Annotated in this window: 50 protein-coding genes and 1 other annotated feature (1 of these 51 cut by a window edge); of the genes, 33 read left to right on the plus strand and 17 right to left on the minus strand. The window is 45.1% G+C overall.

Features of this window, described 5'->3' with window-relative positions; translation table 11 throughout:
- Positions 1-209, plus strand: the 3' portion of a protein-coding gene (locus tag ABEW32_RS20810) for a hypothetical protein (protein ID WP_430191366.1). It extends 1 nt beyond the left edge of the window; the window shows 209 of its 210 coding nt (coding positions 2-210); the start codon is cut by the window's left edge — 2 of its three bases fall inside, at positions 1-2; it ends in the stop codon at positions 207-209.
- A 133-nt stretch (positions 210-342) separates the two neighbouring features.
- Here the strand turns inward: ABEW32_RS20810 and ABEW32_RS20815 are convergent, their stop codons facing one another.
- Genes ABEW32_RS20815 through ABEW32_RS20830 form a run of 4 tightly spaced genes read right to left on the minus strand, consistent with a single transcriptional unit; the run spans position 343 to position 9,269 of the window.
- Positions 343-6,936 carry an SNF2-related protein gene (locus ABEW32_RS20815; protein ID WP_430191368.1) on the minus strand — a complete coding sequence of 2,198 codons (6,594 nt, stop codon included), beginning with the start codon at positions 6,934-6,936 and terminating at the stop codon, positions 343-345.
- A 48-nt stretch (positions 6,937-6,984) separates the two neighbouring features.
- Entirely contained in the window at positions 6,985-7,437 is a 453-nt protein-coding gene (locus ABEW32_RS20820; RefSeq protein ID WP_430191370.1) for a DUF6075 family protein, read from the minus strand.
- Positions 7,421-8,488: a ParB N-terminal domain-containing protein gene (locus ABEW32_RS20825; RefSeq protein ID WP_430191372.1), complete on the minus strand. Its 1,068-nt coding sequence runs from the start codon at positions 8,486-8,488 to the stop codon at positions 7,421-7,423. Before ABEW32_RS20825 ends, ABEW32_RS20820 begins: the two co-directional genes overlap by 17 nt.
- Entirely contained in the window at positions 8,478-9,269 is a 792-nt protein-coding gene (locus ABEW32_RS20830; RefSeq protein WP_430191374.1) for a ParA family protein, read from the minus strand. The genes ABEW32_RS20825 and ABEW32_RS20830 overlap by 11 nt, the downstream gene beginning before the upstream one ends.
- An 862-nt stretch (positions 9,270-10,131) precedes the next feature.
- On the opposite strand from ABEW32_RS20830, the gene ABEW32_RS20835 reads away from it, so the two are divergent.
- The 6 genes from ABEW32_RS20835 (at position 10,132) to ABEW32_RS20860 (ending at position 15,560) form a co-directional block, all read left to right on the plus strand.
- Positions 10,132-10,572: an OsmC family protein gene (locus ABEW32_RS20835; protein ID WP_430191375.1), complete on the plus strand. Its 441-nt coding sequence runs from the start codon at positions 10,132-10,134 to the stop codon at positions 10,570-10,572.
- Positions 10,573-10,628: 56 nt separating this feature from the next.
- The gene (gene lpdA / locus ABEW32_RS20840) at positions 10,629-12,317 is read left to right on the plus strand and encodes a dihydrolipoyl dehydrogenase (protein WP_430191377.1); all 1,689 of its coding nucleotides are present in this window, start codon (positions 10,629-10,631) and stop codon (positions 12,315-12,317) included.
- Positions 12,314-13,294 carry a lipoate--protein ligase gene (gene lplA / locus ABEW32_RS20845; protein WP_430191379.1) on the plus strand — a complete coding sequence of 327 codons (981 nt, stop codon included), beginning with the start codon at positions 12,314-12,316 and terminating at the stop codon, positions 13,292-13,294. The genes lpdA and lplA overlap by 4 nt, the downstream gene beginning before the upstream one ends.
- A 13-nt stretch (positions 13,295-13,307) precedes the next feature.
- The gene (locus tag ABEW32_RS20850; protein WP_430192010.1) at positions 13,308-13,745 is read left to right on the plus strand and encodes a MarR family winged helix-turn-helix transcriptional regulator; all 438 of its coding nucleotides are present in this window, start codon (positions 13,308-13,310) and stop codon (positions 13,743-13,745) included.
- A 241-nt stretch (positions 13,746-13,986) separates the two neighbouring features.
- The gene (msrA, locus tag ABEW32_RS20855; protein ID WP_430191381.1) at positions 13,987-14,499 is read left to right on the plus strand and encodes a peptide-methionine (S)-S-oxide reductase MsrA; all 513 of its coding nucleotides are present in this window, start codon (positions 13,987-13,989) and stop codon (positions 14,497-14,499) included.
- A 125-nt stretch (positions 14,500-14,624) separates the two neighbouring features.
- Positions 14,625-15,560, plus strand: coding sequence for a divergent polysaccharide deacetylase family protein (locus ABEW32_RS20860; protein ID WP_430191383.1), 936 nt, complete (start codon positions 14,625-14,627; stop codon positions 15,558-15,560).
- Here ABEW32_RS20860 and ABEW32_RS20865 read toward each other — a convergent pair.
- Positions 15,535-16,296 carry an N-acetylmuramoyl-L-alanine amidase gene (locus ABEW32_RS20865; protein WP_430191385.1) on the minus strand — a complete coding sequence of 254 codons (762 nt, stop codon included), beginning with the start codon at positions 16,294-16,296 and terminating at the stop codon, positions 15,535-15,537. The two genes, ABEW32_RS20860 and ABEW32_RS20865, sit on opposite strands and share 26 nt — an antisense overlap.
- Positions 16,297-16,580: 284 nt before the next feature.
- On the opposite strand from ABEW32_RS20865, the gene ABEW32_RS20870 reads away from it, so the two are divergent.
- The gene (locus ABEW32_RS20870; protein WP_430191387.1) at positions 16,581-16,772 is read left to right on the plus strand and encodes a YqzE family protein; all 192 of its coding nucleotides are present in this window, start codon (positions 16,581-16,583) and stop codon (positions 16,770-16,772) included.
- Positions 16,773-16,882: 110 nt separating this feature from the next.
- Here the strand turns inward: ABEW32_RS20870 and ABEW32_RS20875 are convergent, their stop codons facing one another.
- From ABEW32_RS20875 to ABEW32_RS20895, 5 genes are all read right to left on the minus strand, one after another.
- Positions 16,883-17,938 (minus strand): hypothetical protein, encoded by a 1,056-nt coding sequence (locus ABEW32_RS20875; protein WP_430191388.1) that lies wholly within the window; start codon positions 17,936-17,938, stop codon positions 16,883-16,885.
- 52 nt (positions 17,939-17,990) lie between these two features.
- Positions 17,991-18,158, minus strand: a complete 168-nt coding sequence (locus ABEW32_RS20880; RefSeq protein ID WP_430191389.1) for a hypothetical protein — start codon at positions 18,156-18,158, stop codon at positions 17,991-17,993.
- Between the two features lie 37 nt (positions 18,159-18,195).
- The gene (locus ABEW32_RS20885) at positions 18,196-19,146 is read right to left on the minus strand and encodes a YqhG family protein (RefSeq protein ID WP_430191391.1); all 951 of its coding nucleotides are present in this window, start codon (positions 19,144-19,146) and stop codon (positions 18,196-18,198) included.
- A gap of 1 nt (position 19,147) precedes the next feature.
- Positions 19,148-21,040, minus strand: coding sequence for a DEAD/DEAH box helicase (locus tag ABEW32_RS20890; protein WP_430191393.1), 1,893 nt, complete (start codon positions 21,038-21,040; stop codon positions 19,148-19,150).
- 135 nt (positions 21,041-21,175) lie between these two features.
- Positions 21,176-22,015: a helix-turn-helix transcriptional regulator gene (locus ABEW32_RS20895; protein ID WP_430191395.1), complete on the minus strand. Its 840-nt coding sequence runs from the start codon at positions 22,013-22,015 to the stop codon at positions 21,176-21,178.
- 162 nt (positions 22,016-22,177) lie between these two features.
- Here ABEW32_RS20895 and fabF point away from each other — a divergent pair, with 162 nt between their 5' ends.
- The 4 genes from fabF to ABEW32_RS20915 all read left to right on the plus strand — a co-directional run bounded on the left by fabF (position 22,178) and on the right by ABEW32_RS20915 (position 25,886).
- Positions 22,178-23,416 carry a beta-ketoacyl-ACP synthase II gene (gene fabF, locus ABEW32_RS20900; RefSeq protein WP_430191397.1) on the plus strand — a complete coding sequence of 413 codons (1,239 nt, stop codon included), beginning with the start codon at positions 22,178-22,180 and terminating at the stop codon, positions 23,414-23,416.
- A 123-nt stretch (positions 23,417-23,539) separates the two neighbouring features.
- Positions 23,540-24,064, plus strand: coding sequence for a GNAT family N-acetyltransferase (locus ABEW32_RS20905; protein WP_430191399.1), 525 nt, complete (start codon positions 23,540-23,542; stop codon positions 24,062-24,064).
- Between the two features lie 20 nt (positions 24,065-24,084).
- A complete protein-coding gene (locus tag ABEW32_RS20910; protein WP_430191401.1) occupies positions 24,085-25,038 on the plus strand; it encodes a helix-turn-helix transcriptional regulator in 954 nt (317 codons plus the stop codon).
- 107 nt (positions 25,039-25,145) lie between these two features.
- Entirely contained in the window at positions 25,146-25,886 is a 741-nt protein-coding gene (locus ABEW32_RS20915) for a zinc ribbon domain-containing protein (protein ID WP_430191403.1), read from the plus strand.
- A gap of 88 nt (positions 25,887-25,974) precedes the next feature.
- Here ABEW32_RS20915 and ABEW32_RS20920 read toward each other — a convergent pair whose 3' ends face one another.
- Positions 25,975-27,210 carry an MFS transporter gene (locus tag ABEW32_RS20920; RefSeq protein ID WP_430192012.1) on the minus strand — a complete coding sequence of 412 codons (1,236 nt, stop codon included), beginning with the start codon at positions 27,208-27,210 and terminating at the stop codon, positions 25,975-25,977.
- Between the two features lie 196 nt (positions 27,211-27,406).
- Between ABEW32_RS20920 and ABEW32_RS20925 the strand changes: the two genes are divergently transcribed.
- The 4 genes from ABEW32_RS20925 (at position 27,407) to ABEW32_RS20940 (ending at position 29,558) form a co-directional block, all read left to right on the plus strand.
- Positions 27,407-27,994 (plus strand): TetR/AcrR family transcriptional regulator, encoded by a 588-nt coding sequence (locus tag ABEW32_RS20925; RefSeq protein ID WP_430191405.1) that lies wholly within the window; start codon positions 27,407-27,409, stop codon positions 27,992-27,994.
- A gap of 21 nt (positions 27,995-28,015) precedes the next feature.
- Entirely contained in the window at positions 28,016-28,408 is a 393-nt protein-coding gene (locus ABEW32_RS20930) for a hypothetical protein (protein ID WP_430191407.1), read from the plus strand.
- Between the two features lie 33 nt (positions 28,409-28,441).
- Complete coding sequence (locus ABEW32_RS20935) at positions 28,442-28,993, plus strand: O-acetyl-ADP-ribose deacetylase (RefSeq protein WP_430191409.1); 552 nt, start codon at positions 28,442-28,444, stop codon at positions 28,991-28,993.
- Between the two features lie 91 nt (positions 28,994-29,084).
- Complete coding sequence (locus tag ABEW32_RS20940; RefSeq protein ID WP_430191411.1) at positions 29,085-29,558, plus strand: NUDIX hydrolase; 474 nt, start codon at positions 29,085-29,087, stop codon at positions 29,556-29,558.
- 45 nt (positions 29,559-29,603) lie between these two features.
- On the opposite strand, the gene ABEW32_RS20945 is transcribed toward ABEW32_RS20940, so the two are convergent.
- A complete protein-coding gene (locus tag ABEW32_RS20945) occupies positions 29,604-30,788 on the minus strand; it encodes an aminotransferase class I/II-fold pyridoxal phosphate-dependent enzyme (RefSeq protein ID WP_430191413.1) in 1,185 nt (394 codons plus the stop codon).
- Positions 30,789-30,831: 43 nt separating this feature from the next.
- Positions 30,832-31,070 (minus strand) — a binding site (T-box leader).
- Positions 31,071-31,259: 189 nt separating this feature from the next.
- Between ABEW32_RS20945 and ABEW32_RS20950 the strand changes: the two genes are divergently transcribed.
- Together ABEW32_RS20950 and ABEW32_RS20955 are read left to right on the plus strand one after the other, a co-directional pair.
- A complete protein-coding gene (locus ABEW32_RS20950) occupies positions 31,260-31,868 on the plus strand; it encodes a DUF1349 domain-containing protein (protein ID WP_430191415.1) in 609 nt (202 codons plus the stop codon).
- An 88-nt stretch (positions 31,869-31,956) separates the two neighbouring features.
- Positions 31,957-32,658, plus strand: coding sequence for a DUF1361 domain-containing protein (locus ABEW32_RS20955; protein ID WP_430192014.1), 702 nt, complete (start codon positions 31,957-31,959; stop codon positions 32,656-32,658).
- Positions 32,659-32,719: 61 nt separating this feature from the next.
- Here the strand turns inward: ABEW32_RS20955 and ABEW32_RS20960 are convergent, their stop codons facing one another.
- The gene (locus ABEW32_RS20960; RefSeq protein WP_430191417.1) at positions 32,720-33,649 is read right to left on the minus strand and encodes an ArsR/SmtB family transcription factor; all 930 of its coding nucleotides are present in this window, start codon (positions 33,647-33,649) and stop codon (positions 32,720-32,722) included.
- A gap of 509 nt (positions 33,650-34,158) precedes the next feature.
- On the opposite strand from ABEW32_RS20960, the gene ABEW32_RS20965 reads away from it, so the two are divergent.
- From ABEW32_RS20965 to ABEW32_RS21010, 10 genes are all read left to right on the plus strand, one after another.
- The gene (locus ABEW32_RS20965) at positions 34,159-35,502 is read left to right on the plus strand and encodes an ABC transporter substrate-binding protein (RefSeq protein ID WP_430191419.1); all 1,344 of its coding nucleotides are present in this window, start codon (positions 34,159-34,161) and stop codon (positions 35,500-35,502) included.
- 93 nt (positions 35,503-35,595) lie between these two features.
- The gene (locus tag ABEW32_RS20970) at positions 35,596-36,486 is read left to right on the plus strand and encodes a carbohydrate ABC transporter permease (protein ID WP_013370548.1); all 891 of its coding nucleotides are present in this window, start codon (positions 35,596-35,598) and stop codon (positions 36,484-36,486) included.
- Positions 36,487-36,513: 27 nt separating this feature from the next.
- The gene (locus ABEW32_RS20975) at positions 36,514-37,356 is read left to right on the plus strand and encodes a carbohydrate ABC transporter permease (protein ID WP_430191421.1); all 843 of its coding nucleotides are present in this window, start codon (positions 36,514-36,516) and stop codon (positions 37,354-37,356) included.
- Positions 37,357-37,442: 86 nt separating this feature from the next.
- Complete coding sequence (locus ABEW32_RS20980) at positions 37,443-38,828, plus strand: arabinan endo-1,5-alpha-L-arabinosidase (RefSeq protein WP_430191423.1); 1,386 nt, start codon at positions 37,443-37,445, stop codon at positions 38,826-38,828.
- Between the two features lie 40 nt (positions 38,829-38,868).
- A complete protein-coding gene (locus tag ABEW32_RS20985) occupies positions 38,869-39,837 on the plus strand; it encodes a glycoside hydrolase family 43 protein (RefSeq protein WP_430191425.1) in 969 nt (322 codons plus the stop codon).
- Positions 39,838-40,179: 342 nt separating this feature from the next.
- Positions 40,180-42,288, plus strand: a complete 2,109-nt coding sequence (locus ABEW32_RS20990) for a class I SAM-dependent methyltransferase (protein WP_430191427.1) — start codon at positions 40,180-40,182, stop codon at positions 42,286-42,288.
- A gap of 87 nt (positions 42,289-42,375) precedes the next feature.
- Positions 42,376-42,906 (plus strand): GrpB family protein, encoded by a 531-nt coding sequence (locus ABEW32_RS20995; protein ID WP_430191429.1) that lies wholly within the window; start codon positions 42,376-42,378, stop codon positions 42,904-42,906.
- Positions 42,907-42,939: 33 nt separating this feature from the next.
- Complete coding sequence (locus tag ABEW32_RS21000; RefSeq protein WP_430191431.1) at positions 42,940-43,590, plus strand: hypothetical protein; 651 nt, start codon at positions 42,940-42,942, stop codon at positions 43,588-43,590.
- A gap of 92 nt (positions 43,591-43,682) precedes the next feature.
- Complete coding sequence (locus ABEW32_RS21005; RefSeq protein WP_430191433.1) at positions 43,683-44,102, plus strand: VOC family protein; 420 nt, start codon at positions 43,683-43,685, stop codon at positions 44,100-44,102.
- Positions 44,103-44,252: 150 nt separating this feature from the next.
- Positions 44,253-45,167 (plus strand): alpha/beta hydrolase, encoded by a 915-nt coding sequence (locus ABEW32_RS21010; protein WP_430191434.1) that lies wholly within the window; start codon positions 44,253-44,255, stop codon positions 45,165-45,167.
- A 113-nt stretch (positions 45,168-45,280) separates the two neighbouring features.
- Here the strand turns inward: ABEW32_RS21010 and nrdF are convergent, their stop codons facing one another.
- The 3 genes from nrdF to nrdI all read right to left on the minus strand — a co-directional run bounded on the left by nrdF (position 45,281) and on the right by nrdI (position 48,895).
- Positions 45,281-46,246, minus strand: a complete 966-nt coding sequence (nrdF, locus tag ABEW32_RS21015; protein ID WP_063209253.1) for a class 1b ribonucleoside-diphosphate reductase subunit beta — start codon at positions 46,244-46,246, stop codon at positions 45,281-45,283.
- A gap of 218 nt (positions 46,247-46,464) precedes the next feature.
- Positions 46,465-48,549, minus strand: a complete 2,085-nt coding sequence (gene nrdE / locus ABEW32_RS21020) for a class 1b ribonucleoside-diphosphate reductase subunit alpha (protein WP_430191436.1) — start codon at positions 48,547-48,549, stop codon at positions 46,465-46,467.
- Complete coding sequence (gene nrdI / locus ABEW32_RS21025) at positions 48,536-48,895, minus strand: class Ib ribonucleoside-diphosphate reductase assembly flavoprotein NrdI (protein ID WP_430191438.1); 360 nt, start codon at positions 48,893-48,895, stop codon at positions 48,536-48,538. Before nrdI ends, nrdE begins: the two co-directional genes overlap by 14 nt.
- Positions 48,896-49,302: 407 nt before the next feature.
- Between nrdI and ABEW32_RS21030 the strand changes: the two genes are divergently transcribed.
- The 3 genes from ABEW32_RS21030 to ABEW32_RS21040 all read left to right on the plus strand — a co-directional run bounded on the left by ABEW32_RS21030 (position 49,303) and on the right by ABEW32_RS21040 (position 51,514).
- Positions 49,303-49,665, plus strand: coding sequence for a DUF2500 domain-containing protein (locus ABEW32_RS21030; protein WP_430191440.1), 363 nt, complete (start codon positions 49,303-49,305; stop codon positions 49,663-49,665).
- Between the two features lie 63 nt (positions 49,666-49,728).
- Entirely contained in the window at positions 49,729-50,304 is a 576-nt protein-coding gene (locus ABEW32_RS21035) for a GNAT family N-acetyltransferase (RefSeq protein WP_430191442.1), read from the plus strand.
- Positions 50,291-51,514 (plus strand): MFS transporter, encoded by a 1,224-nt coding sequence (locus ABEW32_RS21040; protein ID WP_430191444.1) that lies wholly within the window; start codon positions 50,291-50,293, stop codon positions 51,512-51,514. Before ABEW32_RS21035 ends, ABEW32_RS21040 begins: the two co-directional genes overlap by 14 nt.
- 63 nt (positions 51,515-51,577) lie before the next feature.
- Here the strand turns inward: ABEW32_RS21040 and ABEW32_RS21045 are convergent, their stop codons facing one another.
- Positions 51,578-53,269: an ABC transporter substrate-binding protein gene (locus ABEW32_RS21045; protein WP_430191446.1), complete on the minus strand. Its 1,692-nt coding sequence runs from the start codon at positions 53,267-53,269 to the stop codon at positions 51,578-51,580.
- 278 nt (positions 53,270-53,547) lie between these two features.
- Between ABEW32_RS21045 and ABEW32_RS21050 the strand changes: the two genes are divergently transcribed.
- Together ABEW32_RS21050 and ABEW32_RS21055 are read left to right on the plus strand one after the other, a co-directional pair.
- A complete protein-coding gene (locus ABEW32_RS21050; RefSeq protein ID WP_430191448.1) occupies positions 53,548-54,609 on the plus strand; it encodes a LacI family DNA-binding transcriptional regulator in 1,062 nt (353 codons plus the stop codon).
- Between the two features lie 216 nt (positions 54,610-54,825).
- A complete protein-coding gene (locus ABEW32_RS21055) occupies positions 54,826-57,378 on the plus strand; it encodes a beta-mannosidase (RefSeq protein ID WP_430191450.1) in 2,553 nt (850 codons plus the stop codon).
- Positions 57,379-57,671: the final 293 nt, after the last annotated feature.

The following is a 57,671-nucleotide window of genomic DNA, read 5'->3' on the forward strand; positions in this document are numbered from 1 at the left end:
TGAACCCAGAAACGGTGCATCAGCGGCACGATACCCCCTACCGTTTTTTGCTCTCAAGCAAAAAGCTTTTCGTTGAACTGCTCCGTTCTTTCATCAATAAAGGCTGGGTCCAAGCGGTGAACGAGGAAAACGTACAGGAGAACTTGGATGATATTGAACGCAGAGAACAACACAAAGGTGAGCAAAAAGGCAAAGAAGATGTAGCTTAACAGTTAATACGAATGGGGATGGATGATTCATCTATTGCCCAAGCCAACGGATTTTCGATCCAAACCATTGAAGATTGGCGCAAGCAAGCTTACTAATTTCCGTTCCTTTGGAGCGGTTTTCTTTTTTCATAGGTTAGTGTTCTATTCCTTTGTGTTCTACCAAACCCTCATTTTGTTGCTCATCTTCCGGATCATCCATTACTGCTTGCTCTTGTAATTCCTTAAACTCCAGTGCTGAGTTGATCTCAGACTGCCGCGCTACAAATTGACTCAGCCGATCTTCAAATTCAAAAGGCTTCCCGATTTCTCTTTTCGCAGTCTCGATCTGGTGGAGGGTATCTTGTTGCTGCTGTTTGGTTGCCTCAATCTTGGCAGGAATTTTCTCTAGTAAATTTTCCATCCTGTTGATATTGCCTAGAGCTGAATCTCCAAGCTCAACCGTGTAGGTCGCCGTTCTTCGAAGATGGAGTTGTACATGCTCAAAACCGGGGCGGGATAGCATAATATCGAAGTCTTTGAATTGTCCCACCTTTATAGCCTGATGTTCCAGTTCAGTTACTTTGGATAAGAGCAGCAGCACTTCCCCTGCTTGGGGACGCTCGGTATATACCATACCATCCAAGGTGATTGAAAAGTCATGGAGTTGGTGCTGTTCAACGAGTTTCCAATCTGCCTGATATTGCTCCAGCTTTTCCGCGCAAGAAGTCAACATTTGCGGATAATGCTGACTGAGTTGCCGCTCCAGCATGACTTGTTCGTTATGCCAGTTTGTTTTAAGCAGCTTGAGGCGGATGACTTCGTTGTCCACTTCCATCTTTTCAGCGAGCATTGGATTGCCCACAGCAACGGCTTTGACTTCAGCTGCAGATAATACCGTTTCATCGGCATCTTGACAGGAGCGGGAAATGCTTCTGCCTGTCATGACTTGCGAGATGTAGCGCAGCTTTTGCTCTTGTATTTGCCACAAATACGAGTCGAACGTTCCTTTGGTCACATAGCGGAAAATCCGCACCGTTTCATTTTGATTGCCTTGCCGAAGAATGCGGCCATCCCGTTGAATGATGTCAGAGGGCCGCCATGGACAGTCGATATGATGGGCAGCGATGAGCTTTGTCTGTATATTCGTCCCGGTTCCCATTTTTTGCGTGGAGCCTAACAGGATACGGACTTCGCCGCGACGTACCTGTTCGAACAAAGCCTCCCGTGCCGCGTCCGTATTTACATCATGAATAAAGGCGATTTCCTGCTCCGGGATACCGCGGACAACCAATTGGGATTTCATTTCATCATACACATTAAACTGTCCTGGCTTTGGAGTGCCGCTGTCGCTGAATATAACCTGAGTAAGTCGATTCGCCTGCGTTTCCTGCCAAATGTCAAATACGTTATTGATGCAGAGATTCAGCTTGGACATCAGATCAACGGGGGCATCCTCATGTACCAGGCGCGGGTCAATCGACATGAGCTTGGCTTCATGGGTCAACTTGAGCATGTTGTCCTCTTTGGCATCGACCTCATTGTTCCGAATTTTTTCGGCTCGTTCAACAAACTCTTCCATCATCTGCTCTTGATAAGGGGAGCATTCGCTAACGACAACGCTTGCTTTATCTCCCTCCAGCCGTGGAACCGGCAGCTTAAGCATATCTGCGGTTTGAATATCGGCAACAAGACGAAACATGCTCATCAGCTCCGGCAAATTATGAAACTTGGCGAAGCGGGATTTCATCCGGTAGCCGCTGCCTTCAGGTGTAATCTCCAAGGAAGAAACAACTTCGCCAAACGTTGCCGCCCAATTATCGAAAAAGTTCAGCCCCAGCTTTTGCAGCAAGTGAGGCTGGAGAAAACGCTGCATGACGTACATCTCGGACATGCTGTTACTAATCGGTGTGCCGGTAGCAAATACTACCCCTCGCCCTTGATTCATCTCCTGTAAATATTGGCATTTGAGCAGCATATCGGTGGCCCGTTGGCTGCTGGATTTGCCGATCCCCGCCACATTACGCATTTTGGTAAAGGTGAAGCAGTTTTTGTAGGCATGGGCCTCATCGACAAATAACATATCTACGCCAAGCTGTTCAAAAGTGAGCAGGTTATCCTTTTTTGTTTCATTCATCAACCGTTCCAGCCGGGATTTCAGGTTGTTCTCAAACACGACCATTTGCTTGATGCTCCAGTTGTCGCCTTTTTCTTTTTTCATCTGGTTAATCATGTGGGAGACATTGCGGATTTCATCCTGTAGGAGCTGCTCCTGCCGCTCACGGGAGATGGGGATTTTCTCGAATTGCGAATGACCAATAATAACGGCATCGTAATTGCCCATGGCAATTTTGGAAACGAAGCGCTGACGGTTAGCCAAAGTAAAATCTTTTTTCGTGGTTACTAATACATTGGCAGAGGGGAAGAAGCGCAAAAATTCATTGGCCCACTGCTCGGTCAAGTGATTGGGGACGCAGTATAATGGCTTGTGAACCGCGCCAATCCGCTTTAAATACATGCCTGCAGCAATCATCGCCGCCGTTTTGCCAGCCCCGACTTCATGAGCCATGAGCGCTGTACCGGAGTAAATAATGCGGGCAGCTACATCCCTTTGATGCTTGCGCAGGCTCATTTCTTGATTCATGCCCTGAAACACCAGATGATCGCCGTCATAGGTACGGGGACGAATCGTATTGAATTTGTCGTTGTAAATGGAGAGCAGCGCATCGGCTCGATCCTTGTCCCGAAAGAGCCAGGAGGCAAATGCTTCTTTCATCTGTTGCTGCTTGGCACGGGCAATCATCGTTTCTTTGGCATTGACCACATACTTGATCTGCTCATTGCCGTTCGCATCCAGATACGTGACCGGATCACGCACGGTAATGCTTTGCAGATTGAGGCTGCTTTCAAAAATCTCGTAAGCGTTGGCTCGCCTTGTGCCGAAGGTTTGGTTGACTTTAATCGAGCCTCTTTCCAAAGATTTGCCGGATACGCGCCACGTATTGGTGTATTCAAGATAGTCTACATCAATGGTTTGCGAATCCTGCATGATTCGGGCTGTACCAAACGTTTCATACATAAATGTCCGATATACTTTAACTGGAATCCAGGGACTGCCGATACGGAAGTCGATGTCTCCCGGCAGCAGTGGAGCAGGTTGGACACGAGTAAGCGCGGCAACATTGCGCTGGAATACATCCGGGTACTCCTGCGCTTTGAGCATAGCATAGGCGAGCTTGTCTTTGACGTTGCCGGATAAGTATTCTTCGTCCAGTTCCCAGCCTTCATCTGCATCCCCTGTATAGGCTTGCGGGTTTTGGAAAATGCGTTCACCCAGTGCCTCCCGCACTTCATCCGTTGTTTTGTTACAGAGATGGGCGATATACGGCAGGTCGATGCGAAGGCGATGATTCAGGCAAATTTGTAAAGCTTCTAACGGATCATCTGTATGCTCTGGTAAGGCGTTGACCCGGATGGTGGGACGACTGAAAATAGCTGCTTTTATCCAGGTTTTATCTGCTGTGAGGTCTTCAATAGAGCGTAACAGCGGTAGTTGGTCATCGTCGGCAAAAGCAGAAGTATTGGCCCGTTCGTTAATGGTTCCATACTGATGAACAAAACGGTCATAGATGTAATTCAGCCTAGACTGGGCTTGCTCCAGTTCGTCTGCTTCATAACCGTATTCACGGGATTGGATTTCAATCACATCCAAAAGCGCCGCGCGTATGGCACATAAGCCTTTGATGCGCTCTGCCTTCTTGCCTTTGATGTCTTGGGGGAGAAGAAGACCGTTCTCACAGTAATAAATGCGTTCCTGTTCGACGAAAAACGTAAAGTTTTTCGTGCCCGGTGGCGCTTTTCGGATGGGTTCCTCTTCTTCATCCGGCAGGAGGGGAGAGCGGTTGTTTTTTGTTTGTGCTACTTCATTCGGCAAGTCAGGAAAACGAGCTTCCAATGTGTCGAGCGCTTTCTCCAGGGCAGGTAGAAGAGGTTGTCCTGCATACGGAATACAGGCACTAGTTTTCTCTGCACCGTACATGCCCCGATCCCATTGCATTTGTCCGAGCATCATTTCCGGGTGAGACAGGTAATAGCGATTGACAGGCACGCCCTCAGAAGTTTCGCCGATTTCAATCCATTCCGGCATGTCTTCTTGAGGGAGAGAGAGCGGTGACTCCCGTTTTTGCAGAAAAACAATATCTGTTGTAACCGTAGCACCGGCCAGTGATTGAAAGGTAGTGTTTGGCAAACGAACCATTCCGATTAATTCAGCTTTTTGTGCCAGGATCTGCCGCACACTGGAGTCCTGTTTGTCCATCGTGCCTTTGCTGACGATAAAAGCCAAGATACCGCCAGGCTTGAGCAAGTCCAGCGAACGGATGAAAAAGTAGTCATGAATATAGTGGCTGCTGCTGTAGCGGCGATCATGGATGCGAATGTTATGAAAGGGAATGTTGGAGAATATGGCGTCAAAGCGTTGTTTGCGCCAGTCAATGGTTTCAAATCCTTGGATGTGGATGTTTGCCTTGGGGTAGAGTTTTTGTGAAATCCGTCCCGTCAACGAATCCAGTTCCACGCCGTGAAGTTCAGCATTTTCCCATTCCGGCGGCAGAACAGAAAAGAAGTTGCCGCTGCCCATAGAAGGCTCTAGCAAGCGGCGTCCAGCACCAGAGGTTAAGCCAAAACGCTGTAATGTTGCATGGATGGTCTGAATTAAGGACTGCTCTGTATAGAAGGCGGTAATGGTGGAGTTGCGGGCTGCTGCATATTCGTCTTCATCCAGAAGCTGCTTTAACTCGGCATATTCGGTTTCCCAGCCATTCGCGTTAGGATGAAATGCATTTGCTAATCCGCCCCAGCCCACATAACCGGCTAAAATATGTTGTTCCTCTATAGTGGCTTGACGCTGCTCTGATTCCAATTGCTTGAGTAGGCGAATGGCCTCCACGTTTCGTTTATATTTGCTCTTTGCACCGGATACATAAGGCGATTGCTCGGCTTGAAAACGATAGTTCACCGCAGCAGGGAGCTTGGGTTGAGTATCTGGAGAAAGTGAAGGATCTCCACTGATTTTATTGACGTCTGCCAGTAGAGAATGTGTGTCTTGATGCCGATCTTCAGCATCTTTGGGCGAATCGTTCTGACCTTCGGATTCTCCGGAAACATCTTCAATCTCGGCTTGCTCTTTGGCATAATCAAATAACGTCCATTCCAGTTCTACAGGCGGAAAAGGAACAAATTGTTCATCGTAATGCCCCTGGGAGATCAGTTGCAGTAACGTATCGCTGATTTTTTTCCATTTGAATTGCTCTTCATGTGACCCGGAAACATCCTGCCAGGAAAGTTGAACGCCTTTACTATCTGTCATGTAGCCGACCAATCCACTACCTAAATCTCCTTTGGCACCGCCGATGCCATATAGTGGCTTTAGAAAAGCGATCAGATCAGACGCTTTCACGGGATGATGATCCACTATAAATTGATAAATGCGCTCTTTACCGGACGTAGCGCCTCTGCCGCTGATTAGCAGATAGGCCAGCATATCTTCTCCTGTTCGCGTTCCCGAAAGAACTGGGCCTTCATTGGGCATAAAAAAAGAACCGCTTATCGGCGGCTCGGATGATGGGGAAGAAGGGAGATTTGCTTCGGTTATCGTGGTTTCAGAATGATGTCGTTCATGATCAGTTCCTCGGCTGTCGATTTGATTTGATTCAGATGCTGTGCTCTTTTCAACGTGTCGTCTGTCTGCGGCATGGGATGAAGGCGAAGCAGTTGATCGGTCAACTGCTCCATCCGTTCCAGCGCCTCCTGTTCGACCTGGTGCATTTTCGTCATCAGGTTGCCTTCCATTTGAAGAATCTGAAAGCGTTGTGGATGATGATTTCGAAGATGATTCAGGGCCAGCCGCCCGAATTTGCCCAAAGGCTGCTGGTCGGTTGTCGCTTCGTTCGAGATGTGCAGGTTCGGATACAGCAATCCGTCGATTTCGTGGTATGTCAACTTCGGTTTGTCGGGATGATTCATGAGCCAGGCTCCTTTCCTGTTCCATAATTTTTACATAACGAGCAATGTCGGTAAGCAAGCTGCGGGCGTGAGTGTTCACCTGATAGCCCAAACGTGCGGCAAGCGGTAAAGTATCAAAATGGGTGATCGTTGAAAAGTCGGTGTGATTCGGTTCAGGCAACTGACAGCGGCGGTGGATGAGATAGCGAACACTGTCTTCAATTAAGTCGCCCATATGCTGTTCCAATCCAAGCAAGGGGATGCTGCCCAAGAAATGATCGTGAATCTCATGCTCAATGTCTTGCAGCCACTCTTCCCAGGATGAAAGGACGGTGTCATGCACAAGCTGCGAAATGGCTTCAGCGAGGTTTAGTGTATCGTAGGAAGTCAGCCGCCCAGCCAGTTCATCGGTATCAAGCTGTCCCAGGCTCCAGAGGACAGGGACTTGTCTGCCTGTCGTTTGGTTGACATCGAACAAATGACTTAGTGTCGGACTGCCTTGCTGGAAATCACAGACGGCAATGCTCTTTTCGCCCCTTTTCACATAACGGCCTAACTCATTCCATAGTGGGAGGGGAGCCAGCATGGTCGCGTTCGGGCGTTGGGCGTAAATGAGCAGGCTGTTATCAAACGAGTATTTGTAGATGGATGCAGCAAAGTGCAGATAGTGTTGCCAGGCGTCCCCGCTGGATGTGACATCGGCAATGGCTGATGCGTACAAATGGTGCAAGGGCTTAATGCGGCTCATGTCAGGCTCTCCTTTCTAGATAGAATCATTAGGCTGGTGCTATATGTCTCAGGATTCGTGTTCAAATGAAGCATAGGTTTCCGTTTCTGTCGTTGGAAATGAAAAGTACGGTATCTCCAGGGAGCGGGCATATTCCGCATAACGAAGTTTGATCGCTTCAAAGAAGTACGGCATCAGCCCAGTGTCGAATAGATGATACGGACTATAATGGCGGGGATGATCCCGGCCCGTTTCAGCATCTCCGGTATAACCGTTGTACAGGTTAAAGGCGAGGCGAGTCATTTTTACGGAAGTGCTGGTCTGCCAGCCTTGTTCCAAACCTTCCAAGCGAATTGCCTGTTCTTCGTAATCGTAGAGGTCGTGGATATGCTGGCGGGTTTGCGGCGTAATACCAAGTACATAGAAGAAAGCCTGACGATACGGATCATGTTGGCTGTGAGTCATACGAAGATTGCCCTCATAGAATTGCTCATGCTCAATGTCTTTAAAGAACGGATTCATGGGTGTTGTCCTCCTTTTTTTCATGGGACTCAGGATTTTGTTGGTGTTGTTGGGCGAAATACATTTCTAATGCCTTGTCGATGATCTCCTCGACTTCGGCTGCTTTATGGGCTGAGGAAAAATATTTCGTATACACTTTATGTTTGAGCTTGAAAGGTGCTGGCGTTTTATTGCGTGGCTTGCGTGTGGCTTCACCTGACAAAATTCTGGCTGCTTGCTCGTTTGTTAATTGGCCTGAGTATTCTCGCAGGAGTTCTGCTTTTTTCATATCTACCTTGTAATCGTTCTGTGACAGCACATCATGGACAGCCTGTTGTTCTGCTTCATTCAGATAGGAAAGGCTGACCGCAGGATATAGACCGATCTTCGCATCGTCCACTAGCTTTTTTAGTGAAGGGGCAAGTTTGTCGATCCGAAGCAGACGAGCAACTGTATTTTTGGACAAGCCGTATTCATGTCCCAGTTTCTCGTCGCTTCTCAACTTCGTACCTAATAGGGGCGAAGTCTCGTTTTTCTTGTTGTAGTGCGGATTTTCGAGCATTTTAAGTTCTTCAATAATGTCGTTTCGTTTGCCTTGTGAGAACATATCTGAATAACGAAGGGACAGCACTTTGGCTTTTTCTGAGGGAAGCATATCCGAGAAGGAGCGCTGTAACACATTGGTTTCGACTACGTACATGAGTGCTTCTTCATCCGAAAGATGTTCCTTGACGATGCAGGGAAGGCGATCGAGACCAACCATTCGGGCAGCGTTCATCCGGTTGTGTCCGGCCAGCATTTCATACTCGTAGCCGTTTTCGTCGAGGGCGATTTTACGGATGATAACCGGGACCAGGATGCCATTGGCCTGGATACTGTCCGCCATATCCATCAGTCTTTCGTCTTCATAGAGGCGGAAAGGATGGTTCTGATAAAATCTGATTTTATCTATTGGTATAGACTGAATTCCTTCTGGATGCACGGAAGAATCAGAGGATTCCGCCGGCTGCTCCGAGAGAAGCAGCAATTCGTCAATGCTGGCAAGTTTGGGAATGGGGCGCTTACTCACCATGATTCATCAGCTCCTTTGCCAAACCTTGATAGGCGCCAGCCACTTTGGATTTCGGATGAAACTCTATGATGCTTTGGCTGTAAAAGTTCGCTTCACCAACTTTGACGGACAAGGGAATTTGCGTTTCAAAAATACGAATGCGATCACCGTAATAATCCTCAATCAGACGGAAAGCCTCTTTGTACAAGTTGGTTCGAACATCGCACATCGTCATCAGGATGCCTTCAATAGAAATGCGGGGGTTGATCCGCTTTTTTACCTTGACGATAATGTTTAATAGTTGCGTAAGTCCTGTTGCCGACCAGAGCTGCGGATTGACGGGAATCAAAACGCTATCGCTGGCTGCGAGCGCGTTGATCGTCAGCAAGCCGAGTGACGGGTTTGTGTCGATGATGATGAAATCGTACTGCATTTTCATCGGCTCCAGCAGCGCGGCCAACGTCTTTTCGCCGCCCATCTCATCCCGGAGGTTCATTTCAGCAACCGACAATTCAATATTGCTCGGGATGAGGTCAATGTTCCCTTGGGAATGAAGATATTGGTCAGGGGAGGGCAGAGGCTCATCTCCCATGACTGCGTTCATGATGTTGAACATGCTGACGTCCAACTTGTCGGGCTGCTCGATGCCGAAACATAAGGTTAGATTACCTTGCGGGTCGAAATCTACCAGAAGAACCTTTTTTTCTTCATTGGATAAGGCGTAAGCCAAATTGTAGGCGGTGGTTGTTTTGCCGGTGCCGCCTTTTTGATTAGCGACGGTAATCGTCGTTGCGTGTCTCATATTGATCCTCCCCGAAGCTGTCGCTTCGTTTATTTGTCAATGGCAGGGAGTGGGCTGTTTTGGTCGCTGTTCTCTCCGAGTTCTCTCAAACGTCCAAAATCGGCTGCATTTTAGGGCATTTCCGGGAGCCCTTGCGGGGCTTGGGTTTGAACGAAAAAACCGCCAAAAACCCCGATTTCACAAGGCTTTTGACGGTTTTTTAATTCCGTTCCATTGACTTATATTCCACTTGGTTCCCAATCGCATACGCGATTCAGGTCCGTGTGGGCTAACCCCCCGTGGAGGTTCGAGTCCTCTCGACCGCATCATGTTATTCAAAGTTGGTTCACATTTGCTTGTGCAAATGTGAACCTTTTTAGTTTACTGCCATGTTTAAACTATTACACCATAGATTATAATAATTTAAACACCGTTAAGAGGGATAATGAAACGATATACGATGAAAACTCAGAGGCTAGAAAGAATTACATCATATATCTGCACCAATAGGAGTCTGTTTCCCTGAGAAGTTACATACGTTATTAAAACTGGGGAATTTGCACCGCGCATCAATGCAATTAATGTATTGATCCAGAGCCAAAAAGAAGGATAAGTAAATCCGTTGTTTTCTTTGAATTAAGTTAATTGGACAATCGTATTTTCCTATAAAATGTTCTACCCACTATTATTGTGAAAATTAAACATTAGCGAGAGTAAGGCTTCTTCTGCCTTACTCTCGTTTTTTTTTGGTTGAATTCGTAACCGCAATTAAGAATATAGAGCACACAAAAACTGGATACAAAAAAGATTACTTAGCTAACTATTGATTTATAGAGGAAATAATGTTACTATTTTCACAAAGTTAAATTAGGAGGTAAAAATAATGCTAACTACATTCAAAGCAACTGCTAAAAAATTACCAGAGGGACTTCAAGTCGAAAGCAATTCCAGAGGTTTCAAAATAATCTTAGATGAGCCTGAAGATATGGGCGGAACCGATAAAGGAATGAATCCCGTTGAAACTTTGCTGTGTGCGCTGGGGGCATGTCAATCCATTGTTGCGAGCGCTTTTGCCGAAGCTAATGATTTTTCATTTGATGAATTTCACATTGAACTCGAAGGAGATTTGGACCCTGACGGTTTTATGGGCATTGCAGATGTAAGACCTGGTTTCCAGGAAATTCGATTTACGATGCACTTTAAGACCGAGGAGTCTCAGGAAAAAGCAGAAGCTTTTGCAGATTTTATTGAGAAGACTTGTCCGGTGGGAGATTGTCTTGCAAATGGTGTCAAAATGGTAAAAGCAGGCGTTGTACGACACTAATAACGAATTTCAGAATGGGCTGGCTGGCCCATTCTGATACATGAAGGAGAAAAACGATGGAAATTAAAATGTCAATGATTCCTGGAGGGAAAAAGGGAAAAGTCGGAAAAATTAATGCCAAACTTGGAGACCGAGTGTCTGAAGGAGATGTCTTGGTACAGGTTGAGACTGGAAAAGGCAATCGTCAAATTAAGGCAACAGAAGATGGCGTTGTTAGCCAAGTTTTCATCGAAGAGGGCATTGAAGTATCCTCCAACCAAGTGTTGTTTGAGCTGAATACTGCTTCACTAAACATGGATACATCAAGCGGCGAGCAGAAGGAAGCTGATGCAGAACAGCAACCGCATACAACTAGTACGGACTTGCTAATTATTGGGGCTGGTCCAGGAGGATACGTCGCTGCTATCTATGCCGCGAAAAAGGGACTGCGTGTGACATTGATTGAGAAGGAAGAATTGGGAGGAACCTGTTTAAATGTAGGTTGTATTCCTACAAAGGCGTTGGTCAAATCCTCAGAGGTATGTCATAGCGTACAGCACTCCTCCTTGTTTGGAATCGAATCTGGGACACCTCTTCAGATCAATATGAAACAGGTTATTCGCCGAAAGGACGAAGTAAAGGAAAGATTGGTCTCTGGTGTTGCCTTCTTAATGGAAAAGAACAACATTCAAGTGATACGTGGTAAAGCCTCATTCTTGTCTAAAGATGAAGTAAATGTGTTAGGTGAAATAAACTACCGCATTAAAGCTAAGGATATTATTATTGCCACAGGTTCCAAGATCTCCAAAGTTAATATTCCAGGGATTGATCTCCCGTTTGTAATGAACAGCACAGATGCCCTTTCATGTACTGAATTACCAAAAAGCATTACCATTATCGGTGGGGGCGTTATCGGAATGGAATTTGCCTTCATATATCGTAATTTTGGCGTTGAAGTGCATGTCGTGGAGTTTATGAATCGTTTGCTTACCATGCTCGATAATGACATTTCCGAAGAAATTAAGCAGGCAGCAGAACAGGCAGGAATCCATATTCATACAGGTGCTAAAGTATCCAAAATTCAACGAGCTGACGATGGGCAAGCAATTACAACTTACGAGTCCGATCATGGGGAACACCTTCTGGTCAGTGAAAAAGTGTTGGTTGCCATTGGACGCGAACCCAATATGGATGGTCTGGAGCTAGAAAAAGCAGGGGTTCAATTAAATGAGCGCGGCAAAGGTATTGCTGTTGATAAACTTATGCGCACGAACGTGGAACATATTTATGCTATTGGTGATGTTACTAATATTATTCAACTTGCCCACGTGGCATCGCATCAAGGCATTACTGCTATAGAGTCGATACTTGGAGAATGTTCCGGTATGCATTACACCGCTGTGCCAAATGTAATTTTTACTTCCCCAGAAATCTCTAGCGTAGGCTTGCTTGAAAGCGAATGTAAGGACAGAGGATTAGACTATCGTGTTAGCAAGGTGTCTTTCTCCAGTAATGGGAAGGCATTAACCATGAATGAATCTGATGGTTTTATTAAACTTATTAAAGATAATCAATCTGGAAAAATTGTGGGGGGATCGATTATAGGACCGGATGCCTCTTCCCTGATTAGTAGCCTTACTCTCGCAATTGCAAATGAATTAACTGAACAGCAAATTACGCAAACGATCTTTGCACATCCAACTACGGGTGAAGTACTTCACGAAGCTGCATTTGGTTTAAGCATCGGAGCTTTGCATCAGGCATGAGTCATATATATATTTCTGAGGAGACTGATCCATACTTTAATGTTGCCGCAGAATATCAGCTTTTTTCAGAAGCTGAAGAGGATGTGTCCCTGTTCCTGTGGCAGAATGAGCCAGCAGTTATCTTTGGACGTAATCAAAATGTTTATGCCGAGTGTGATGTGAGTTACCTTAAGCAAGCTGGAATCTTACCGGTAAGACGCTTCTCTGGCGGTGGTGCAGTGTATCAAGATTTGGGGAATTTGAATTTCACCTTTTTCGCGAAAGAGCATTGTGCAGATCCCGACACTTTTTTGTCCGTTATCAAGCAGGCCATGGATTTAATAGGAGTAGAATGTGCATTCAGCGGGAGAAATGATTTGCTTTGCCAAGGGAAAAAATTTTCGGGTCACGCTTATTTTGTAGATAACGGAAACTACCTCTATCATGGGACTATTATGGTGAATGTGGATATGGACAGGTTATCAGGAGCACTCAGTCCATCACTTCTCAAGCTGCAATCAAAAGGCATTGCTTCTGTACGGAGTAGAGTTATAAATTTGTCACAGGTTAATTCGCTGATTACAATTGATGCCGTGAAGGTGTCCATGATTAAAGCATTCCGAAATGTTTATGGAAAAAATCATCCAGTCATATTTGTAGATAGAAGTATTTTGCAACCAGAACATTGGGCAATGATTCAAGAAAAAGATTGGATTTTTGGTGAAGCTCCAAGATTTTCTATTCGTGAGGAAAGAAAGCTGTCTTTTGGCCTTGTATCATTGTCTGTTGATGCAGAAAATGGGCGAATACAACGCCTTAAAATCCATACAGATAGTTTGTACTCTCTTGATTTCACAACGTTTGAACGTGAGTGGGTAGGTGCATTTTTCGAAATTAATGAGTTGTTTCATCATATTGAAAAGTATGCCTCAGCATCTGTTCCATTTATTTGTTATAATCAACATATCAGAAGTGAGGGGAAGGACAACGAAAATTAGTTAGGATTGGTTGGTGCTCATATTGTTTAATTTGGACGACTGTCTCGCCTTTATTACGAATCAGAGTGCGAAGCTATTCGCAGAAGCGCTGGAGAACGAATTTCGGCCATATCATGTAACAAGAAGCCAGTGGATTGCAATGTATTATATTTATACGAACGAATCCATTACCCAGAGACAATTGGCTGACAAGATGGCTATTAAAGAACCTAGTGTTGTTAGATTGCTTCAGAAATTAGAATTGGACGGCCTTTTATGCCGGTCTGGGACTAATAATGACAAGCGGATAAAACAATTAGAGCTGAGTGCTAAAGGCGTACAGGTTTGTCGTGAATTAATTCCTATTGCTGAGAACTTTAAAAGCAACACGGTTCGCGGTATACCCGAAGAAGATCTTCAAACATTTAAGCGAGTTTTGGAGATTATGACGAGGAATACAACAAAAGAATAAACAGGAATCAGCTAAACCAGGTGCTGTCTTTTCAGTACATCTAGTTTGGCTTATTTCTATTGTAATAACATCAAACTTTACATATTTTCCGCATGTGTTACAAGTGCCCATACAGTACAAATCCGTGAGGGTACTTGAATTTCACTCAAATTCACAAGCAATTCTTTTATAAGTTCAATTTTTAAGATATGATAGAAAATAACGCATTTTAAGATGAAGCTATTGAAAGGTTGGATGGAAGATGGAAAAAGCAACTTTTGCAGGTGGGTGCTTCTGGTGTATGGTGACTCCGTTTGAGGAGCAGCCGGGCATTCATAGTATTGTCTCAGGCTATACTGGAGGGACGATTTCCGATCCGACCTACGAGCAGGTTAAAACAGGAACAACCGGGCACTTTGAGGTGGTGCAGATTACGTTTGATCCTGAGCTATTTTCTTATGAAAAGCTACTTGAATTGTATTGGCCGCAAACAGATCCTACCGACGGAGAAGGTCAATTTCAGGATCGAGGCCCACAATATAAACCTGCAATTTTTTATCATACGGAGCAGCAACGAGAGCTTGCACAACAATCCAAGGAGCAGTTGGCACAAAGTGGACGCTTTCATAAGCCAATAGTAACGGAAATCCTTCCGGCTTCGACTTTTTATCCAGCAGAGGATTATCATCAGGATTATCACAAAAAGAATGTGAAGCATTATAAGGAAGATCGAGCCCAATCCGGTCGTGATGAATTTATTGATAAAAACTGGTAATTGGCTTTAATATACGTTATTACACACTGTAAGGCAGATCAGGGAGTATACTCGGGTCTGCCTTATACATATTTAGACGATTTTACTCACACAATGAAGGGACAGAGAAGGAGGCTGACCCGCAAATGAGTACACGACGGAAGCTGCACATGAGAAATATCATTAAAAAGGTTTTAAAGGAATCACGTAGCCGGAAGGAACCATCTTATGCGCTTGTACACCATGGATGCTCTAGAATTCAAAAAACTGTAGTGCTTTGCATTTCAGTTTGTATGCTATTGCTGGTCTGTAGAACTGCTGTTGCCGAAGCCATTGGCCAGCAGAACGAGCAACAAAAGAAGGTTGCCGTCATTATTGACGATCTAGGAAACAATATGAAAGGGACCAAGGAGATTTTAAATTTACCTGTCAAAATCACTGTCGCTGTAATGCCCTTCCTGCCTACAACCAAGCAGGATGCTATGGAAGCGCACAAGCGCGGTCATGATGTTATTGTCCATCTGCCAATGGAGCCAAAACAGGGAAAGCCCGAATGGCTTGGACCTGGAGCGATCAAGGCCAATATGACGGATGAAGAAGTACGCACTAAGGTGACAGCAGCGATTAAGGATGTTCCTTATGCCATAGGAATGAATAACCATATGGGCTCCAAGGTCACCTCAGACAAGCGCATTATGTCTGTTGTTCTTGATGTGTGTAAGGAACACGGACTTTTTTTCGTCGATAGTCGAACTAATTATTGGTCAGTCGTACCTGAGCTTGCCGCCAAAAAAGGAATGCCACCAGTGAGAAATGATGTTTTTTTGGACGATGTGCATACCATTGCTCATGTAAATCAGCAACTTACCAAGGTGGTTGAATGGTTAGCTGAGCATGACACCTGTGTGACGATTGGACATGTCGGTGTGTCCGGCATGAATACCTCCTCAGGACTTCATTCATCGGTTCCTAAAGTAAAGGAACATGCTCAGTTTGTTGGCATTAGCGATTTGGCGCGTGATGTATGGGGATGGACAGGTGACCCAGTCACTAATATTACCATGCCGTCAGATGCGCAATAATACCTTCGGCAAGAGCTTCAGCAATGTTTTTTTGACCGCGATCTGCGGAAAGCATGGCTCTGTCCTGCTCGTTGCTGATAAATCCGGTCTCCACAATGACAGCGGGAGGCTGGATTTTATTCAGAAGATAAAAGGGTTTTCCGTACACTGTTTCTCTATTCATGCAAAATAAGCGATTGAGCGAGTGCTGAATATGCTCTGCCAGCAGGTAGCTGCTGCCTTCATCCTGATACAGCACAATGGGACCGCGTTTGTCAGCCCGTTTGGCCCAATTGACATGCAGGCTTACAACCAAAGCAGTGGGAAGTTGCTCCGTCAAGCTTTTACGTTGGGCAAGGTCCTTAAGATGCCGGGATTTGGACTGCAACCAACGGTTATCATCACTCAGTGCGTAGTCCTTGTCCCGATTCAGGACCGCAGGGTAGCCCTGCGAGCGTAAGATCAAGTACAGTTTTTGAGCTATGGCAAGATTGATATCTTTTTCCAAAAGTCCTTTGTGACTTGTTCCACCATCCACACCGCCATGACCTACATCAATCAGGACCACGGGCTTGGCAAAAGCGTGATAGGACGAATGTGTGTTGAACGGGCTATCTGTATGCCTTTTTGTTTCGGTGTATTTTTTATCAGGCTGAGTAGCTGCATAAGCAAACGGGGCAAATACAGAGCTACAAAGGATGCAAAGACTCAACCCTAGCCCGATCAGCCATATCCTGTTTAATTTCTTATTTAACACGTCCTATTCCTCCAATGAACGAATTGATTGTTTAGTGAAAACAGGTGCTAACAAACACAGTTTATAAGCAGCATAGCTGCCTTTAAACATAACAATTAGCCTTGAGGTAGCTGTTATGTTTAAAGATAGTATGTTCCATCTAAAGGAAACCATGCATAGTTATTTCCACAGGGGTTAAAGCCTAAGGAAAATGTACAAGCTAGTTCTATCTGAACATAACGTTTTATCCGATTTTTAAGCACGGTGATCGGAAATGTTAGGTACAGATGGAGGAGGTTATGAGGATGGCGAAGAGTGACGAACTGGTGACGTATATAACACAGCGAATTGTGCGTTATATGGAAACACCACGTGATGTTCGACGTAGCCAAAAACAAGCCAAGGAACCGTGGGTGAGCAAATGGTTTGGAATGTTGCCCCTCGCTCTGAAAATGTGGATAAAGTCCACGCGCAGAGAACGAAGAGAGCAACGTTAAACACGCCAAAGAGACCACAAGAGGCATGGGAGTATGCCATTTGAGGTCTCTTTTTATGTTGTTATAAAGATAATTTCAAATTACTTTTATTCATCTTAAAATAAGTAAGATTACAAATGGTAAAATTCACCGGCAGTCCACAACTGTTTTAGTGGCACAAATCGGGAAAGCCCATCGTGATAGGTCAACGCATATAAAATGGGTTCGGACGGATGCTCTGGAGATATCCAGGCTTGATACCCGCTAATGGATAAGGGTCCCCCAAAGGCAAAATTGATGCTTGTCGCAGAAAAGATCAAACGCGGTGAAATTTTTAGCGTGTCCATAAACTGGTCTGTATTATGGATGGAAAGTTTGTGCTTCGCTTGAAGCCAGCCCAGATCATCATAGGGATCGAAAGGATCAGATGATACAGTAACTGCTCGTGGCTGAGTTTTCAAAAAGGGTGTAGATGAAGAAATTGCGTTGTTATGAAGCTTGTATTTCCAACTCCCATCTGCTACTTCTACAGGTAGCGGATCGCCAGTAACGGCATCAATACAAATTGGACTACCTGTAGAGGAACGCACCAGCCAGTAGGCTAATAGAGGTTCCTCATACATGGGTGTGATTTGAAGCTTGTCGGTAGAAGAAAACTCGGTTTCCGTGAGAGACTTAAGAGATTGGCGAAGTACATCCATACTATAAGGTCCGCCTGGTCCATTCCCGTATTCGTTGAGTTGATAAGCACCGTTTGAGTCAGCTCCGATAATCAGGTAGCCGATATATTCTCCAGCATGGTTTACTTGAACAAGCCAGCTATGGGTTCCAGGTCCAAGCGGATGGTAGCTGAGCTCGGCATCTTTCCACGAAGCAAAAGGGGATTGCGACGATAGGGATTGTACCGTGTCGGTCGCTGTTTGTTTCACCTCGTCAGGCACCCCTTGCTGCTGAACAGGAAGCTTTGATGAAACATCACCCGGGGAAGCAGAAGGAACAGCAGGACTCTTGGATTCCGTTGGAGAAACCTGGAAGCTTTCGTTGTGATTGGGTGGTGAGCTTACATTGCTTTCTTGAACGGCTGAGGGGGCCGCATGAATGGAAGCGAACGGACAGACTGCGGACAGGCTGATCAGGACAGCTGCGATCATACCTACGCTATAGTGTCCGGAATGATTTTTCTTCAATGGAATCCACCTTTCTGTCGGATGGCTTGCCGACGGAGGCATTCTTTTTTAACTAGCATACAGCCTGTCCGATGAAAAGACTGCTACACCCTGTCGGCGTAAATGTCGTATCCGGGTTCGCTTTTTGCTGTCGATAATAGGGGACAGACTTGACCACGCTTGTGGTTCCAGCAGCGGAAACTGATGTAGGCTGAAGCAAGATGTTACAACTTGACGACATGTCTGCAACTCTCCCGCGAAGGAGCATGAGATATCAGTTAGCGCAGATGAAATATCCCGCAGTTAATGGCGGATACAAGTACCTTTGGCTCATATTGCCATACCATTTCTTTGCGGCGGGCTTGATACTGCTCTAATACGGGTTCTTTCTTATCCTCTTCCTCTTTCTGTTCCTTGATTAGATCATCATAGTAGTGATCAATAACCTCTAGTTCCTCGCGCAATCGTTCCTTTGCCTGCTCAGCCCAACCATAATCTTGCTGTTGAAGCTGCTTGGTGAGATAGCTTTCAAGTGAGGCGGAAGCCTCCGGGACAGATAGCCGCGCTGGCTGTACATGCATATTGCCTGCCAGCAGCGGGCTGAGCTGCCGGGTGCCCAGCATGGAGCCGAAATTGGCTACAATTGCGCCACTTTTGAGTGAAATACCTAGCCACTGAAGTTCCTCACGCTTCAAATCGCAAGCAAATTCAATTTTGTAGCAGACGCTGAGCCAAGCTTCATAGACTACAGGAGAACGGGCAGACAACTGACGGGCATCCGGCTGCTCGAACAAATAAACATATTTTCCTCCATCCCGAGCTGCTTCAAAAATTTGATGCAGCCGACGGCTTCCATATCGAAGCTCCTCCTGCATAATGCGGCCTGGCCCTAGTTGCGGCAACGTCGGTACATGACCAAAGTAACGGCCCATGACCTGATCTTGTGCTGCATTGCCAGCTGCAGGAGCGGGTGGCGTCTGATCCGCTAAACGTTCCTGTTCTGCTCGGTAGGCTTCCCCATCAAAGATGAATGTGAAGGACATCGTCTGCGCTGGAACGCCAGTACGCTCTACATATCCCCAATAGTAAGGGCGATTTGTTAAGGCTTTATCCGCCTCTGGAGATAGTTTGACAGTTACATGGTGGGGAGACCTCTCGATGATGCTGCACCCGGTAGCTTCCAGATAGGTGTGAACAAAACGCTGGACCTGCTGTGCATTCATGGTCAAGCTAGCGACCTCCTTTCACACTGCGCCGAACTTTGGTCGGAGGAACGGTATCACCTGTTAAGCCTAACAAATCCTCGTTGACACTTGAGCTTACGCTTGAGAGCCGTTCCTTAAGCTGTTTTGTTGAAGATGACTTATTGGTTGCTTCATTTGGAGTGACTGACGGGTCTGGGCGCATGTGTTCTATTTCTTGTTTGATGGAATCCAGCGAGTGGCCCAGCTTTTGCATTTTTTTGCGAATTTCCTCATCATTGCTGGACTCAAGCATGATTTTATATAAACTTTTTTCAATGGATTCTTTTTTTTCAAACTTCTCCAAAATAACATCCAATCCGCCGATGACCATCTCAAACATATTAATCTTTTCATGCAGCAGGTGCAGAATATGCTCCTCAATCGTTCCGGTAGTGGACAGGTTGAAGATATTCACATCATGCGTCTGTCCAAGGCGATGCACCCGTCCGATCCGCTGCTCCACACGCATGGGGTTCCATGGCAAATCGAAGTTAATCATATGGTGACAGAATTGCAGGTTAATGCCTTCGCCGCCTGCTTCCGTGGCAATCATGACCTGAATACGCCCACGGAACAGATCCATCATCCAATCTTTTCGCCCCCGGTTCATACCGCCTCGGTAAGGCACGGCAGATAGACCGCGATCGCGAAAGTAGTTCAACAAATACTCCTGTGTAGCTCGATATTCTGTAAAAATGATCACTTTTTCATTCATCTGCCGAATGAGCTCAAGCGCCTTTTCTGCTTTGGAATTGGCCTTGATTGCTTTAATGTGTGCGACCAAGTCCCAAACACGATCACGTAGGGGAGAGTCTGGAGCCATCTTTTTGGACAAATTGACCAGCGTGACGAACACAGCATCCCGGCTACTGCACACCTCCCGTTGAAGGGTAACGAGAGACAGCATGCTGCTTAAATTTCCGCCATTCGCCTGATATTGTTCTTTGACAAAAGAGGTCACCCCATCGTACAGTGCCTGCTCTTCTGGCGAGAGCTCCAAGTGGATGTTGGAGACATTTCGTTTAGTGAATTGAACCGGACCTTCTCCACGACGATTGCGGATCATGACTTTAGACAGCTCATCCTTGAGCTGATCTTCATTTTTGGGCAGACGCTTATCCACAACAAAGTTGGCTGAAAAATCGCCTTGTCTTCCCAATTGACCGGGCTTGAGTAACGTGATCAGATTAAACAGCTCAGATAGATCGTTTTGTACAGGTGTTGCTGTCAGGAGCAAACAATATTTTTTACGCAGCTTCATAATGAACTGGTAGTTGGACGTCTTTTTATTTTTCAGCTTATGAGCCTCGTCAATAATGAGCAGGTCATAATCGGTATCTAGCAGGATGTTGCTATGTGGCTCCCGTTTGGCTGTATCCATAGAAGCCACGACGACCTCGGAAGACCAAGAATATGCTTTTTTCTGAGCGACTGCGGGAATGCCAAATTTGCTATTCAGCTCACGCACCCATTGCAGGACCAGAGAAGCCGGTACAAGGATAAGCACTTTGGAAGCCAGCCCGCGAACCAGATATTCTTTAAGAATCATTCCAGCCTCAATCGTCTTGCCCAGACCAACTTCATCGGCAAGAATGGCGCGTCCGGACATCTCAAATAATACCTTTCGAGCGGTATCGAGTTGATGGGGTAATGGAGTGAGGTCTTGTAAATGCTGAAGACATTGAAGCTCATCAAAGCTCGGCACCAGTTTGGCCTGCTCCGCTTCGATGGCCAGCTGATACAGATCCCAATCCCCCCAAGGGCCTCCCTTGTGCAGGCGTTGGTCCAGCTCATCCTGCCAGCTGCGGTCAAATTGTACCGGAACAGGCAATGGTGCCTGGTTTTGTGTGTGCTGGGAACTTGTCGGTTTGGCTTTCATGATGATTCCCTCCCTCCTGGTAGTAGCACAGCTGAAGCTATCGGCTCTGTCACATATATGGCATCTATTTTGCACAGATCGTAGATGTAGTATGGACGGAAAAAGATATCTTCATAACAGGAGGGATGAAATCCTTTAGTTGCCTTCCATTAGCTTTTGGAGTTTACTTTCCGTAGAAGTTTGCGCATTGGGGGTGTAAATGCTGCAACGGAGATCGACAGTGCCTTGTACCTGAAGGGATGTCAGGTCAAACAACATTTTGCCTGCTTTGGCATGCCGAAATTCAATGAGCACCTCCGGGGCGGAGCTTACCTCACTCTGATTCCAAAGCTCGTTAAACTCTCCATAGGCCTGACTCATATTTTGGATAAACTGTGCATACCAAGGATCGGTTACGTATTGCCCATAATAAGCGCGAAAAATGGCAAGGAACCCCTTTACAAAGTGCTCCCAATTCACAGCCAGACTTTTAAACTCCTTTTTGGTAAATAGTAGTTCGATCATATTACGCTGCTCATGTGGTAGCTCGGCAAAGTCCATAAAAACATGAGCAGCGGCTTCGTTCCAGCCGACAATATGGCAACGGCGATCTGAAATAATAGCAGGACAGTAGTGCAACTCTTGCACGATCTTTTGCAGAGATGGAGAAATAATCGCCTGCTCTGCAGGAGCAGGAGGGTTATGTGAGCCTGCTTCCAGCGCTAAATCGTACAAATATTTACGCTCATCCGCGTTCAACTGCAAGGCAGCAGCAATAGCATCCAACACAGAGGCGGATACCTTAATATCCCGTCCCTGCTCTAGCCAGGTATACCAGGTTGTACTAACACCTGCCAGCTGAGCGACTTCTTCTCTGCGTAAACCTGGTGTTCTGCGACGTGACCCTGGAGGAAGACCAACCATATGCGGATGTAAACGGGCCCTTTTAGTTTTCAGAAAAATAGATAGTGCTTCCAAACGTGCTTCCGTTTTCATAGGTGTTTTCTCTCCATTCATGAGTGTATGTGAAGTGAGTAGTTCAGGCGTTTACTATAGTAGTGTTCATTATACCAGGATAAACAAACACTTGTAATAGGATAAGGCGAGGGTAAAATGAGGATTATAAGTAAGCCATCGAGCAGGAGGAATGAATAGCTTATGCAAAGAGTAGTGATAACAGGTATGGGTGTCGTTTCGCCATTAGGTAATGAAGTGGACACGCTGTGGAACAATTTGGTGGAGGGCCACTCAGGTATACGTAAAATTGATTCATTTGATGTGTCTGATTTAAAAGCACAAATTGCTGGATTGGTACAGGATTTTGATGCAGAAAAGCAGTGGGGGCGTAAGGATGCCAGACGAATGGATCGGTTTACTCAGTTTGCATTATATGCGGCTGAGCAAGCACTCAAGGATTCTGGTCTGGAACTGGATCACACGGATCTGGAGCGTGTAGGTGTATACGTAGGATCAGGAGTCGGCGGTTTGGATACATTGGTAGATAATGTGGACGTGCTGCTACAGCGTGGGCCGGGCAGAGTTAGCCCGACGCTGGTACCTATGATGATCTCAAATATGGCGGCTGCCCAAATTAGTATCGCGTTCGGAGCGATGGGTCCTACGCTTTCACCTGTGACGGCTTGCTCTATTGGGAACACTGCAATTGGAGAGGCATTTCGGACCATTCGTACAGGAGATGCGGATGTCATTTTTGCCGGTGGAGCTGAAGCTGCAGTGTCCCGATTGGCTTTGGCAAGCTTCGCGAATGCAACTGCCTTGTCAACACGCAACGAGGAGCCTTCGATAGCAAGCCGACCGTTTGACAAGGATCGTGACGGCTTTGTTATGAGCGAAGGAGCAGGCATTCTGGTACTGGAGTCGCTGGAGCACGCTACCCGGCGTGGGGCCGAAATCTATGGTGAGGTTATCGGTTATGGAGCGAGCTCAGATGCCTATCATATGGTTGCACCGCATCCCGAAGGAACCGGAGCTTATCTAGCCATGAAAGCGGCCCTTCATTCGGCCCGCATCTCCCCAGAAGAAGTGGATGTGATCAGTGCCCACGCAACGAGTACGGCTGTAGGGGATATCGCTGAGACACTGGCGATCCATAAACTGTTTGGTGAATATGCCTATCAAATTCCGGTTACTGCGAATAAGTCCATGCTAGGTCATATGCTAGGCGCCGCAGGTGGTGTCGAAGCGATAGCGCTTGTTCAAAGTCTACGGGAAGGTATCATTCCGCCAACGATGCATCTGGACAATCCAGACCCTGCTTGTGATCTGGATTATGTGCCTCACGAAGCGCGCAAGGCTTCACTGAATATTGGGTTATCTAATTCTTTCGGCTTTGGTGGTCATAACGCGGTCATTGTGCTGCAACGCTACGAGTCATAATATGTAATGAGTTATTGAAGCTTCAGACGCTTTATCCGGTTGGATCTAGCATCTGAGGCTATTTTAATATAGACATTATAGTTTCAAATTAAATAGGAGATAGAGTAAGATGGAGGAAAACCATTGGAGGAACGGGAAGCCATGATGATCATCAGGAACCTAGAGCCAGCAGACGCTGAAGCGTATTGGAATTTAAGGCTGGAAGCCCTAAAAATGAACCCCGAGGCTTTTGGAACCTCCTATGAGGAAGCTGTACAAGTTTCGTTAATTGATGTAGTGAAGCAAATACAAAATGAGAGAGATCATTACATACTTGGTGCATTTACAAAGGATCATCAGCTGGCTGGCATGACTGGTTTTAGAAGAGAGCACAAAATAAAGACGCAGCATAAAGGAACGATTTGGGGAGTTTATGTACCACGGATTTACCGAGGTCAGGGAATCGCTAAGCAACTTTTAATGGAAGTGATCAACCGAGGTAGAAAAGTGGACGGCTTGAAACAAATCAATTTGAGTGTGGTGGCTGCCAATCAAGCAGCTGTCGAGCTTTATAGGAAATTAGGGTTTAAAACTTATGGTATAGAAAAGAACGCACTGGAATATCAAGGCCAGGGATATCATGAGGAGCTTATGGCTTATTTTTATTAAGGGTGAAAGGTTTTGAATACATGAAAATTGATCGATTGCTTTCTATCGTCATTTTGCTGCTGAAAAGAAATAGAATACAAGCAAAGGAACTGGCTGATTTGTATGAGGTTTCGATTCGGACGATTTATAGAGATATTGAAGCCATTAGTTTAGCGGGTATCCCCGTAGTAACTTATCAGGGAGCAGGTGGGGGAATCGGCTTGATGGAAGGATATCGCCTTGATCGTAGTATGTTGACGGATCATGATATCAAGGACATTGTGATGGGCTTGCAGAGTTTGTCCTCGTCGTTGGGCGGTCCCAACGTATCCCGGTTACTTCATAAATTTGAAAGCATTATACCGGAGTCTGAAAAAGAGCAATTTAGTGTCCGTACCACACAGTTTATCGTCGATCATTCGGGATGGGGAAATCAGTCTGTCCAGGAAGCTAAATTAATCAAGATAAAAGAGGCAATGAGTCAAGCCCGTACGGTTGCTTTTACCTATCGAAATGCGGAAGGAGCCCGAACAGAACGGGATGTGGAACCGCATACGCTTGTGCTGAAAGGGCAACAATGGTTTGTGTATGCGTATTGTCCTGACAGGGGGCAGTTTCGGTTGTTCAAGCTTTCCCGTATGAATGAGCCTGTGGTTACAGAGACGGCTTTCACTCGCAGGGATCTTTCTAATGAAGTGCTTCCGTGGAATGAAGGGCGGATGACGGCATTCAGCGCTGTACAACCATTTACGCTACAATTTAACCGCACCTCAAGACATCTGGCGGAGGATTGGTTTGGTGTGGAAGCATTGAACGAGCAGGAGGAAGGGATTTACACGGTTTCAGTCCCGTTTCCTGAGGATGCGTGGGTGTACGGATTTATTTTAAGCCTCGGACCGGATGTGATTGTCAAAGAACCAGCCCATTTGCGAGACAAGATTTATAAGATGGCGTTGCGTATTGCGTCTAATTATGAAGAAGAACAGGAATTATAGAATAATTATTAGACTAAAGTAAAACAAACCTGACCCATAGTTGTCAGGTTTGTTTCGTTATACTGGTGGCATACCTGATACGAGTTGGAGAAAGGGGATTTACGAAAATGGATAAAGCTTGTCAAAGTTGTGGGATGCCGCTGGAGCATGAGGGTCAATATGGAACGGATGCACAACATCATAAAACAGATGAGTATTGCAAGTATTGTTACAAGGAAGGTGCATTTGTACAGCCTGACTTGACGATGGAGGAAATGATTCAGCAGTGTGTGCCGTTTCTGGTAGAAGAGGGAATGCAGGCAGAAGAAGCAACTTCGATGCTGCGTAATTACCTACCGAATTTGAAGAGGTGGCGGTCTTCAGAGAATACAGAGCTTCAATTTGATGGACCCATTCGTGAGGAGTACCGAGGTGAAATCCATTTAATTGGACTAAAAGCACGTACCAATAATCAGAAGGAACAAACGCCCTACGGGATCATTCCAAAAATGTGGCAACGTTTTGTAGGTGAGGATGTGGCAAGCCGGATCAAGGGTCATGAAGGACTTGCTTCCGTCTATGGTTGCTATACTGACTATGAAAATGGAGCTCTGGGCGAGTATACGTTTTTTATCGGAAAGGAAGCGGCTGAAGATTTTCAAGCTCCTGACGATCTTGAGGAACTTGTAATTCCCGCTGCACGCTACGCTATTTTTCAGGCAACCCATGAACCTTCTTCTGTCTTCCGTGTATGGCAGACAATTTGGGCATGGGCTGCCACAGGACAAGGGGAGCGGACCTACACAGGTGATTTTGAAGTGTATGGCAATCCAGATGAACCCGTTTTGATTTATATTGCAATCAAGTGATAATTTACAGTAGTAGAAAAGAAACGCCTAGGCCGTTGTTAAGGCCCGGGCGTTTCTTTTGTTGATCTTATCAATATAGGTTTTACGATCAAGTTGAACGTCGAGTCACCGCCCAAAAGATGAGAGCCAGAGCACTGACACCGGTCCCCAATAGGCAAACCCCATTCCACCCAGCATAGGTATACATATGAGTGGAGGCAATGGCTCCAGAAGCGCTGCCGATGGAATAAAATATCATGTAGCCCGCGGTAAGTCGGCTTCGTGCCTCAGGACGAACGTTAAAAATCAAGCTCTGGTTAGTAACATGCACAGCCTGTACAGCCAAATCCAAAAGAATGACGCCAAGAGCTAAAGCGAATAGAGAATGCTCGGTGTAGCGTATAGGTAGCCAGGACAGCAGCAATACAACTAGTGCGATACCTGTCGTTCGTTGTCCCAAGCCTTGATCAGCAAGCCGCCCTGCTTGGGCTGCTGCTAATGCTCCGGCGACCCCAGCCAGGCCGAAGGCCCCTATAGCAGTATGCGAAAGAGACAATGGGGGAGCACTGAGAGGGAGTACAAGCGAAGTCCACAATATGCTGAATGCTGTGAAAATGAGCAGCGCAAGGACAGCACGAATACGCAGAATTCGTTCTTGGACGAACAGGGTGATAACCGAGCGAAGCAGCTGCGCATAGGAAAGTCTAGCGCTTGTAGGTTCGTTCTTTGGGAGTACTCGCAACAAAGCCATAGCCATAAGCAGCGTAAGTGTAGCAGAAACAAGGTAAACTGAACGCCAGCCAGCCAGATCAGTTAATACACCGGCAACGGTTCGTGCCAGCAAAATGCCGATAACGACTCCGCTGGTTACCAGTCCTACGACCTGTCCGCGTTCGGTCGGATTAGCCAAGGTCGAGGCGAATGCGACGAGTGTTTGTGTCACTACAGCCAGCAGTCCAACCATCGCCATTCCCGTAAGCAGTATTGTACGGGTAGGGGCAAAGCTAACCACGATTAATGCCAGCACGGATAGCAGCATTTGTCCTGTAATCAGGCGACGCCGATTCAAAAGATCGCCAAGCGGGACGAGCAGCAGCAGTCCCAGTGCATAACAAATTTGCGTGACGGTAATGACCATACCGACGGATGAGTGTGTAATGCCAAACTCGTGCGCCAGCGCATCCAGTAATGGCTGTGCATAGTAAATGTTAGCGACAGCCAGCCCGCAGGCTATGGCAAACAAGAGTGCCACAGATCGGGACAGGACACGAGCAGGGGCTGCTTCCACAGTGTTGGGTATCGCTTGGTGGGGTAGTAGTATCGCTTTTTCTTTAGGCATCTTCATTTTCACATACCACGTCGCTTTCTGCATTTTATGTACCGATCAATATAATATACTGAACGGTACATAATAATTTTAGGTCAATATAACTCGTGTCAATAAGATATGTCAAGAGTTTAATCTACACATATTTGACATCATACTTGGGTAAAAGTACAATCTTAATATACTGATTGATACAAAAAGAAGGGGTTAAAGTATGGTTCGACTACGGGAATTTGATGAAGACCAAGCGTTGGATGCAGCGATGCAAGTTTTTTGGGAAAAGGGTTTTGAGGCCACATCTTTAAGCGATTTAACCTCCCGCATGGGAATACAACGCCCCAGTCTATATGCTGCCTTTGGGGATAAAAAGCAGTTATTCGAAGCTGCGCTGCGTAAATATACGCAATCTCATGCCGCATATGTAAGGGCGGAACTGCAAAGGAGCTCGTCTGTAAAACAAGCGTTTTTCAATTTTTTTGGAGGGATCGTGGCAGATGAGTACGAGAATGGATCTAATAAAGGATGCTTTTGTATAAATACAATGGTAGAATTAGCTCCTCATGATGAGAAATTTGAAATTTTAACCAGGGAACATCAGATGTATCTTTCTGCCGTCTTTCAGGAGACCCTCGAACGTGGTATTCAATCTGGGGAGCTTGAGGTAACCGTGGATGCAAGAGCTTTGGCGCATACGATGGTCACCTTCTTAATCGGGATTACCGTGATGATGAAGTCCCGCCCAGCGCGTGCTTTTGTAGATCAGGCGGTGGCAACTTTTCTTATATTATTGGATGGGAAATAGAAATAAAGAAAGGAGATTGGGATGTCTCAGATGATAGCTATTCAAACTCCGTTTGGTGAATTGCATGGACGGGATGCAGTTTATTTGGATCATGTCTATATGAATTATGCGAAGAAGGAGCTGGTTTTGAAGGGAGAGATTAATGGGAGTTTGGCGCCAGAAGCAGTAGACGAGTTTGTACCCTATGAGCTTATATTTACAGGAGTTTACTATTTTAATATGATAGAACTCGATGTGGCTTTAAGCATGTCTGAGCAGAAGTATGTGCAAGGTAGCAGTTTTGATGAGCTTATAGATACACCTTTAATGGCTACCATAGCTAGTGCACGGGGGAAACATCTAAAACATTTTCTACTGAAAACCTATGACGATATATTAGAAATCGCTTGTAGTGATTATAAAATGAGTATATAAATAAAGATGATTTTTAGAAGAGGAGAAGGATCAATGGAAACCCAAATTGAACTATTTAACGTCATCCTACGTGTGGTGCAAGGGGATATTACCCGTTGTAAGGCAGATGTTATCGTCAATGCAGCCAATACAAGCTTGCTGGGTGGCGGTGGTGTAGATGGTGCGATTCATAGAGCTGGCGGTCCGGCTATATTGGAAGATTGTGTCCGAATTAGAAACAAGCAAGGGGGATGTCCAGTGGGAGGCGCGGTTTATACAACGGCTGGCAAGCTGGATGCCCAATATGTTGTTCATACGGTTGGCCCTGTATGGAATGGTGGCGAACATCAGGAAGAAGAGCTATTAGCGACATGCTACCGTCATACACTGCAATTAGCTTTAGAACTACATGCACGCAGCGTTGCTTTTCCCAATATCAGCACAGGCATCTACCGATTCCCGAAGGAAAAGGCGGCCGAGATTGCTATACGGGAAGTGACACGTTTTGTACAGGAACATGCCGGGTTGAATGAAATTATTTTTGTTTGTTTTGATATAGAAAATGCTCAGTTATATAGCCGTAAGTTACAGTCACCTAAAGATTAATTTTTTAGTATACATACTTAAGCTCCTCATTTAACTTGTTCAAACGCATTGATTGATTTGACGTAAAGAAATGCTCAACAGGAGGTGTACGATGCTGGCTAAGCTGGTAAATAAAATCCCACGGGATTGGCTTATATTCATGTATAAGCATACGCCGTTCACTCGCTTAAAAAATGCATTGGTGTACCGGGCACAACATAAATTTTTAGTTGCTGTACTGGGTATTTTCACGAATGCTGCCGGGGAAGTGCTGCTATTAAAGCACGTATACCGGAAGCAGCCGTGGGGGATTCCCGGTGGCTGGATGGAGCTAGAGCAGCCGGAAACCGCCCTGCGGCGTGAAGTCCGGGAAGAAACCGGGCTGGAGGTAGAAATCACCTCATTGGCGAGAGCTCAGTTTGGTCAGATGCCAAACCGTGTGGATCTTATTTTTACAGGCCGGGTTATCCCCGGTATCTTTCGGCCAAGCGCTGAAATCTCCGACATTTGTTACTGCCGCGTAGGGGAATGGCCGGAAGGTATGCCAGCACATCAGAAAAAGCTTATTCAGCAGTTGCTGAAGTAGCGTTTATCTCCTGCTCATGTTCATTTTATGGTAGAGAAAATCGATTCACAGGCGTTTTAAGAATACTCTGATGCGTTCTAGAGCCATTTCCAGCTGTTCACGCGATGATGCATACGAGCAGCGGATAAAGCCTTCGCCGCCTGGACCGAATGCAGAACCGGGAACCGTAATAACTCCTTCTTCTTCCAACAGTCGCTTGGCAAACTGTTCTGAGCTTAACCCTGTGTGCACAATGGAGGGAAAAGCATAGAAGGTACCGCCCGGTTCATGACATGGAAGTCCTGTCTGACATAGACTGGCAACGAACCATTTTCTACGTTGATTGTAGGATTCCATCATACGATCTTTCTCCTCCAGCCCGTTGCGCAGAGATTCAATTGCAGCAATTTGCCCGATAATAGGGGCGCACATAGCTGTATATTGATGGATTTTCAGCATAGCTGAAATAAACTCTCTCGGACCGCATACATAGCCGACCCTCCAGCCTGTCATGGCAAATGCCTTGGAAAAGCCGCTGATCAGCAGGGTACGTTCTTTCATTCCTGGCAAAGAAGCGAAGCTTACATGCTGTTGCTCATAGGTCAATTCAGCATAAATTTCGTCCGATATGACGACGAGATTATGCTCCTCAACCAGACGGGCAATGGGTAGCCAATCCTCATAGGTCATCACCCCGCCAGTCGGGTTATTCGGATAACAGAGAATAAGCACTTTAGATTGTGGAGTTAGCTTGGATTTCAGCGTCTCAGCTGTCAGCTTAAACTGCTGGTCTGCGGACGTTTCGACCGTTACGGTATGTCCTCCGTTCAAAAACGTAATAGGTGAATACGAAATGTAACAGGGAGCTGGTATGAGTATTTCATCATTTGCTGTAATGAGGGCGCGCAGTGCCAAATCCAACGCTTCACTGCTGCCAACAGTGACCATGATTTCATCTGTCGGATTGTAGGATGTGCTAAAACTGCTCTCCAGATATCCGGCAATTTCCTCGCGAAGCTCAGGAAGACCTGCATTGGGTGTGTATGAGGTTTTGCCATTTTCCAATGCTGTGATACAAGCCTTTCTGACATGTTGAGGGGTGACAAAGTCCGGTTCACCGACACCTAGCGATACGATATCTGTTCTGCCTGCACTATATTCAAAAAACTTACGGATGCCTGAAGGCGGCATTTCCCGTACAGCCGGAGTCAAAAAATCAGTTATAGATACTGCTGTCGATACATTAATCATGTTGCTTCCTCCTTTTTGAAAAACAAAAAAAACCCGCCCCTGTAAAAGGGACGAGTTTATACCCGTGTTACCACCCTAGTTTCATTCCATAGGAAATGACACTCTGTTCACGTATCCATCAATACGTGTTCCGGTTAACGCTGGAAAGGCGGCAGAGCTTACTTCAGGTTCAGCCCGCTTCTCAGAGATGGCGTTCAGCTACCCTCGGAATGTTGGCTTTCACCTGCCCCAACTCTCTGCAAATCCGCTGTATAGCTTACTCGTTCTCGTCATTGAAATTTGTTGCCGTATCAATTTAGGTGTAATTATAAGCACAACATTTCAGAATGGCAAGTCTTTTTTTATAAATCTGAAAGACAGGGGGATTATCATTGACGACTGGAAGATAACGTATATAGTGGTATCAAGGAGGAATATGCCCCAAAATTCACTGTGTTCTGACTATAATGGCTAGAGAGGGATGGTGTCCATATGAACGTATTTAAGGGCTTTACCAACAAGATTTTGCCTGAAGGATGGGGGTGGATCAACGAACCGACTGTATGGAGCTTCGATGAATCCAAAGCTTTACAAGTATCAGCACCTGCACAGGCAGATTTTTTTAGAGATCCATCTGGCGCAGTGATCAAATCGTCCGCTCCATTTCTGCACACCACCCTTCAAGGAGATTTTACAATATGGACGAGGGTTCGTGTCGATATGAAGCAGCCCTATGATTCAGGATGCTTGATGGTGATGGCTGATGATACGCATTGGGCTAAAATATGCTTTGAATATTTTGAAAATACCCCTTCGATCCTAAGTGTCGTCACACGGGATACATCCGACGATTGTATATCGGAAGCGATGGATGCTTCTAATCCATATTTGCGAGTAACACGAGCTGGAAATTGCTTTGCCTTTCATTATTCATCAGATGGTCAGCATTGGAAGCTGGCGAGATATTTTGGGATGAATGTTTCCAGCCAGCTAAAAGTTGGGGTTGTCGCACAATCACCAGTGGGAGAAGGCTGTGATGTTACCTTTGAGGCTTTGACGATAACAAATCATGTGTCTGAGGACATACGCAACGTGGACTAAACCAAAGTCCTTGCTCAATATGAAAGCGCTATAAGAAAAAAAGAAAGAACGTAATTACGTGTGTCCAGGCAGGAGGTAGATGAAAAGTTTGCTGTTAAGAAGGAAGGGTTACAAGCTGCCCGGTATGTTGGCGGTGCTGCTTGTAGCTACGTTGGGCTGTTTCGCACTCGTTATATATTTACAGTCTACAAGTGGGACGAGAATGTATCAATTTCTGTACTGGGACATATTCCTGGCCTGGGTTCCGGTGTTTATTTCGTTGTTAATGGTGGCTTTATCCAGATTGCGAAATGCAAAAGTGAGAAATATTCTTTTATTTTTCGCTGCATGGGTGTGGTTGTTTTTTCTGCCAAATGCTCTTTATTTAGTGACCGAACTACTCCATGCATTCCGTTTGTACGATGTGAATCCTGGTACGCGTTTTTGGCTGAACACTCGATTTTGGCTAATCTTATTTACGTCCTTTTCAGCTGCTGGAATGGGTCTTTTTCTTACATCTCTATGTGTATGGATGATCCACCGTATGTTGAGGAAGATTTGTTCAGGGTGGCTCGCATGGATTGTAGTTCTTGCCATGTTGTGGCTGGCTAGCATCGGCGTATATATAGGCAGGTTTGCACGCTGGAATAGCTGGGATATGCTGCTGCAGCCGTTGGTGCTTCTTGCGGATATTTGGAGATGGGTAATATATGCCGGGGAAAAAATACATTTGCTGTCCTTTAGCTGGCTGATGTTTGGCATGGCGCTCATTTTCTATCTATTTATTTATATTTCTTTAGGCGAGGACTAGGATTTAGGCCGAGGACATGCATTCGATGAATGCAGACTTCGGCCTTTTTATTTGTGACAAGTTAGGAGTTGGAGCTATCCTCTTCGTGTACATCGTAAAGAACACGAACAAGCAGATCCTGACTGAAATTTCCGAACCTTTTACCAAAAATAGTGAGCCCTCCTTTGTTTTGCGATTGATCAGATACGGATAAACGCAGTGTAATATCGCTTTTGTAATCAAGTCCAATATCGTCTATGGTGACCTCTGATATACGGCACCCGTCAATAAAGCTTCCATGCTGATTGATGCGAATTAACTTCAACATGCCGTACTGATTCAAGTGTGGAGGCCACCAATCGGGATTGAGAACCCCGGGAACAGCTCCAAAATCGCCTGGGCTCGTCCAGTGACCGATGGCAATACCGTTTACATGAAAACAAATATCAGACGGATAGTCCTCACAATAACACGGTGCCTCTGATCCCAGTTCTGCGGAAAATTGAACTTCGGTAAAGGATTGATTCGCCTTTAAGTAGTTTGGAATGCGGTATTCAAGAAAGCCTTCTGCCATCCAGATCATTTCAGAGTCCAGTCGCGCGGGATCTGCAAAATAGCGTGGGTCATCAAAATCGCCGACAATGCTGTCTTTGGTCACTAATCCACAAGTTGGAACTGCCTGGTAGTTACTATAATGACCAATGCGAATTTCAACCTCATACACATTTTTTTGTTCTCTGCTGCGCAGATCTACCATTAGCTTTTCCTTATTTAAATAGCACATTTTTCGGGTTCCATGTTTACCGCTTACCGTATTGATTTCCACAAGCCCACATTCTTCCAGTTTACGAATATGCATCGTAATGGTGCCGTTGCTCAAATTCAGCTTGCTCGCAATATCATTCATACTTTGTCCTTGAACAGCAAGTAACTCAAGAATTTGAATGCGGATTTCCGAGCCCAGCGCCTTGAAAATATCTAACCCCGACATTAAGTCCTTAATATAAATCATAGCTATAGCCCATCCTTATCTATAAAATATGTTATGTAAGCGCTTATATTTTTACTTTGATTTATGTTAAAATAAAATCATAAAGAAGTAAACTGCTTTTCTGTAAATTTTTTTTACTAAAGAAGAGGAGTGAGAAATGCAATCTAAAATAAGGCGTTTTTCTATAAATTAAATCGCATTTAAGTTTTAATGATACTTTTCATAATTATAAACAACTTAAATGCGATTTATTTTTGCTTTTTAAGTTACTCCAATCTATGTTTTATAATTATTTAAAAAGATTGAAAAATGCATTGACGAACCGTAGAATGGCGTGCTATATTTTATTTGTAAACGAATTCATTATTGATAAAGGTAAATGTTAATTATATGGCATATGAGAGGGATGATAATCACAGCGGCAATCAACAACGGGTTGTATACCGCACAGTTAAAGATTAGGCCGAGTGGTATGAAGTTATTTTAACACTTAATGTATGCGGTTTCATTTAAATTTAGGAGGGGTCGCGTTGACAAAGAAAAAAGGTTTTGCGCTAACAATGGCTGTTCTATTGTTGATGGTTGCTGCACTGGCAGGCTGTAGTGGAGGAAGTTCCAGTAGCGATGGTAGCAAGGAATTGACGTTCATGTTCCGTGGAGGAACGGATGAGCAGAAGGCTTATAAGGATGTTATCAAAAAATTTGAAGAAGAACATCCTGGTGTAAAGGTTAAAATGGTCGTGACTGCAGCAGACCAATATGCTACAAAGCTTAGAGCTGCAATTACAGGTAACAATCTTCCAGATATCTTCTATTATGCCCCTGGAGATTTGAAAGCTTATGTTAACAGTGGGGTGTTGAAGGATCTGACACCTTATATTGAGAAGAGCAAGGATATAAATCTGGATAACATTTGGAAATACGGTGTAGATTTGTATCGCTATGACGGTAAAATGGCTGGTCAAGGAAATATTTACGGTATGCCGAAGGACTTGGGTCCATTCGCCTTGGGTTATAACAAAACCATGTTTGAAAAAGCAGGTGTTCCATTGCCTGACAAAGACAAACCGTATACATGGGAGGAGTTCATTAAGGTTAACCAAGAGCTGACCAAAGATACTAACGGAGATGGCAAGCCAGATCAATACGGAACAGGCTTTAACGTTCAGTGGGCATTGCAAGCCTTTGTATGGAGTAATGGCGCTGATTGGCTGGATGAGAGCAAAACCAAAGTAACGATTGACGATCCGAAATTTGCGGAAGCGCTTCAGTTCTTTGCTGATATGCAAAACAAATACAAAATCACACCTGGCATTGAACAATCACAAACTTTGGACACATATCAGCGCTGGATGAAGGGCGAAATGGCCTTCTTCCCGGTAGGCCCTTGGGATATGAGTACTTTTGAAAAGCTGCCATTCGAATATGATTTGTTGCCTTTCCCAACAGGATCGACTGGCAAACCTGCAACATGGATTGGTTCTCTGGGTATCGGTGTTTCCTCTAAAACAAAATATCCAGATGAAGCTGTAGAATTGGTTAACTATCTGACTACTTCCAAAGAAGGCATGAAGCAACTCGTAGATGCCAAGGTACAGATTCCGAATCTGCTGGATATGGCTGATGAGTGGGTCAAAGATACAAAAACAAAGCCTAACAACAAACAAGAATTTATTGATATCGTAAAAGACTATGGACGTGCATTACCAGGTAACTATACGTATAACGCAGAATGGTACGATATTTTCTTCACAGATATCCAACCTGTGCTGGATGGCAAAATTACGGCAGCAGATTATGTGAAGCAAGAACAACCGAAGATGCAGAAACTGCTGGATAAAGCGGTGGAGCAAGAGAAAAAATCACAGAAATAATGCGTAAATAGAGGGGAAAAGGATGATGTTAGTGGCTGAATATCATGCTGCTAACATCATCTTCATTCCAAATCAGAAACAGAGGTGAGCCCTGTGATAACCAAATCTAATCTCTACCGCAAAGAGAAGATATATGGATACTTATTTATTCTTCCGCCTATTCTCGGTCTGCTAATCTTTACGTTGTTCCCGTTTGTCTATTCGTTATACGGCTCTTTTACAGACTGGGACGGATTGGGACAAATGAACTTTATTGGGTTCGACAATTTTAAGGATTTATTTAGCGATGAACTCTTTTACAAATCGATGTACAATACTCTTTTCTTAATGTTGGGTATTCCAATCGGTCTGGTACTAGCTTTACTGCTGGCACTGGGGCTGAATCGCAAAATTCCAGGTACCACGACATTCCGTGTGATTTATTATATTCCGGTCATTTCTTCGTTGGCTGCGGTTTCCATTATGTGGAACTGGGCTTATAACGGAGATTATGGTTTGGTGAACCAATTCCTTGAACTGTTCGGTATTAAGGGACCTAACTGGCTGATGGATAAGGACACAGTCAAGCCGGCCCTGATTCTCATGACTGTATGGAAAGGTCTCGGATATACAATGTTGCTATATCTGGCTGCACTGCAAAGCGTATCTCGCTCTTATTATGAAGCAGCAGAGCTGGACGGAGCTAGTGGATTCCAAATGTTCCGCAATATCACTTGGCCAATGGTGAAACCAGTAACCTTCTTCCTGGTCGTTACCAACATTATTGGTGGTTCGCAAATCTTTACTGAAATGAACATTATGACACCTACAGGGGGTCCGGAATACTCATCCGCCTCAATTGTCTTCTATATTTGGGATAAGGCATTCAAAAACCTGCAAATGGGATATGCCTCCGCGATGGCTATGATTCTCGGCATCTTCATTTTTATCGTAACTTTGATTCAATTTAAAATGAATGAAAAATCATCCTTTGATGGGGATTGATTTTCGCGGAAAGGAGTGAGGCTGATTATGTCCCATAGTCAAAAAACGAAAGTTACCAATATCATTATCTTTATTGTACTGGCGATTGGAGCGATTGCGATGATCGCGCCGTTGCTTTGGATGTTGTCCACTTCAGTAAAAGAAAAGCAGGATGTCTTTGCACTCCCACCAGTATGGATACCAGAGGTGTTTCAGTTTGGTAAGTACAAGGAAATTTGGGAAGCAGGTCCTCTATTAAGCGGGATCAAGAACAGCGTGATTGTGGCTGTAAGTGTCACGGTTGTGGGTACCTTCACATCTAGTGTAGCTGCTTTTGCATTCGCAAAGCTGAGATTCCCTCATAAAAATAAACTGTTTTTGGCACTCATCGCATCCATGATGATTCCTTACCCAACAGTTATGATTCCACAGTTTATGATGTTCTCCAAACTTGGCTGGATAGATACGCTGTTGCCTCTGATCGTTCCCGGCTTGTTCGGTAATGTAGTCATGATCTTTTTCTTGCGGCAATATTTGCTCAGTATACCGGATGCTATTATCGAAGCTGCTAAAATTGACGGAAGCTCTTACTTCCGACTTTATTCGTCGATTACGTTCCCGCTCATTAAGCCGGCAGTGGCGGCACAGCTTATTTTATGGTTTATGGGAATTTGGAACGATTACTTGGCACCGATTATTTACTTGAACTCGCCAGAAACGCAGACATTGCAGCTGGTTATCGCGAATTTTAATGCGACTTATGCCATTCAGACAGACTATCCGCTTATTATGGCAGCTTCCATTATAGCCTTGTTACCTGTGTTGATTATATTCCTAATCTTCCAGAAACAAATTATTGAGTCGGTTGCCATTTCAGGTGTCAAAGGTTAACTGGCACTTACATTTGGATGATTCGGATGAATGATGTAACGCAGTCACCCTATGTATTGAGTAAAGGAAGGAGGAGAATAACAGTTATGGTTATGCTGCTAATGCTGGGTCTATCTGGCTGTGGGGATAACACTCCCGACCCTGTATATCCACAGGCTCCGCCTCCTGATCGCTTATATGATCAAAGTACGATAGACGATGAACAGCGCTGGACTATTAACAATGCCCATGACCCAGCGATTATCAAAACAGATCAAGGATATTATGTCTATTCGACGGATGTAAAGACAGGTGGAGAACTGAGACCGGGTGTCATGGTGCGCAAATCGACCGACCTGATTCACTGGAGCTGGGTTCAGTATGCTCTGCCTGGCATCCCGAAGGAAGCGGGAGCATGGTCATCAGCAACCAATCTGTGGGCCCCGGATCTTATAAAGATGGGCGATACCTATCGAATGTATTATTCTGCTTCCACATTTGGCAGCACACGATCAGCCATTGGATTGCAGACATCCCACTCCCCGGAAGGTCCTTGGAAGGATGAGGGGCTGGTTATTAAAACGGATGAGCATGACAAGCTGAATGCAATTGATGCTAATCCGGTATTGGATGCTGAAGGAAATCTATGGATGGTATACGGATCATTTTTTGGCGGGATTCATATTACACCGCTCGATCCCCAGACTGGAAAGCTCAAAGAGCCAGGCTATGGTAAAAATATCGCTGCCAGAGATCGGGCGACCGAGGACGGAGCTGTGGAAGGACCGTACATTGTGTACAATCCTGTGTTCCGTAAATACTACTTGTTTGTCTCGTATGATTCTTTGTTCGAGGACTACAATGTTCGTGTTGCCCGCTCGGATTCTATCACAGGCCCTTATGTGGATATAAATGGACATGACATGGCGGATACCAGCTATTTGCCTCAATATGAGATTGGGAACAAGATACTGGGTGGTTATCGTTTCAGCGAAGGAGAAGGCTGGGTTGCGCCAGGTCATAATTCCGTGCTGAAGGACGGAGACGATTACTATATTGTACATCATGCGCGGGGAGAAACAGATAAGAGTTGGCCCTACTTGCATGTACGCAAAATATTGTGGACGGCCGATGGCTGGCCTGTCGTGTCGCCGGAGCGGTATGCGGGTGAAAAGGAGCAGGATTTACCCAAAAGACTATTATCCGGCAACTGGGAGCGCATCGTGATAAGACAGGAAGTAGACGGTCAGGTGGAAGCTGAACCGCTCCGTCTGGAAGATGGAGGACGAGCAACCAGCGGTTCTCTGGAAGGGAACTGGAGCTTTGATGGCAGACGTACTCTAACAATGGACTGGAGCAATGCATCCGAAGGGGTAAAGGAAGAATTGCTTTTGCTTCCTTCATGGGACTGGGAGCTCGGTCGTCCTACTTTAATTTTTACGGGTATGAATGAAAAGGGAATTTCCATTTGGGGAAAACGTATCAGCGATTAATCATATGAACTACATATTACACATAGAGGAGAGAAAAACCATGAATCAACCTGTATCTTTTAATAATCCAGTCATTGAGCAACGTGCAGATCCTTGGATTTACAAGCATAGTGATGGGTACTATTATTTTACCGGATCCGTACCTGAGTATGACCGCATTGAGGTTCGGCGGGCACGTACTATTCAAGGCTTGAATACAGCAGAGCCAGTCGCAGTGTGGCATAAATATGAAACAGGCCCGTTAAGCGCGAACATTTGGGCACCAGAGATTCATTATATCAACGACAAATGGTACATTTATTTTGCAGCAGCTCGCACCACGGAAACGAAGGAAGGTTTGTTCGATCATCGGATGTTTGTGCTGGAAAATGCTTCAGCTAATCCGCTGGAAGGCGAATGGGTGGAAAAGGGACAGATCAAAACCCGTTGGGAGACGTTTGCTCTCGATGCAACAACCTTCCAGCATAACGGAGTTCTATATTATGTATGGGCTCAGAAAGACCCGGACATCGTAGGTAATTCCAATTTGTATATTTCAGAGATGAGTAATCCGTGGACGCTGCGTGGTGAACAGGTCATGATCTCTACACCAGAATATGACTGGGAAGTCATTGGTTTTAAGGTGAATGAAGGAGCAGCGGTTCTTAAACGGAACGGCCGGATTTTTATCAGCTATTCAGCAAGTGCCACAGATCACAATTATTGCATGGGCCTGTTAACAGCAGACGAGAATGCCAACTTACTTGACCCAAAATCGTGGGCTAAGTCTCCTGCGCCAATATTCTGCACGAATGAGGAGACAGGTCAATTCGGACCTGGCCACAATAGCTTCACAGTTGCTGAGGACGGTAGTGATGTTATCGTATATCACGCCCGCAATTACAAGGAAATTACAGGTGACCCGCTGTATGATCCGAATCGTCATGCACGTGTTCAGCGTTTGAATTGGAATGAGGATGGAACACCTAACTTTGGTATTCCGGTGCCAGACGGCGTTTCTGTTGGATAACCCAATCAGAGCTTGTGCTAGATGATTGACGTGTCACACAGCGACACTATAATTTTATAAACAACGCAGGGAAATGAATTTGCTGCGTATAACAATGGAAATGAGATATCTTTGGCCTTAGGGCTGAAGATATCTTTTTGCTTATGGGGGACGGAGCGAAGTTATGGGTACTTTAAATCATTGGGATGCATAACACAAAACATGTCAAACGAATAATGGATACAAATGTTTAATATTTTCCACGGGATGGAAGCTACAAATGTATGGTAAAGTGTAGGGTATACAAGATATTTTCTAAAGTCTCCTGTGCATACCGAATCCGAATCACACGAGGTGAGAAAAATGTTACAATCGTTAAAAGCCATTGCTAATTACAGGAAAGAAAGTGATCTGGCCTGGGATACACCGACTTGGCTAAAGCTGCTTGTTTCGGCTGAGGAGCGTATTGTAAATTTGGAGCGCATTCGATCCATAGGTGAGCTAAAGGATGCTAATCCTGTGCTGGACTACGTGGAGCGCACGTTGCTAATTTTGGACGGACTTCCATTGTCATTCTGGGTTAAAGAGCTACTGGAGGATGTATTGGTATGGTCTGAGACCGCCAAAGGAGGCACGGTCCGCGAACGGTTACGCTGGCAGCATGAGGGCATTAATTTGTTTGTACATAATATTGGCTCCTCCCAGCTGTATGTCAGACAGGCTCAAGCCGAGTCCCCTGTGTACCCACGTAACAGCATGACCCGGATTCTGATTGAGACGCATGGATTGATCGGACAGTATATACGGGGAGAAATACCTTTTGCGGAAAATCGACTGTTGCTCGAAATCACTCGTAAGGGCTGGATGACCCCAGAGGAATTGGAGCTTGTGTTACGAGCACTGAACGAATGTATTATCGCCGGTGTAGACCCTGCATTATGGGAGCAAGTACGTGGTGAAGTGGAGCAGCTGATCGGCTGGATAGCCTGGGATAACGCACCTGTAGTCTGGAGTGTAAAGGAGCGACTGGAGAGATTGCGGTCGGTTTCGATTCATGAAGGGGAGCCGTTTGAGCAGGCTTACGCCGAGCTGGAGCAAGAGCTGAATGTAGAAAAGGCACTGGCTCCGCTGGAGAATCGGACACTTTGGTATGTAGAATCAGCTTTGCAGGATTTTTCACTTCAAGAATTGGTCAAGGTATTTTTACTCACCTTGAGGGATGGCACAGGGCAGGAACAGCCTGCAACGGTACGGCATATTAGTTTTGAATCGCTTATGAATACGATGTATTATGACTATCGTGGTGTTAAGAAAATTAACGTATACAAAAAGAGAATGATAGAAAAATATTTAAGCTCACTATCCTGGCAGGACATTTCAAAAGGAAAACGGAAGCATAATCCTCATTTGAATGTAATTGTAGAGCATAAAGACGAGCTGCCAAGTACTGTATTTTTTAATTTTGTATTTTCATCAGCTGCTGAAAAATTGATCGACTTTTGTATTGAAGCAGAAAAGACGCCTCTGTATGACAAAGCAGTCCTGCTGTTGTTTGATCTGTTCGGGCTACGGCGCGATGCTTATGATCGCTTTCACAATGAGGAAACGTACCTTACGGATATGAACCAGACCGCAGATTTCAAAAGGGTCATTCTGGACTATGTGACTGGAACTCGTATACTGGATATCGGACCTGGCGGGGGCGTACTGCTGGACCTGATCGAGCAGGAAAGACCGGACTCCAAACCGTTGGGTCTTGATATTTCTGTGAATGTGATTGAGGCTCTTAAACGTAAAAAGCAATTGGAGCACCGTCGTTGGGATGTCATCAAAGGTGATGCGCTTCAACTGGAAGAGTATGTGGAAACGGAGAGCATGGATACGGTGATTTTCTCTTCGATTCTTCACGAGCTGTATTCCTACATCGAACGAGATGGAAGAAGGTTCAATTCACAAACAGTGGAGGCTGCTTTGCAAAGTGCCTATCGTGTACTTGCACCCGGCGGGCGCATTATCATTCGTGACGGTATTATGACCGAACCCGTAGAACAGCGCAGACGCATTCGATTTTTGGAGCCGGACGGAATGGAATGGCTGCTGCGGTATGCGCAGGATTTTGCGGGTCGCCCTATTGAAATAGAGCGCCTGGGTGAGCATGAGGCTGTTCTGCCGGTAAATGATGCAATGGAATTCCTGTATACCTATACATGGGGGGCGGAAGCCTATGTGCATGAGGTACAGGAGCAGTTTGGTTATTTTACTCCGTCACAGTATGAAGAGTGTATTCGTAACACACTTGGATCACAAGCGATTATCCGGGTGAGCCGCCACTATTTGCAGGAGGGCTATGCCGAAGCGCTGTCCAGTCGTGTGGAGTTTATGGATGAGCAGGGTCAGTTGGTTCCTTTGCCAGACAGTACCTGTCTGATCGTAATTGAGAAGCCGAATAACAGGGATGAAGCAACTAAATGATTTTTAATTTAAACAAGAAAATGCCTTCTGAGTTGTGCCAAGCGCACTGGGAAGGCATTTTTTTGGTAAACGAATGGAGGTGCGTTCATGTCCGCGCAGGTAGTGATATCCGAATATAGTCCGCAGTGGGTAGCAGAGTATGCACGAGAGCGAGCAAAAATGATTGAAGCTCTTGGAGAGGTGTGTGTTGGTGTAGAGCATATCGGCAGTACATCCGTTCCTGGGCTGGGAGCCAAGGCTATTATCGATATTATGGTGGGAGTAGAAGATTTGGCAATAATTCAATCCGAGCAGCGAGAGCGCCTATTAGGGATTCAATATGAATATGTACATAAGCCTGATTTTCCAGAGCGAGCTTTCTTTCGCCGTGGAGAATGGGGAGCTGGGACCCATCATTTGCATATTTACAAATATAAAGGAGAACATTGGGAGAACCATTTACTGTTCAGAGATTACTTGAAGGCACATCCTGAAAGCCTGCGGGCGTATGAGAGCTTAAAAAAGGATTTGGCGCACCAATTCAAATATGACCGTGCAGCGTATACCGAAGCCAAAGGACCTTTCATTCAGCAGATCGTTGAGCAAGCGAAGCTTGAAAGACAAAGCAGAGATAAATGAAATTTTAGTACGCATGGACAAGGTGGAGGAATGATGAAGAATAGGATGCTTGATGCACAGGTAACGCCGAATGGTTTAAAAGACAGAATGATGCTGCTGTCAGCACTGGATATTATATTGTCTCCAGAAGATTGGTTGCGCACGTATCGTATGCAGTCTGAATGGTCTGATGATGTGTGCCTGGGTGAGGTGAACAACGGCGCTGGAGATACGATTCATATGCTATGGACGCGTGGAGGTGTGCTATTAAAAGGTTTTGATCACGAATCGCCTGTAAGTCCTCATGCAAGAGACGAATATGAGGTCTGGCCGGGCATGTACGACGGTGTACCTGATGATATGATGGAGCTTTTAGAAGATGAAGCGCTGGAGAAGGAGGACGTTACCTTTTGTATGTGGAGGGAAGCGGGAGATAAGGAGTGGCGTATGGGCAACGTGAACATTCCTGAGGAATATGACGATGGCTCATCCTTTTTGCTGGAGAAAATTATAGTTACACCGGAGGAATATCAGGATTGGGCTGAAAGTTACTATGAGTTGCCGATTTCTCAAGGGGTGGTAGGCCAGATTTTCAACGGCATTCCGATCACTGCACAGATGATCTCTGCGCTTCATCCACAGCGTAACGTTAGGGAAGCGATAAAGGAGCTAAAACAGCTTGGCATTCAGGTGCATGAAAGCTAAGAATACAGATTTGTTTTTCATGACAAGTTTTGTATATAATACAGGAGAAATGGCTGGGCTAATTACCTCGAATTAAAGGAGCTGTGTGGAAGATGTCCAAACGTTTGATTCCTTACATCACAATGGATGGTAATGCCAAAGAAGCCATCGAATTTTATGAAAAGGCATTAGATGCCCAGCTGCTTTTTGTTCAGACCTTCGGAGAAATGCCGGAAAATCCCGATTTTCCTATTCCTGCTGAGGTCAAGGAACGTGTTGGACATGCTACCCTTAAGGTTGGTGAGACAGAGCTTATGTTTTCGGACACCTTTCCAGGATCGCCGTTTGGCAGCGGAAACCAGGTGAGCATCTGTATTACAACCGACAGTGTGGAGCAATCCCAAAAAATGTTTGATGCTCTACAGCAAGGAGGACAGGTGGGAATGCCTTTGCAAGAAACCCACTTTAGTCCAGCTTATGGGAATGTAACAGACAAGTTTGGTGTCACCTTTCAAATTTTCACAGAGGCTTGATCTTAGCAAATGGAAAACGGCCTGATTTCGCTACTTTGGCGATCTGGCCGTTTTTTTGCGTGCAAGCCTACGTTTGAAAAATACGTATACATACGATTGTGAACATATCATGTTTGTTAAAAGAATGATTATGAAAGAGCGGGTGCAACTATGAGCAAGCTGATTACAGAACAGGAAGTATTGTCATTATCCGAAATTCAAAATGCTCCTCCAATTGATGTTCCGCAAGTGCAATTTTTTACATCTCATGATCTAACTCCATTAGCCTACTATCACTTTGCAACTAGACAGAAACCCGTAGCTAATGTCTTATTAATTCATGGCGGAGGTGCGCATAGCAAGGCTGGATATCAGCATGTTGCTCATGCTTTACGAGAAAAATTTAACATTAGTGTATATCTACTTGATTTACGAGGACATGGACAATCGGGAGGAAATAAAGGTGATACTCCTTCGGTAGAGCATGTTTGGCAGGATGTACAGTGTTTTGTAAATAGGATGAAGCAGAGAGAGGATACACCGATGTATCTATGTGGTCATTCTTCTGGAGCGGGGCTGATTTTGAATTATTTGAGCTGGGCTGAGTGTGAGTTGGATGGCTATTTTTTTATCGCTCCTGAATTTGGATATAAGTCTAACACAGCGAAAAATGATATCCCACGCCGGTTCGCCACAATCAAACTATGGAAGTTTATTGTATCTTCAATGACAGGAGGGAGATGGTTTGGCAATTCACCTGCCGTATTTTTCAATTATCCGCAAGCAGCGCTAAAAGAAGATCCATTAATCATTACCTCTATTAGTGTACAAATGTCCTTGTCGATGACTCCCTATGCTCCACAAAAGCAATTTCAGTCCATCCGCAAGAAATACGGTTTATTTGTTGGTGAGCAGGATGAGCTATATAACGTAGAACAAGTTGCAGGATATCATAATTTATCACAAACGGGGATTAGATTGCAATCTGTTTGTAAGGTAATTGAAGACAAGAATCACCTTTCGATTTTGCTAACAGTAGGAACCGATATAGGGGAAATCATTTATCGTTGGCAAGGTTTAAAATAAGGTGTGATCGCTGCCTTTTGGAGTAATCTTGCTTCCAGCATCATTAAAAGAGCCATCCGCATGGGGATGGCTCTTTATCATATCGCCTTGCTAAATGAATTTCCGTATTTGTACTATACGCCAAAGTTAAAATCATCATCTGTCAGCGGCTCTACATTCATCGCCCGCACATAGCCGTTTCCTTTTTTGGAAAAGAAATCGTGCTGCTTGGTGTGGGTGCTGATGCCGTTGAATACAATGGGATTGACTTCTTCTTCTTCAAAAAGTGGGTCAAAGCCCAGGTTCATCATGGCCTTGTTGGCGTTGTAGCGCAAGAACACTTTAACATCGTCCACAAGTCCAATAGGGGCATAAATTTGCTCGGTATACTGTTCCTCGTTATTGTGCAAGTAGCGCAGCAAGCCTACCAGCGTCTGGTAGAGATCACGTTGTTCTTCCTCGTCCAATTCTGCATAAATCTCCTGTGCCAGTACACCTACGTAGACACCGTGAATACTTTCGTCCCGCAGGATTAGATCGATAATTTCTCCGCTGCATGTCAGCTTGCCCTGACCTGCCAGATAGAGAGGGTAGAAGAAGCCACTATAAAACAAATAGCTTTCTAACAACACTGACGCAGCCATCGCGAGATACAGGTCTTTCGGTGTATGAATGTTCATATAATACTGACGAATGGTTTCTGCTTTCGTTTGGAGATACGGATTTTCTTCCACCCAGCGGAATACACCGTCAATTTCTTCCGTAGAAGCCAGGGTTGTAAAGATGCTACTGTACGATTTGGCATGAATTTGCTCCATCATCGCCATAAAGCTTAATACGGCTTTGCGTTGCAGTCCGTCCACGTGCTCCATAATTTGCGGCATTCCCACGCCGCCTTGAATGGTGTCCAGCAGTGTCAGGCCGCCCAGCACCTTCATGTAGGCTTCTTTTTCGATATCACTGAGGGTTACCCAGGACATTTTATCGTCAGACAGCGGAATTTCATCATCCGTCCAAAATTGCATAATATTCTGATTCCAGAACATCAGTGTGAAATCATCGTCCGAGCGGTTCCAGTTTACGGCTTGTATACCTGTCATTGTTAGCATTCTCCCTTCAGCTTGCGAGATTCCCTGGAAACACACGTGAGATGTTACCGGAGAGTCATCGTATGCTTGACATACGGAAGCTGTATCCGTGAGAGCTTTGTCCAATCCTGTAAAGGTCTGAACCACGCGCTGGATACAGCTTCTAATGCCAAGCATTCATATCTATTTAAAATCTAATTTTTTTGTTATAGCTTGTTACCATATATGCATTAGATGGAGCAAGTGAGGCACTCTTCCACAGACAGTTTTTTAGTACGTGTGTAGTATAACGATTTAAGTCCTTTATGTGCAGCATACAGATAGCAACGGGCTAGCTGACGCGTAGTCACGTCACTGTTCACATGAAGTACAGTCGAAATTCCTTGGTCCACGTGAGGCTGGATTTCAGCAATCAGATCAAGCACTTTGAATTGGTCCATTTGATAAGCGGATTTGTAAAAGAATACATTATCCTTTTGCAAATATGGCATTGGGTAGTAAGTCGTCGAATTCGCATAGGTACGAGTTTCGATTTGCTCAACAATTGGCATAACGCTGGATGTTGCATTTTGAATGTACGAAATGCTGGCAGTAGGAGCAATCGCCATACGATAGGCATGGTACAGACCGTTCTTCTTAACGTCTGCTTTTAGTTTGTCCCAATCCGCTTGAGTCGGAATATAAATATCCTTGAACAGCTCTTGCACACGTGCCGTAGTTGGACGATAATCTGTGTTCAGATATCGGTCAAAATATACACCTGTTGCATAATCTGATTCCTCAAATCCATAAAAGCTTTGTCCAGCTGCTTTTGCGATCTCCATACTCTTTTCGATGGAATGATAGTTCATCGTCATGAAGAAGGTACGGACAAAGTCCTTCGCTTCATTGCTTTCATATGCAATTTTGTTTTTGGCAAGGTAGCCGTGTAGATTCATGACACCGAGACCGACGGAGTGCATTTCACGGTTTGCTTTCGCAACACCTGGTGCATTAGCTACTTGGGTCATATCACTGACCGAGGTGAGAGCAATCATACCTTCATGAACGGACTCGCGGATTTTACCATGTTCCATCACATTTACAATGTTCAGGGAAGCCAGATTACAGCTTACATCCCGGCGGATGATATCCTGTTGTCCGTAATCGGCAATCTCAGAAGTTTCCTGCAGCTGGAAGATTTCCGTGCACAGATTCGACATTTTGATTTGGCCCACGTTTTTGAGGGCATGCGCCTGATTTGCGTTACTTTTATTCATAATATATGGATAACCAGACTCCAACTGAATCATGGCAATTTTCGTCAGCATATCACGTGCGCTCATCGCTACTTTTTTCTTCACTCGATCGTCGGCGAGCAGCGTGTCGTACATTTCATCCAGGTCCATGTCGTCCAAATGCGTTCCATAAGCCTTAAATACACTATAAGGAGCAAATACATGCAGTGGTTCATTATCTTGTGCCAGCTTGTAAAAGCGGTTCGGAACCAGTAATCCGATCGAAAGTGTCTTGAGACGTACTCTTTCATCGGCATTGATTTTTTTACTATCCAGGAATTCCAGCACGTCCCATCCGAAAATGTTGTAATAGGCAGCGCCAGAGCCTTTACGTTGACCCATTTGATCCGCGTAGGAGAAACCGTCTTCCATCAGTTTTAGCACAGGCATAATGCCTTTTGCAGCACCTTCTACACCTTTAATCGCTTCGCCGCGCGACCGCAGCTTCGACAGGTTAACCGCAACACCACCGCCAATTTTGGACAATTGCATGCAAGTGTTCAGTACATAGTTGATTGAGTTCAGGGAATCGTCCATTTCAAGCAGGAAGCAGGACACCAATTCTCCCCGGCGGCTTTTGCCAGCGTTCAGGAAGGTTGGTGTTGCTGGCTGGAGACGTTGCTCCATCATCGAACGGGATAATAAGCGTGCCGTATCAGCGTTACCGCGTCCCAAATGCAGGGCAACAGCAGCCACCCGGTCAGGGTAGTGTTCCAGATAGACTTTACGGTCATTGCTCTTCATTGCATAATCGGTATAGAACTTGGATGCTGCCATATAAGAAGGAAATTTAAAATTATAGCTATGAGTAATATGGAAAATATCATTAACCTCATCAGCCGAATAGCTGTTATAGAAATTTTCGTAATAATCATTCTCAATCATATACAGCACTTGAGCAGCTGTGTCAGCAAACTTCAAACTCCGTTCCTGAACTTCCTTCATAAATTCTGCTACAGCCTCTTGGTCCTTTTCCAATTGGAAAAAGCCGTCTGTATCGCGTTTCATCAACATGTTGTTCAATTCAATATGCCGCAACTCGGCTCACCTCCTGTTTAAAACGCTCTACATCTCCGAACGTTCCAGATAATTCAAATTTGCTAATCACGGGGACATTATAATAGTCGGCAATCAAATCCGCACTTTTGGCAAATTTCTCTCCCCAGTTACGGTTGCCGCTTGCAGCTACACCAACAAGGTTCTGTGCATTTTTTTTCAAAAAGGAAGATACCCTCTCAGGTATCTGGCCAAACCCAGTTGTATATGTAATGAGTACGTAAGGTTCTTCTATAGTCATTTGCTCCTCAATCTGAACTGCTGGAAGCTTGAGCTTGTTTATAAATCTTTTTACATTTCCAGTCTTGGAATCATAAGCAATCAGCATGGTATGCAACCTCCTTAACAATTAACGAAAAAAAGAAAACGGCATTGCCTGATACCCATCATAGCTGGCATCCCTTGCTGGCTGCGCCATTTAATATTTTTGACTCTATATTTACATGTATTTTCATACCTGTATCTTCAAGATATCGGTCATTAATACGTTTTTTACACTATATTTAGAGTACATTCTCTATTTTATATCTATATATAGTTTTGTCAATCGGTCTAGAGAGGCTCAGAGGACCCAGATCGGGTGTAAGTCCAAGCAGGGTGCGGAAAAGAGCGAAAGAACTTTTTTTTTGTAAGTATGTTAAAAAAGTATTGGTGTTTTTGAGGATGAAGATGTACGATTTGTCAATGGGCAATAGAATGGAAAATTTACATTTTACTGTAGAAAGGATGTAGTCAATGGAAAGTGGTTTTATGGATTTTCAATCGTTTAATGTGATCTTTTTTATCGTGTTTGGACTCATTGCTTTTGTAATCATTACGGGGATTGTAAAAACGATCGGAGCAGGCCTTTCTAATCAAGCAGCTGAACAGATCCAGCGTTCATGCAAGGTTGTGGATAAGCGAACGAGAGTGCGTGGGGGTTCAGGCGATTTTTCAGCTTCGACCGATTACTTTATCACCTTTGAATTCGACGGAGGGGAGCGTAAGGAGCTGGAGGTAAGGGATACGGACTGCGGAATGATTGTAATCGGGGATCGCGGTGAGGTTCATTATAAAGGTACACGTTTTCTGGAGTTTGTGAGATTAATGGGAGGGTAGAGGGAGAACAGGGTGTTAGAGTATTACCAGAACCAATAAATACATATAGGGAGGAAGCTGACGATGCCACATATCATTGGAGCACGAATTGTATTAAGAGAGTACCGCCAAGAGGATATACCTGATATCCGAAGATGGGTTAATGACCCAGCAATCACACATGGTCTAAGCGACGTATTTATCTATCCGCATTCACAGGCTAATAGTGAATCTTTTGTACAGATGATGATTGACGGCAGCACTGAGATCAAGGGTTTTGTCATCGCACATAAAGATACACTGGACTATATTGGACAACTCGATTTATTCAAAATCAACTGGGTGAATCGTCACGCCACCCTTGGGATTGTGATCGGGCGTGACGATGACCTGGGCAAGGGATATGGGCGGGAAGCGCTACGATTGATACAAAAATTTGCATTTCATTCGCTGAATCTGCATCGACTGGAGCTGGAGGTATATGCGTTTAATGAACGTGCATATCGTTGCTATCTGGCATGTGGCTTTAAGGAGGAAGGCCGGCTACGAGAAAAGCTATTCAGGGAAGGACAATACTATGACATTATTCAAATGGGGATGTTGCGAAGTGAATATGAGGCTGTAGAGCAAGCGAAGGATCCTGAGAGTGCAGCCACATAAACTATTTTACTCCGTTAGCTTTCTTCAATTTTTTATGAGTGAAATTACGGGAACTACGCTCATCCTATTTCTATTAGCTAAAGGGCTTTCTCTGCAAAGCGCGAACTTTTTACTGGTTGTATTTTTTGTAAGTATTTTTCTGTTTGAAATACCTACAGGAGCTATTGCAGACAAGTATGGAAGAAAAATTTCTGTTGTTTTGGGGCTTTGTTGTTTTCTAGTCTACAGTGTAGTGTTCGTTTGGACAGATCACATATGGCTGCTTGTGTTCGCGCAAGTCTTTGGGGGGCTGGCAATATGCTTGCAATCAGGCTCCTTGGAATCCTGGGTTGTGGAAAACAGTGATAAGACGATGGAAGTTCTTTTTACAACCTCTAACAGTATACAGTACATTTCAGGATTTATTTGCGGTCTGTTGGGGGCCTTCCTCGCAACTATTAGCTATTCACTTCCCTGGGTAGCCAGCATTGTATCTATTATCCTGTGTATTTTTTTATGCTGCTTTTATATGAAAGAGAAGAATATTACCCATCGAAAAACATCTGCTACTCGCATTAAAACGATTATTGGGAAAAGTGTCCGTATCGGTTTTGAAAATAAGTCAATCTGGATTGTGTTTATCATAGGTTTATTCATCAGCTTTTCGAATTCGGCGGGGAATACCTTTCAGCAGCCACGTCTGGTCGGCCTTTCTGAACAGGGGATTTGGATTATTGGGCTGATTAAGGCAGGTTATTCACTATGTATGACTTTGGGAAGCTATCTGGTTCGAAAGCTAAGCGCACGTTATAGTGATGTGCATATACTCGTGTATGCTTGCGGAATGATTGGGATATGGCTCATTTTAGCGGGTGCTTTTAACACGTTTTATCCTGTACTACTTACTTTTCTAATCTATGAAATTGGGCGAGGAATGTACCCGGTTGCCAAACAAATTTTTCTGAACAAAAGAATCTCTAATGAGTACCGTTCAACTCTGCTATCTCTGGATTCAGCCATTTCCCAGCTAGGTATGTGCATAGGTTTAATCGTCACAGGCATCGTAAGCCGCCATTTTACCAATCTTGCTTCAGATCAAACCCCTATTCAAATCTCTTGGGTGCTGTGTGGCGGGATCGCATTGATTCCAATTTTTTTATTGCTTTATGTCCATCGGGTATCCAGGAAAAATAATAGTTGGAAAGAAAAAGCGACAAAGCAGAATGCTTAATGGAAAAAGGGCTGAACAGCTTGTGGCTATCAGCCCTTATATATTTTTAGTAGCAGTCGATTTCTACTTCTCCCCGTACCACAGCTTCAACCGATTTTGGATCAGGCCAGTGAAGATTTCTTCAGCCTTTGCAACACCCGTCTGTTCCAGCTCTTGGAGCATGCGGTCATACACGGCATCAAATTGATCAGGTTTGGCGAGTACGGACTCAGGAATCCGTTTGCGTACAATGTCCTGTGACTTCTGATAAATCACATTGTAGTTCGTAGTGGTTGGAACAGGCATGTTGTAGGCGGCTCCCCACTCTTTTACCGGAAAATCCTTTTCGTTCGGGAACAAGTCTTTCCATGTCCGGGCTTTATATGCCTGAAGGGACTCTTTTTCCGCTTGACTATAATTTTCGGTAATCATCTCTGGATAATTGGTTGTGTAATAGTTGCCAGTAGGGTCTTTCACGCTATCGCCGTAATGTGGTCCCCATATCCAATACAAACCGATACCTGACTCTCTGCTAAAAGAAGCATTATCTTTGTTTTTACGTTCTTGCACAGCAGCAGGAATGACTCGTTTGCCGTTTTCTACATTGTAATGCTGGCCTTCAATTCCCCAATTGCGTAAAATTTGTCCTTCATCCGAGGCCAGAAAGTCCAGAAACTTGATAGCTCGCACCGGGTTTTTGCATGAAGTTGTAATGCCGATCCCTGACGCAGTATCAAAACCAATGGGCTGGAGAGAGTGATCCTCGTATTGCTCATTTAAAGTGACCGGGAAGTGAGCGTAAGTGTATTCATCCTTACCCGCTGTTTTGAGCGCATTTTCGGCATCCTGGTAGTTCCATTCCTGATCAATTAGTCCGATGACACGACCTGCGGCGATTTTGGATTTGTACTGGTCACTTTTTTGCACAAAAGTATCTTTATCCAACAGACCTTCATTGTACATATGGTTTAACCAACGGAAATACTCCCGTTCTTCCGGGCGTTTGTAATGAAGAATGGCTTTGTGTGTTTTAGGATCAATGTAATATTCGCCATCATCTGGCCCACCTGTAGCTGTAACTGCTGGGTTTGTCACAGTAATTTTCATTTTCCAATCCTCAGCGTCGAGCGATAAGGGGATAGTGGGCTGACCATTGGTAGTAGGATATTTGGCAACATAGTCTTTAAGTGCTTTTTCAAAATCTTGAACGGTGCGAATTTTGGGGTATCCGAGCTTCTTAAGGGCCTGGTGCTGGATTTCGAAGCCGGCTTGTGCATCAAACGCAATGTGGTCTACGCCCAAATTGGTCGGGATCGTGTAAATGGCAGGATCTTCCTTGCTATATTTAATACGGTTAAAATAATCACCATACACTTTCTTAATATTAGGACCGTATTTATCAATCAGGTCGGTTAAGTCAATGAGTGCCCCGGCATCGACCAGCTTTCCAATGTCTTCTTTAGGGTACACGAGATCAGGGTACTCTCCGCTAGCAGCCATTAAAGCAAACTTTTCCGCGCCTCGACCATTAACAGCATGCTCGGCATTTAGTGTAACACCCGTTTTCTTGGTAATTTCCTGCCCGACAGCGTCCTTCATGTTGTTCCAGTTAGAGCTTGAGTCACCGCCAAAGAACGTAAACGTAATGGGACTGGTGTCATTGGGGTCTTCCTTTTCTGACGTACCGCCCGTGCCATTCGCGCAGCCCGTTGTAACGAGCAGCAGCAAAGCCAGAAGCAGAATGGAGCTTTGTCGTACCGACCTGTTCGTGAACATCTGCAAATCCCCCTTAATAAGTATGATTTACACAATGTAAGTGCTTTCAATAGTAAATTGTAGGAAATAAGAAACCTTACGTCAAGTCATTTATACTTATTTGTTATGTGTTTTGTTTTTTATTAAGCAAACATATTTAAATGAAAGTGTGGATTTGTGCAAATCCATCGTTTGATGATCTAAAACAAAGTATGCTACGATGGTACCAGTTTATAGGCATACCTGTATATTTAGAAGACTAAGGTAGAAAAAGATTTCGAATAGGGTTGGGTGAGGAGATGCGTGGAAAAGTAACATTGCAGGAAATTGCGGATGCGGCGGGGGTTTCAAAGTTCGCTGTTTCGCGTGCACTGTCAGGCAAACCCGGTGTAAGTGAAGAGACGAGGGCGATGCTGGTTAAGCTTGCTGCCCAGATGGGTTATTTTCGCAGTCATCCCAAAATGACAGGGGCAGAGCCTCGGGACACAGATGCCAGAGAATGGTCGGGTACTGTGCTAGTGCTATTTCCGAATATTCGGCACCAGAACCGGGAGTCTAGATACTGGGGACCTGTATTTGAAGGGATTTCCGAGCGTCTGAACCGCAAGGGTTTGGATATGATCACGTTAACGGAGCCTTCAACTGACGATATGTTTTCTTTACTGAACCCGGAGGCCATTAAAGGGATTATCACTGTCGGAACGATTTCAACTACGTTATTGCTGAACATCTATCGAATGGGTATTCCAGTCGTCATGGTGGATCATTGGGACTCTGCATTTTTAAGTGACGCGGTGTTTACGGATAATCGCACATGCATGAATGAATTAATGAAGGATTTGCTGTGCAGGGGCTATGCCCACTTTCAGTTTGTGGGCCATATTGAAGACGCTCACAGTTTCTATGAGCGTTGGGAAGCTTTTCGATCCACATTGGAAATGAGCGGAGTAGAATTACGGCAGAACAAAGCCCTGGTTCATGGAGGAGCGCAGGCGCTTGCTGAGGAATTGGACAAGTTGTCCGAGGATGAGTTGCCGGAGGTTTTTGTTTGCGCTAATGATGTGACTGCTTCTCAAGTCGTGGAAGTACTAAAAGAGAAGGGAATTGACGTTCCGAGACGGTGCGGGGTGACCGGGTTTGACGATACGAATGATCAAATGCCGATTTATGCTACGGTGAGAGTGGATAAGGAATTGTTGGGGATGCGAGCGGTAGATCAGTTATTATGGCGCATCATGAACCCAAACTCGCCTGTGGAAAAAAAGTTGCTGCACGCTGATCTACTCATACGGGAAGTTCACGCGCCACGGATCAGCCAAGAAAATGATGACCGTGATCGTCACTTTAGCACAATTAAATAAGGTGGAATGTCCAGACATGTAGGATGAATGCCATACACCATGAGGACGAGGAAAGTCGCTTTTAGCCTGTTTAAGGGTAGAGGGCGACTTTTAATTTGTGTTTTAGCGATTGTTCCAAAAAAACAATTGACTAACTTGTTAGCTTAATGTTATTTTTGTTATGTTGATGAGTGATCCAGATGTTCCCAATCATCCTTATAAGGGAGGCTTGCGACGATGATGAATGTGATAAAGTTGGATGGCTGGAGGTTTAGGGAAGCACAAAGTGATGAATGGCTCAGTGCAAAAGTGCCGGGGTGTGTGCATACTGATCTTTTGCGACATGGCAAAATTCCTGATCCTTTTATCGGTATGAACGAGATGGAGGTACAGTGGATTGATAAGCAGGATTGGATATACGAAGCCTATTTTGAGATAGATGCAAATCAGCTTCAATGTCAATGTGTAGAGCTGGTGCTGGAAGGCCTGGACACATACGCAGATGTAAGCGTGAATGGCCAAGCTGTCTTGTCGGCCGATAATATGTTTCGGGTATGGAGACAGGATGTGAAGGCATTTGTTCAGCGAGGGGAAAATCGGCTTGAAATCCGTTTTCGTTCTCCGATTGCTGAAGATGTGCCCAAGCTGGAAAGGTTGGGTTATGGATTCCCCGCACCGAATGATCAGTCCGAAATAGGTGGCTTGTCTGATAAAAAAGTAAGCGTTTTCGCTCGTAAAGCTCCCTATCACTATGGCTGGGATTGGGGACCAAGGCTGGTGACGAGCGGGATCTGGAGAGAGGTCCGGCTTGAAGCTTGGTCTGGTCTGACTGTGAGAGACCTGTTTATTCGACAGGACGAAGTGAGTACCGAGAGGGCTGAACTCACGGCAGTGGTAGAGATTGAAAATACAGATGAGATTAAAGATGTCGAGTTGTGTATTTCTGTTGCCGGCAAGGTATGGTCCAAACCGGTTCGCCTGCGGAACGGAAAGCAAACAGTGGAGCTGGGGCTGGTGATTAAGGAGCCGAAGCTGTGGTGGTGTCGTGGACTGGGAGAGCCGCATCAGTATACATTTGTAGCCGAATTGAAGGAGCAAACACAGGAAGCTATAATTGCGGAAAAATCAGTGAAAACGGGCCTGCGATCGATTCGTCTTGTACGTGAGCGGGATACGACAGGCGAAAGCTTCTATTTTGAGCTGAATGGAATCCCCGTGTTTGCTAAAGGAGCCAACCATATTCCGAATGACAGCTTTGCTGCCGAAGTTACGTTGGAACGATATCGGCATGAAATTGCCAGTGCAGCCGCCTCCAATATGAATATGTTGCGGGTGTGGGGTGGCGGTATTTATGAACAAGACGTATTTTATGACCTGTGTGATGAATATGGCTTGCTCGTGTGGCAAGATTTTATGTTCGCATGCAGCATGTATCCGGGGGATCAGGCTTTTTTGGACAATGTAGCCCAGGAGGCCGAAGATAACATCAAACGCTTGCGCCGTCATCCTTGCATTGCGTTATGGTGCGGCAATAATGAGATTGATTCCGCATGGGCCCATTATGAAGAGAATGGGGGCTGGGGCTGGAAAAAGGCCTATACGCCTGAGCAACGAGAACGCCTATGGAATGATTATGAAACGCTATTTCACCGGATTTTACCAGAGGCCGTAAATACATGGGCCCCGCAGACAGCATATTGGCCTTCCTCACCGCTAATTGACCTGACCGGAGATCGAAACCAGCATGCTCATCCGTCCTCAACAGCAGGAGACATCCATTATTGGGGAGTATGGCATGCGTCTGAGCCGTTTGAGAATTATCACGTACACGTGGGTCGTTTTATGAGTGAGTATGGTTTCCAGTCCTTTCCTGAATATAAGTCTGTTCGCACGTATGCGGAAGAGAAGGATTTGGAACTGGAATCTGCGGTGATGCTGGCACATCAAAAGAACGGTTCAGGCAATCGGCTGATTCAAGAATACATGGGACGGTACATGCGGCAGCCCAAGGATTTTACATGTTTTCTGCTCATGAGCCAAGTTTTACAGGCAGAGGCAATGAAAATGGCTATAGAGGCCCATCGGCGTCACAAGCCCTATTGCATGGGGACATTATACTGGCAGATGAATGACTGCTGGCCTGTTGCCTCCTGGTCGAGTATGGATTATTTTGGTCGTTGGAAGGCGCTTCAATATACGGCTAAACGCAGCTTTGCTGATGTGCTGTTGAGTGCGGTAGATACAGAACAGGGGAGTAAGGCGCTGCATCTGGTTAACGATACGCTAGAGCCTATAGCAGGTACGCTGCAACTGACACTTTCGCATATACGTAGCAGCAAGGCTATTCGTGAAGAGAATATTAGGGTCGAGCAACAAGCCGGTGGCGCAGGCATCGTACATATACTGCCTACCGACCAATGGCTGAATGGTCTGGATCGCACAGAGCATATGCTGGTCGCACGACTGATACAGAACGGTGAACAGGTGGCCGGCAGCGAAATTTATTTTGCAGGCACGAAAGAGATGGATTTACCGCAAGCTAAAATTGAAGTGACAAAGATACAGGGAAGTGGGGGCAGTAGGTTTATGCTTCGTTCGGATGTACTTGCCAGACATGTATGGCTGACCGCAGAGCAGGAAGGGATTTTCAGTGACAACCATCTGGATCTGGCTCCCGGCGTTCCCAAAACAGTGGAGTTTCTGGCCTTGCGTGACGGCGCCTCTGCATTTGAGCCAGCTTCGCCAGGGGCATTGACGGTACAATCATTGATCAATTGGATACAAGGGTAGAAGACAGTAAGAGCTTACCTGTCTTGAAGCAGATGATGGACAATGAAAGTCCTTTTCAACTGGCTGGAAAATTAAAAAGCATACGGTTGGTCAAGAGCTTGTATAGGAAATCCGTGAGTAGCGTTTGAACAGGGGGAGCAGAATTACAGCATTACCCGGGAAATGCTGCCTACGATTGAGTCTACTGGATAGCTCCGTTGAATCAGACGATCCGCATTCGTATGTCGCTTTACCTGTGAATGAAGCCTAAAATACAGTAAGCATCTGTCTTCCGGAGATATGAAGTCGCACCG

The sequence above is a fragment of the Paenibacillus jamilae genome (genome assembly GCF_050482105.1).
GTDB lineage: Bacteria > Bacillota > Bacilli > Paenibacillales > Paenibacillaceae > Paenibacillus > Paenibacillus jamilae_B.

Excerpts from the sequence above, each read along its gene's own strand:
- ABEW32_RS21030 (WP_430191440.1), top strand. The coding sequence starts at position 49,303 with ATGGAAAGTGGTTTTATGGATTTTCAATCGTTTAATGTGATCTTTTTT.
- ABEW32_RS20945 (WP_430191413.1), bottom strand. The coding sequence starts at position 30,788 with ATGATTAATGTATCGACAGCAGTATCTATAACTGATTTTTTGACTCCG.
- ABEW32_RS20910 (WP_430191401.1), top strand. The coding sequence starts at position 24,085 with ATGAAAATTGATCGATTGCTTTCTATCGTCATTTTGCTGCTGAAAAGA.
- ABEW32_RS20890 (WP_430191393.1), bottom strand. The coding sequence starts at position 21,040 with ATGAAAGCCAAACCGACAAGTTCCCAGCACACACAAAACCAGGCACCA.
- ABEW32_RS20960 (WP_430191417.1), bottom strand. The coding sequence starts at position 33,649 with ATGATTTATATTAAGGACTTAATGTCGGGGTTAGATATTTTCAAGGCG.
- ABEW32_RS20820 (WP_430191370.1), bottom strand. The coding sequence starts at position 7,437 with ATGAATCCGTTCTTTAAAGACATTGAGCATGAGCAATTCTATGAGGGC.
- ABEW32_RS20930 (WP_430191407.1), top strand. The coding sequence starts at position 28,016 with ATGTCTCAGATGATAGCTATTCAAACTCCGTTTGGTGAATTGCATGGA.
- ABEW32_RS20995 (WP_430191429.1), top strand. The coding sequence starts at position 42,376 with ATGTCCGCGCAGGTAGTGATATCCGAATATAGTCCGCAGTGGGTAGCA.
- lpdA (WP_430191377.1), top strand. The coding sequence starts at position 10,629 with ATGGAAATTAAAATGTCAATGATTCCTGGAGGGAAAAAGGGAAAAGTC.
- ABEW32_RS20825 (WP_430191372.1), bottom strand. The coding sequence starts at position 8,488 with ATGGTGAGTAAGCGCCCCATTCCCAAACTTGCCAGCATTGACGAATTG.
- ABEW32_RS20870 (WP_430191387.1), top strand. The coding sequence starts at position 16,581 with ATGGCGAAGAGTGACGAACTGGTGACGTATATAACACAGCGAATTGTG.
- ABEW32_RS21045 (WP_430191446.1), bottom strand. The coding sequence starts at position 53,269 with ATGTTCACGAACAGGTCGGTACGACAAAGCTCCATTCTGCTTCTGGCT.
- ABEW32_RS20920 (WP_430192012.1), bottom strand. The coding sequence starts at position 27,210 with ATGAAGATGCCTAAAGAAAAAGCGATACTACTACCCCACCAAGCGATA.
- ABEW32_RS20815 (WP_430191368.1), bottom strand. The coding sequence starts at position 6,936 with ATGAGCCGCATTAAGCCCTTGCACCATTTGTACGCATCAGCCATTGCC.
- nrdI (WP_430191438.1), bottom strand. The coding sequence starts at position 48,895 with ATGCTGATTGCTTATGATTCCAAGACTGGAAATGTAAAAAGATTTATA.
- ABEW32_RS20830 (WP_430191374.1), bottom strand. The coding sequence starts at position 9,269 with ATGAGACACGCAACGACGATTACCGTCGCTAATCAAAAAGGCGGCACC.
- ABEW32_RS21000 (WP_430191431.1), top strand. The coding sequence starts at position 42,940 with ATGAAGAATAGGATGCTTGATGCACAGGTAACGCCGAATGGTTTAAAA.
- ABEW32_RS21035 (WP_430191442.1), top strand. The coding sequence starts at position 49,729 with ATGCCACATATCATTGGAGCACGAATTGTATTAAGAGAGTACCGCCAA.
- ABEW32_RS20915 (WP_430191403.1), top strand. The coding sequence starts at position 25,146 with ATGGATAAAGCTTGTCAAAGTTGTGGGATGCCGCTGGAGCATGAGGGT.
- ABEW32_RS20835 (WP_430191375.1), top strand. The coding sequence starts at position 10,132 with ATGCTAACTACATTCAAAGCAACTGCTAAAAAATTACCAGAGGGACTT.
- ABEW32_RS20940 (WP_430191411.1), top strand. The coding sequence starts at position 29,085 with ATGCTGGCTAAGCTGGTAAATAAAATCCCACGGGATTGGCTTATATTC.
- ABEW32_RS21050 (WP_430191448.1), top strand. The coding sequence starts at position 53,548 with ATGCGTGGAAAAGTAACATTGCAGGAAATTGCGGATGCGGCGGGGGTT.
- ABEW32_RS20895 (WP_430191395.1), bottom strand. The coding sequence starts at position 22,015 with ATGAAAACGGAAGCACGTTTGGAAGCACTATCTATTTTTCTGAAAACT.
- ABEW32_RS21055 (WP_430191450.1), top strand. The coding sequence starts at position 54,826 with ATGATGAATGTGATAAAGTTGGATGGCTGGAGGTTTAGGGAAGCACAA.
- ABEW32_RS20950 (WP_430191415.1), top strand. The coding sequence starts at position 31,260 with ATGAACGTATTTAAGGGCTTTACCAACAAGATTTTGCCTGAAGGATGG.
- ABEW32_RS20980 (WP_430191423.1), top strand. The coding sequence starts at position 37,443 with ATGGTTATGCTGCTAATGCTGGGTCTATCTGGCTGTGGGGATAACACT.
- ABEW32_RS20860 (WP_430191383.1), top strand. The coding sequence starts at position 14,625 with ATGAGTACACGACGGAAGCTGCACATGAGAAATATCATTAAAAAGGTT.
- fabF (WP_430191397.1), top strand. The coding sequence starts at position 22,178 with ATGCAAAGAGTAGTGATAACAGGTATGGGTGTCGTTTCGCCATTAGGT.
- ABEW32_RS21010 (WP_430191434.1), top strand. The coding sequence starts at position 44,253 with ATGAGCAAGCTGATTACAGAACAGGAAGTATTGTCATTATCCGAAATT.
- ABEW32_RS20975 (WP_430191421.1), top strand. The coding sequence starts at position 36,514 with ATGTCCCATAGTCAAAAAACGAAAGTTACCAATATCATTATCTTTATT.
- msrA (WP_430191381.1), top strand. The coding sequence starts at position 13,987 with ATGGAAAAAGCAACTTTTGCAGGTGGGTGCTTCTGGTGTATGGTGACT.
- ABEW32_RS21005 (WP_430191433.1), top strand. The coding sequence starts at position 43,683 with ATGTCCAAACGTTTGATTCCTTACATCACAATGGATGGTAATGCCAAA.
- ABEW32_RS20990 (WP_430191427.1), top strand. The coding sequence starts at position 40,180 with ATGTTACAATCGTTAAAAGCCATTGCTAATTACAGGAAAGAAAGTGAT.
- ABEW32_RS20985 (WP_430191425.1), top strand. The coding sequence starts at position 38,869 with ATGAATCAACCTGTATCTTTTAATAATCCAGTCATTGAGCAACGTGCA.
- ABEW32_RS20935 (WP_430191409.1), top strand. The coding sequence starts at position 28,442 with ATGGAAACCCAAATTGAACTATTTAACGTCATCCTACGTGTGGTGCAA.
- lplA (WP_430191379.1), top strand. The coding sequence starts at position 12,314 with ATGAGTCATATATATATTTCTGAGGAGACTGATCCATACTTTAATGTT.
- ABEW32_RS20880 (WP_430191389.1), bottom strand. The coding sequence starts at position 18,158 with ATGTCGTCAAGTTGTAACATCTTGCTTCAGCCTACATCAGTTTCCGCT.
- nrdF (WP_063209253.1), bottom strand. The coding sequence starts at position 46,246 with ATGACAGGTATACAAGCCGTAAACTGGAACCGCTCGGACGATGATTTC.
- ABEW32_RS20925 (WP_430191405.1), top strand. The coding sequence starts at position 27,407 with ATGGTTCGACTACGGGAATTTGATGAAGACCAAGCGTTGGATGCAGCG.